Below are 57,671 nucleotides of genomic sequence, written 5' to 3' on the forward strand. Positions count from 1 at the left end.
GGTCGGACTGCTCGGGGTCGAGGGCGTAGTCCTTGACGCCGCGACCGCGGGCGTCCTCGCGGAACGGCTCGGCCTCGGCCACGTCCTCGAAGTAGCGGGCCCCGACGCCCTCGGCGAGGGGGTGGACGGCCACGAAGACCGACGTCGCGGCCCCCTGCTGCGTCGACTTGAACGCCGGGTTGGGGGTGCCGTCCTCGTCGATCCAGCCGCGGTCGAGCATCTCCTGCTTGGGCAGGTGGCGCTGCAGCGGCGTCATGATGCCGCCCGGGTGCACGGCGTTGGCGAGCACGCCGTCGTCGGCCCAGCGCTGCGTGACGCCGACCGCGAAGAGCGAGTTCGCGGTCTTCGACTGGCCGTAGGCCGACCACGGGTCGTACTCGCGACGCTCGAACATCACGTCGTCGAACACGACGGGCGAGAAGTGGTGGCCGGTCGAGCTGAGCGACACGAGTCGCGACGGGGTGCCCGAGGCCTGGGCGCCCTCGACCAGGGCTCCTCGGAGCGCGTTCGCGAGGGCGAAGTGACCGAGGTGGTTGTTGCTGAACTGGAGTTCCCACCCCTCGGGGGTGCGGGTCTCGGGCGTGGCCATGATGCCGGCGTTGTCGATGAGCACGTCGAGCGGGCCCTGCCACGCGTCGGCGAAGGCCTGCAGGGTGTCGCGCTTCTCGAGGTCGAGGATCGCGGCACGGACGGTGCCGCCGCCGTCGCCGGTACTCTCGCGGATGTCGGCGACGGCCTGGTCTCCCTGTTCGGGGCGGCGCACGGCGAGGGTCACGTCGGCGCCGGCGGCGACGAGGGAGCGGGCGGTCTCGATGCCGATGCCGGACGCGGCGCCGGTCACGACGATGCGCCTGCCGGTCAGGTCGAGGCCGTCGACGACCTCGTCCGCGGTGGTGGCGGCGCTGAAGGGGGTGGTGATGCGAGTCATGGGGTCGACGCTACGCCCGGGCCCCGGGCGGGCGGTCAGTCCCTGGACGGGCGGTCGGACCCCGGACCGTCAGGCGGTACGGCGGGCGCGACGGGTGCGGACGAGTGCCGCGGCGTAGAGGACGGCGGCGACCCAGTGACCGACGAGTCCGGCCCAGAGCACCACGAGGCCGATCGTGCGGGCGACGGCACCGGCGTCGGCGAGCGGGGCCGACGACGCGCCTCCCGATCCGCCGAACTGGTCCACGACCGCGGCCGCGACCAGCACGAGCAGCAGCCCGACGAAGATGAGAGCGGTGCGGATCTTGCCGACCCACGTCACCGGGAACGAGGCCCCGGCCAGCACGAACAGGGCGTAGGCGCTCAGCAGCAGATCGGGCACGAGCAGCAGCGGCAACACCGGCCACGGCACGAGACCGCCCGCGACGAACGCGATGACGACCACGATCACGGTGATGCGGTCCGCCACCGGGTCGAGCCACCGGCCGAGCTCGGAGGTGGTGTTCGTCCGGCGGGCGATGAACCCGTCGAGGAAGTCGGTCACGAAGACGACCGCGATGACGACCATCGCCGACCAGTAGTGCTCACCCACGATCAACACGAGGAACACCGGCAGCAGCAACAGCCGGGCCGCCGAGATGGCGTTGGGCACGGTGCGCCATTCGTCCTGTCGGAACAGCTTGTCGACGAGCGTCACGGGGCCCCCTCTGCACGATCGCGCGGACCGTCGGTGCCGGTCGCACCGATCACACCCGAGGAGGCGCGGGTCGCGCCCCCGAGATCGCCTCGAGTCTACGGGTGCCCCGCTCCCGACCCGAGGACGCCTCCGCCGTCCGGCGGTGCCGTCACGCGGTGCCGTCAGGCGGTGCCGCCAGACGGTGCCGTCAGGCGGTGCCGTCAGGCGGTGCCGTAGAGGGCGGCGGGCAGCTCCCGCGTGAAGATCTCGGCCGTCTTCGGGCCGACGCCCTTGAGGTCGGTGAGGCGGCGGGTCAGCTCGGCACGGTCGGCCGACGACCGCACGAGGTGGTTCACCGACCCCCAGTCGGAGTCGATGCGCCCCATGACCTCGTGCAGCTCGTCGCTCATCACGTGGTCGATGCGGGCGTAGCCGGCCTCGTCGAGCAGACGGCGCAGCCCCTCGTGGTCGTGCTCGGCGAAGCGTGCGGGGCTCGTCAGCCCGTGGTCGACGAGCACCTGGTAGGTCTCGGCGGCCACGCTCTGCTGCACGGGCCGGCCGAACAACACGCTCGCGAGCAGCCAGCGGTACAGCTGCTGCGGCGAGCCCTCGCTCACGTCGATCCCGAGGTCGGACGGGTGCTTCACGTCGGTCATGCCGTCCTGTCTACGCCGGGTGCGCGGCGCGGGTGACGCGACCCGCGCCTCCTCGGCTCGCCGTGCGCCGGCGGCCGCGCGGGTCGGCCGCACGGGCCGGCCGAACGACGACGGACCCCGCCCCGGGCGACCGACCACGGGAGGACGTGGTGGGTCGCCCGGGACGGGGTCCGCGGTGCGGGCGCCGGACTAGCGCGCGGCGCGCTCCAGCGTCGGGTAGTCCGTGTAGCCCTCGGCACCCTCGGCGTAGAACGTGGCGGGGTTCGGCTCGTTGACCTCGTGGTCACCCTGCCACCGCTCGACCAGGTCGGGGTTGGCGATGGCGAAACGGCCCACGGCCACGGCGTCGGCCTGGCCGTCGGCGACCTCGGCGATGGCCTCGTCGCGCGTGGTGATCTGACCGAAGCCGCTGTTGACGATGAAGGCACCACCGAAGCGCGTGCGGAGGTCCTGGACGAGCTCGCCGCGCAGGTCGGCCTGCAGCACGCTGAGGTAGGCGAGGCCGAGCGGCGTGAGGCCCTCGACGAGCGCACGGTAGACGGCCGTCACGTCGGCGACGTCGGTCTCGACGACGTCCTGGATGTTGTGCATGGGCGACAGGCGGATGCCGACGCGGCCGGCACCGATCGCCTCGGCCACGGCGGTCGCGGTCTCGATCGCGAGGCGGGCGCGGTTCTCGGGGGTTCCGCCGTACTCGTCGGTGCGGACGTTCGAGACGGGCGAGAGGAACTCGTGCAGCAGGTAGCCGTTGGCGCTGTGGATCTCGACGCCGTCGAGCCCGGCCTCGAGCACGGCGCGCTTCGACGCGGCGACGATGTCGGCCGTGACCTGGTGGACCTCGTCGGTCGTGAGGGCGTGCGGCACGGGGAAGTCGACCTTGCCGGTGGCGGTGTGCACCTGGCCGTCGATGGCGATCGCGCTGGGGGCGACGATGCGGTCGGTGCGCGTGATGTCGGTGTGCGAGACACGACCACCGTGCATGACCTGCATGACGATCTGGCCGCCCTCGGCGTGGACGGCGTCGGCGACGCGCTTCCAGCCGGCGACCTGCTCGTCGGTGACGATGCCGGGCTGACCGTCGTAGGCCTTGGACTCCTGCGAGGGCCAGGTGCCCTCGGTCGTGATCAGACCGAAGGAGGCGCGCTGACGGTAGTGCTCCACCACGACGTCGCCCGGAACGCCGTCGTCACCGGAGCGGAGACGGGTGAGGGGCGCCATGACGAGGCGGTTGCGCAGCTCGAGCTGGCCGAAGGTGGCGGGAGAAAAGAGGTCCAAGGGTGGTCCTTCCGAACGGTGACGCGCCCTCGGGCGGGGGCGCTCGTGAGGCAACGCCCCCGCTGCACGATGCATTCCCCGGCCTGCGAGGCCCGGGAGGGCGGCGAGGAGGGCGCCGAGGGCTGCCACGGCGAGGGCCGCGCCGTAGCCGCCGGTCCCGACGAGCGCGCCCAGGACGACGGCCCCCACGGCCTGGCCCAGCACCAGCAGCACGAAGAGCAGGGCCGTCCCGCTCGCGGCCCGCTCGGCGTCGATCTCGGCCGTCCAGGCGATCAGCGCACCCGTCGCCGCCGTGTAGGCCCAGCCGAAGGCCGCGCAGGCCACGAACGCCACCGGCACGACGCCCGGCAGGGTCGCCAGCCCGGCCGTGCCCGCCGCCATCACGGCCAGCGTGAGCGTCCAGACCGCCCCGGGGGCCAGGCGCGCCAGCGGTCGGGCGGTGGCGATGACGGCGGTGCCGCCCGCGCCGAGGCAGACCCAGGCCCCGACCGACAGCTCGGCCGCCACCCCGGCGTCGACCAGCAACGTGCGCCCGAAGTTCCAGACCCCGGCCGAGGCGGCACCGGCGAGCAGCGCCGCGACCAGCACCCACCGGTGGTCGACGAACCACGACGGCGGAGGCAGGAGGTCGCGCCCGACCGAGGTCGTGGCACCCGTCGCGTCGCTCGGTCGAGCCACGGAGCCGCGGTGGTCGAGCACGAGGACGGCCCCGGCCGCGACGATCGCTCCCCCGACGGCCGCCCACCACGCGAGTCGCCAGTCGGGCAGCACGGCGGACGCCAGGAGTCCCGCCGCCACGAGGCCCGGGCCCGTCCCGGCGTTGACGACCGTCTGGCCGCGCGCCTGCCGTCCGTGCTCGAGACCGCGCTGCAGGAGGCGCACCAGGGCCGGCGACGCGAGGCCGGCCCCGGCCGAGCTCAGCACGGCCGCGAGCGCGAACGGCACCACGTCGGGCGCGAGGGCCATGCCCGCGGCACCGATCGAGGCCGCCGCACCCGCCGTGACGACGAGGCCTCGTGGGTGCCGGGCGGACGCCGCGAACCCCGCCACCGCGCCGGCGACGTAGGCGAGCGATCCGCCCGACGAGATCAACCCGGCGACGCCGGCGTCGAACCCGAGGTCGGCCTGCGTCTCGGGCAGGTAGAGCCCGTAGGCGAGGCGGACCAGGCCGTAGGTCACGGCGATCAGGGCCGTGCCGGCCGCGACGAGCCCGGAGCCATTCGAAAACGTACGTTTCATTTTCACAGCCTAAGCTGTCCGCATGCCCCTGCGCCCGGCCAGCGAGAAGAAGATCCTCGACGCCGCCGACGACCTGTTCTTCACGAACGGCATCGCCGCGACGCCCGTCGACGCCGTCCTCGCCCGCGCCGGCGTCTCGGCCGCGACGATGTACCGCGGCTACCGCAGCAAGGAGGCGCTGGTCGCCGCAGCGCTGACCCGTCGCCACCACGACTGGCTCGCCACCTGGGACGCCGCCGTCGCCCGGTGCGACGAGGCCGGCCCGCGCCTCCTCGCGGTCTTCGACGCGTTGGACGACTTCCGGTCCCGCCCGACGGGGGCACGCTGGTGTGCGTTCCTGGCCTCGGCGGCCGAGTACGTCGATCCGCCCGCCGACGTCGCCGAGGCCGTGCGGCTCGACACCGAGACGCTGCGGACGCGACTCACCGACCTGGCACGCCCGCTCGTCGGCCCCGAGGCCGAGGGGCTCGCCGAACGCCTGCTGCTGGTGGTCACCGGCGACCTCGCCATGCGACTCCGCGAGCCCGACCGCGACACGACGACGGGCCGGGCCGTCGCGGCGTCGCTCATCTACGCCGCCGGCGCCACCGGCGCCCCGAGCCCCGGCCGCTGAGACCCTCCTGCGCGCACGAGGGTCTCGGCGGTCCTAGCGGGTCTCGGCGGAACCGTCCCGGTCGAAGCCGGTGCGGACCGCGGCGATGTCGTCGCCGCCGTGCCCCCGGTCGGCCGCCGTCGCGTAGACGCCGGACAGCGCCTCGAGCAGACCGGTGTCGAAGCCGGTGCCCTGGGCGGCCTCCTGCATGAGGTCGAGGTCCTTGCGGATGCCGTCGAGCGCGAACTGGGCCGGGTAGTCGCCGGCGATCATCGTCGCGCCCTTGAGGTGCGCGTACGGGGTGTCCGACTGGCCCCCGTCGATGGCGTCGAGGAAGAGCTGCGGGTCGAGGCCCAGGGCCTCCGTGAGTGCGAGCGACTGGGCCGTGGCGGCGGTGATCGTGGCGATCCACGCGTTGGCGGCGAGCTTCAGCGCCGTGCCCTGTCCGACCGTGTCGCCCGCGACGATCGTCTTGGAGCCCATGGCGTCGAGGACCGGACGCACGGCGTCGAGCAGGGCGTCGTCGCCGGCGGCCAGCATGACGAGCTTCCCCGTCGCGGCCGGCTTCTTCGTGCCGAGCATCATCGCCTCGACGAGCCGGAGCCCGTGCCCGTCGGCCGTCCGGACGACGCGGGCCGTGTCGGCCTCGCCGATGGTGCTGGCCTGCACCCACACGGTGTCGGCACCGCTCGCGTCGGCGGCCTCGTCGAGGACCTCGAGCACGGCGTCGCCGTCGAACAGCACGGTGACGACCACGTCGGCGCCCTCGACCGCCTGCCACGCCGTGTCGGCGACCGCGGCACCGTCGGCGGCGAGCGGCTCGGCCTTCGACCTCGTGCGGTTCCAGACCGTGACGTCGAACCCCTCGCGCAGCAGTGTCCCCGCCACGCCCTGACCCATGATGCCCGTCCCGAGCACTGCGACCTTCATGGCTCAGACGCTACGCCCGGGACGCGCGAGCAGCGCGGCTCAGTCGAGCGGATCGGGCCCGACGGGGTCGGGCCGCATCGCACGCCGCACCCGCGCGACGACCGACGGCGCGGGCGGATCGTTGTACGCGCCCGCCTCGACCTGGCCGCTGAGACGCTGGACGGCCGCCATCACCTCGTCGGTGGCGTGGCGACGAGCCCGACCCGACTTCGCCTCCCCGTGGTGCGAGAGGTCGATGGGCTCGCCGAACTCGACGGTGACCTTCCGGAGGCGCGGGAGGCGCGTGCCCACCGGCTGCAGTTCCTGCGTCCCCGTCAGGGCGACCGGCACGACCGGGGCCCCGCTCGTGAGCGCGAGCCAGGCGACGCCCGTCCGGCCGCGGTAGAGCCGCCCGTCGAGGGAGCGCGTCCCTTCGGGGTAGATCGCGAACGCGTCACCGTCCGTCAGCTTGCCGAGGCCCAGGTCGAGGGCGTGCTGCGCGGCGGACCCGGCCCCTCGCTCGACGCCGATCGCACCGATGCCGGTGAAGAAGGCCCGCGACGCCCGACCTTTGAGACCCGAGCCGGTGAAGTAGGCGTTCTTCGCGAGGAACGAGACCTGACGGGGTGCCATGAGGGTGATCACGACGCTGTCCATGAACGAGAGATGGTTGCTGGCCAGGATGACGGCGCCGCGCCGCGGGACGTTGCGGCGCCCGATCACCCGGGGGCGCCAGACCGCGCGCACCAGGGGTGACAGGACCGAACGGCTGAGGGTTGTGAGCACGCTCCACTGTGCCCGACGCCACATTCCCCGAGGCGCATGGCTCGCCTGTGCGCCTCACCCGGGGGCCCTCGGCACCCACCCGCACCACCCGATTCGGGGAACAACGGGTGTCCCCCTCAGGGAGGATTGCCGCCGCCGGAGCCGCGGCCTATCGTCGGAGACCGACCGAAACGGGACGCTCGTCCGGTTCACGACCCTCCGACGAGTCCTCGTCGGGGGATCGACCCGAGACCCGGGGCGAGCGCCGCGACGCACCGCCCGTCCCCGTGGGCCGTGGTCCGGCCGGGCGGACGGCCCCCCGCGCTCCGGCTCCGACAGCCGGGGACGACCCCGGACGGCCCGAGGCGCCCCGAGTCCCCCGAGCGCCCCGCCGCATCCCCCGACGACAGCCCCGACGACCCGAGAGGACCGCCTTGGACGACGAGACCATGACCACCCGCCCTTCGCGCCTGCCGGTCGTCTTCGGCGCCACCGCGCTGATCTCCACCTACTTCGCCGTCGCCAGCATCGTCGGCGCGGGCACCTCGGTCGGCGTCGGTCTCACCGCGACGGTCGTGGCGACCGGGCTCTACGTGCTGTCGGCGGTCGTCTGGCTCGCGCTCGTCGTCGTGGCGGTCTCGTCGGTCCGCCGGACGCGACGGGGCGCTGCGCTCGACCGGACGAGCATGCGCTTCATCGGGTTGGCACCCCCGGCGGGCGGGGCCGTGCTGCTCGCGGCGGCCTACGTCGCCCGCATGAACGGACAGCCCTTCTTGGGCGGGTTCTCGGCCATGGTGATCACGACGGTCGCGCTGGTCGTCCTGTCGCAGGCGTTCCCGCTGCTCGGCTTCGGCCCGTCGACCCCGGGTCAGCGCCAGTCGTCGGGCGGCGGCGGGGCGTCGTCGTAGGGGTCGTAGGGAGCGTCGGCCGGCACGTCGTAGAGATCGTCGGCCGGCACCTCGGGCACCTCGTCGACGGCGGGCGGCGCGGCACGGCGGGCACCACGAGCGGGGGCGGTCGAGGTCGCCCGGGACGAGCGGGGCGTCGTGCCGGCCGGCGCCGACGCCGTCGTGGACGACCCGACGGCCGCCGCCTCGGCCGGTGCGGTGCCGCCCACGACGGCGAGCACCTGCTGACCGTAGGTGTCGAGTTTCTTCTGGCCGACACCGCTGATGCCCGCGAGCTGATCGAGCGAGGTGGGCCGTTCGGATGCGATGCCCCGCAGGGTGACGTCGCCGAACACCACGTAGGCCGGGACGCCCTGCGCCCGGGCCACGCCGGCACGCCACTCGCGCAGCGTCTCGAACAGGGCGGCGTCGTCACCCGTCAGCTCGGCGGCACCCCGCGAGGAGCCGCGGCCCGACGAACCCGACCCGCTCCGCGCTCGGGCCGAGCGCGCCGGACGGTCGGGCTCGCGCCGCAACCGGACGGTGCGACCGCCCGAGAGCACCTCGCCCGCCGCGTCGGTGAGCAGCAGGGTGCCGTAGCCGTCGGGCGAGACCGCCAACACCCCCTGGGCCAGCAGCTGCCGGACGACGCCCCGCCACTCGACGTCGTTCAGCTCGGTGCCGATGCCGAAGGTGGACAGCTGCTCGTGGCGGTTCTGGAGGACCTTGGGGGTCGACTTGCCGACGAGGATGTCGACGATCTGGCCCGCGCCGAACTGCTGGTTGCGCTCTCGCTTCAGCCGGACGACCGTCGAGAGGAGCTTCTGGGCGGGCACCGTGCCGTCGAGCGACTCGGGCGGCGAGAGGCAGGTGTCGCAGTTGCCGCAGGCGGTGCTCGCCTGACCGAAGTAGCCGAGCAGCTGCACCCGTCGGCACTCGACCGTCTCGCACAGGGCGAGCATGGCGTCGAGGTGGGCGCCGAGCTTGCGGCGGTGCTCGGCGTCGCCCTCGGACTGGTCGATCATGCGCCGCTGCTGCACGACGTCTTGCAGGCCGTAGGCCAACCAGGCCGTCGAGGGCAGGCCGTCGCGGCCGGCCCGGCCGGTCTCCTGGTAGTAGCCCTCGACCGACTTGGGCAGGTCGAGGTGCGCGACGAAACGGACGTCGGGCTTGTCGATGCCCATGCCGAAGGCGATGGTGGCGACCATCACGATGCCCTCGTCGCGCAGGAAGCGCGCCTGGTTGCGTGCCCGGGTCTGCGCCTCGAGGCCCGCATGGTACGGCAGCGCCGGGATGCCCTGCTTGACCAGGAACTCGGCCGTGCTCTCGACCGACTTGCGGGACAGGCAGTACACGATGCCGGCGTCGCCGTCGTGCTCGGTGCGGATGAACCGCAGCAGCTGCTGCTGCGGGCCGTCTTTCGCCTCGATGCGGTACTGGATGTTGGGCCGGTCGAAGTCGGCGACGAAGTGCTTCGCGTCGTCGAGCTCGAGGCGGCGTGAGATCTCGCGGTGGGTGGTCTCGGTGGCCGTCGCCGTCAGCGCGATGCGCGGGACGTCGGGCCAGCGCTCGTGCAACACCGACAGCTCGAGGTAGTCGGGACGGAAGTCGTGCCCCCACTGCGCCACGCAGTGGGCCTCGTCGATGGCGAAGAGCGAGACGTGGCCCCGGTCGAGCAGCGACTTCGTGGACTCGAGCTTGAGCCGCTCGGGCGCGAGGTAGAGCATGTCGAGCTCGCCCGCGACGAACGCCTGCTCGACCGCACGACGACGGTCGGGGTCTTGCGTCGAGTTGAGGAACGCCGCCCGGACGCCGACGGCCTCGAGGGCGTCGACCTGGTCTTGCATCAGCGCGATGAGCGGCGAGACGACGATGCCCGTGCCGTCGCGGACGAGGGCGGGCACCTGGTAGCAGAGCGACTTGCCGCCACCCGTGGGCATGAGCACGAGGGCGTCGCCGCCCTGGACCACCTGGTCGATGATCTGCGCCTGCTGTCCACGGAACTCGTCGTAGCCGAACACCCGGTGCAGCACGTCGACGGCTGCGGTGGGAGCGTCGGGAGCCAGGGCGGGCGAGGCGGTGGTGGTCACGCGTCGAGTCTACGAGCGGCCGCCGACGCGGTCAGTCGACCCGCGCCTCCTGGGGACGGTCGTCGGTCGGACGGGCACCGGGGACGAGGGGTTCGCCCGGCGCGGGAGCGCCGGGCACGAGAGGAGCGCTGCGGACCGTCACGAGCCCGGCGCGTCGGGCCGCCCGCAGCACGAGCCACACGTAGAGCGGCGTCGAGACCAGCGTCACCGCCAGGGCGAGGGGGCTGCCGTCGCTCGACTCGACGCCCGCGAAGGGGGCCGACAACAGGAAGAGCACGGTGTTGTTGAGCACGTGCGCGACGATCGCCGCCTCGAGCCCGCCGGTGCGCCAGGTCAGGTAGGCCGCGGCCACGCCGAACACGGCGACGTCGAGCATGCCCCACGCGTTGTAGTCGTGGCCGAACGCGAACCCGACCGTGGGCAGGACGATCGCCGCGATCGGGTACCTCGACCACGAGCCGATCGTCTGCAGGGCGAGCCCGCGGAACGCGTACTCCTCGGCCGTCGCCTGGAGCGGCGTGACCACGAGGATGACCACGACCGCCCAGACGAGGGTGTCGGCCGGCGTGGTGACCGGGCCGGTGCCGATCGGTTCGCCCGACAGCGGGGGCACCACGACGTAGCTGAGCCCCACCGTCAGGGCCATGAACGCGAGGGCGGGCACGAGGCATCGCACGAGCCACCGCCAGCGCAGCCGCCCGGCGACGCTCGAGAGGCTGCCGACCGCGCCGGGGCCGACGATCAGCGTGCCCAGCATGATGGCCGGCAGCATGACCGCGATCGAGGCGAGCGTCGTGAAGAGCACGAGCGGGTCGGCGGCGGCCAGGGCGTCGCCCTCGATGCCGCGCTGCAGACGTTCGGCGGCGGCGGTGCCGCCCACGGCCGTGGTCACCCCGAGGACTGCCACGTAGACCACGACCGACGCGAGCAGGTACGTGACGGCCGCCACGACGGCCGCCAGCAGCGGTTTCCACCACCGGTACGAGGGCAGGGAACGGAAGAGGCGGTGGTACGCGAACGTCGTCACCCGACGAGCGTACGGGAGGCGCGGTGCCGGTCGGTCGTGCCGCCGTCGCCTCCGCGCCGCCGCGCGATGGTCGCACCACGAACGGAACGTCGCACCACGGGATTCCGTGGTGCGACGTCCGGTCGGTGGTGCGATGTCGGGGGCGTCAGCCCTCGGTGGGCGTCACCGTCGCGCGGAGGCGACGGCGGCGGGCGACGACCAGCGCCGAGCCGCCGGCCAGCATCAGGGCGAGCCCGGCGAGGGCCGCGAGACCCAGGCCGTCCTGGCCGGTGAAGGCCAGCGAGCCGTCGGCGTTGCGGACCGTGCCGGCGGGCGTGGTGCCCGGACCCGAGCCGGGGGTGGTGCCGGGCACGGTGCCGCCGGGGGTCGTGACCGGAGGCGTGGTGCCGGGGTCGGTCGGCGGGACGACCACGGGAGCGGCCGCCGCGGCGAAGACGACCGGGACGGACGCCGTCGTGCCGGTGCCGGCGACCGAGAGCACGACCTGACGCGTGACCGGTCCGGCAGCGGGAGCGGTGATGCCCTCGGGGACGACGAAGGTCACCGTGGCACGACCCTGTTCGTCCGAGTTGTCGAGGATGGTCTCGTCGATCGGGGCCGAGGCGAGCTCGACGCCGTCGAGCGTCGCGGTCACGGTGCCCGACGCGTCCGCGGCGGCCTGCTGCAGGACGAGCGACGACAGGGTCATCGACACGGTGTCACCGGCGGCGAACCCGCCGACGGGCGCAGCGGTCAGCCCCGAGACGCCGACCGAACGCGAGGCGAAGTCGGGGTCGGACGGGTCGCCGGCCTGGGCGTCGAAGTACTCGAGCTGGCTCTGCAGGTCGACCTTGCCGCTGTCGGCGTGGGCGCGACCGTTGGCGAAGGCGGTGAACCCGTCGCCACCCGAGGCGAGGAACGAGTTGACCGTCACCTTGTAGATCGTGGCGTCGTCGACGGCCACGCCGTCGAGCGAGACGGCCGCGATGCGCGAGCCCGCCGCCGCGGTGGGGTCGTACGTGTAGGTCAGACCCTCGGACGTGCCGAGCTTCAGGGTGCTGGTACGGCCGGCGGTCGGCCACTGCTGTTCGAGCACCTGGCGGATCTCGGCGCCGGTCATGTCGACCACGACGAGCGTGTTGGCGAAGGGCTGCACGGCCGCGGCGGCCTTGTACGTCACGTCGCCGTCCGGCGCCACGAAGGGCAGGTCGTCCCGCAGGCCGCCCGGGTTCATGAAGGCGAGCTGGGCACCGCTCGCCGTCGTCGACGACAGCTGGATGTCGGCGACGAAGTTGCCGAGCGTCGACTCACCGGCCCGGTTCGAGACGGGGAGGCCGTTGGCGTCCGGGTTGGCGTTGTAGGCCCGGTTGAAGGAGTCGCTGATCGAACCGATGACCTCGGCCCCCCGCTCGGCGGCGACGTCGACGGCCGAGGCGACGATGGCCTGGACGGTGGGGTCGGGCGTGAAGGCACCGTAGAGCGGCACCAGACGGTGCGAGGCGATGGTCACGCGGTCACGGAAGGCGGTGGCGGCGGGGTCGACCGTCATGGTCACCCGGGCGAGGTTCGTCCCGTAGCTGCCCGTCTGCACGACGGCACGCTGCGGGCCGCCGTCGGACGGCGAGACGAGGTAGTCGTAGCCCTGGTGGGTGTGTCCCGAGAAGATGGCCGACACGTCGCCCGAGACGCCGCGGGCGATCTCGCCGAACGCGTTGTCGCCGGTGACGGAGTCGAGGCTGCCGGTCTCGGCGCCCTCGTGCAGCAGCAGGACGATGGCGTCGGCCGCGTCGGCCGCGACGATGTCGTCCGCGACGGCGTTGACCGACTCGACGACGGGGGCGAAGGTGAGCCCCTCGATGCCGGCCGGGCTGACGAGCGTCGGCATGGTCTCGGTCAGCGCGCCGATGAACGCGACGCGGACGCCGCCGATCTCCTCGACGACGTAGGGGTCGTAGGCGGGCGTCCCGTCGCTCCGGAGGATGTTCGCGTTCACGTAGGGGAACTCGCTGTTCGCCCGGACGCGGCCGTTGAAGTCGTCCTGGCCCTTGTCGAACTCGTGGTTGCCCGGCGTGCTGACGTCGAGGCCCATGGCGTTCAGGGCGTCGAGGGTCGGCTCGTCGTCCTGGATGAACGAGGTGAACGTCGAGGCGCCGATGTTGTCGCCCGCCGAGACGAAGAGCGTGTTGGGGTTCTGCGCCTCGACCGACTTGACGGCGCCCGCGAGGACGGCCGCGCCGGCGATGGAGGCGCGAGCACCGGGGGCGTCGGCCTCGAGTCGACCGTGGAAGTCGTTGATGCCGACGAGGTCGATCGTGACCGGGACGGCCTGGGCCGGTGCCGCGGCGACCAGGCCGAGCAGCAGGGTGCCGGTGGCGACGGACGCGAGGGCCGCACCGCGGACTCGCCGCCGGCCTCCCGTCGGGACGGACTCGGATGACGGGGGGCTGATGCGCATGGGCGTCGGTGCTCCTGGAGAAGACGGTTCGGGCGGGACGGCACCCCCCGACAGGGGGCACACCACACGACCCTAAGTTCTCGCTGGGTGCCCGACAAGAGTCCGCCGAAGATCGTCACATGTTGTTCATCCGACGCCGCGAGGCCGAGCGACGGGCCCGCCGAGGGGCTCCACCGGAGCCTCCGGACACCGCGCCTCAGTCGGCGATCAGCCGCTTGCCCATGCCGAACGCGTCGTCGACCGAGTACCCCAGGTGTTCGTACAACGCCCGTACCCGCTCGTTGCCGGTGCGCACCTGGAAATTGGCCTTCGGGCATCCCAGCGCCTCGAGCGACCGCTCGACCTCGGCCATGAGCTGCCGGCCGAACCCCTCCCCCTGGCGATCGGGCTCGACCGCGACGTAGTACACCCAGCCGCGATGGCCGTCGTACCCGGCCATCGCGGTCGCGACCAGCGCCTCCTCGTCGTCGACGCCGACCAGGAACAGCTCGCGCTGCACGGTCAGCTTGCGTTCGATGTCGCGTCGCGGGTCGTTCCACGGGCGGGTCAGCCCGCAGCGCTCCCAGAGCGCCACGACGGTCTCGGTGTCGGCCTCGTCGAAGGGTCGGATCTGCATGCACCGACCCTGCCAGACCCGACGGGACGAGGAGGCGCGGTGCCGGTCGCCACCACCCCGCACCCCCTCAGGGCCCTCGCGTTAGGGTGGGTCGTCGTCCGAGCCGCGGGCGCAGGGAGGGGCCCACCCGTGACCGATGCTCGCCGACGTCTCGCCGTCCTGGGGTCGCCGATCGAGCACTCGCTGTCACCGGTGCTGCACCGCACGGCGTACGAGCACCTCGGCCTGCCCTTCGACTACGACCGGGTCGAGGTTGCCTCGGGCGGGCTCGCCGACTTCGTCGGGGGCCTCGACGCGAGCTGGCGCGGCCTGAGCCTGACGATGCCGCTCAAGCGCGAGGTGCTGCCCCTGCTCGACACCGTCTCTCCGCTCGCCCGACGTCTCGGGGTCGCCAACACCGTCGTCCTCGACGACCACGGTCGCCGCCACGGGCACAACACCGACGTGGACGGCATCGTCCGCAGCGTCGAGGGATTCCACGACGCCCGGCCCGCCGCGGCCACCATCCTCGGCGGGGGCGCCACCGCCCTGTCCGCGATGGCCGCCGCGTGGGATCTCGGCGCCCGGTCGTTCTCGATCCACCTGCGCAACCCCATGCGCGCCGGCGAGCTGACGTCCCTGGCCGCCGAGCTGGGCGCCGACGTCATGGTCGCCCCGCTCACCGAGCTGCCCTCGCTCGGCCCGTTGGACTTCGTCATCAGCACCTTGCCCGGAGGCGCGGCGGACGACCTCCACCTGCGTCCGGCCGGTGGCTCGTCCGTCCTCTTCGACGTCGCCTACGAGCCCTGGCCGACGCGCCTCGCGTCGCGCTGGTCGGCCGACGGGGGCATCGTCTTCAACGGCCTCGACATGCTCGTCGAGCAGGCGCTCGGCCAGGTCAGGCTCTTCTCCGGGCGGGCGCAGGACGAGCCGGTCCCCGACGAGGGCGTCCTGCGCGACGCGATGCGCGCCTCCGTGGGCTCGCCGATCCGCGACCGGTCGACGACCGACAGCGTGGCGCGCTGACCATGGCGACCCCTCTTCCGGTCTCGATCGGTCGGGTCGCGCTCGGCACCGGGCGTCCCGCGGTCTGCGTCCCGCTCGTGGCCCGGACCGTCGACGCGCTGGTCGACGCCGCCTCGGCGCTCGACACCGACACGGCCGAACTGGTCGAGCTGCGCATCGACTTCGTCGACGCCGCGTTCGCCGCGGCACCGGACCCCGACGGTCCCGTGCGTACGGGAACCGAGGCGACGGGAGCCGCCGACCTCGACCTCGTGGCCGACGTCGTCCGTCGGGTGCGTGGCGCGCTCGACGCCGAGCTGCCCCTGCTGTTCACCCTGCGGACCGAGCCCGAGGGAGGCGAGCACGACGTCGCCCCCGCGACCTACGACGCCGTGCTGCGCTCGGCGATGGCCACCGGACTGCTCGACGCCGTGGACGTCGAGATGTACACCGACCCCGACCTGCTCGGCGGGCTCGTCGACGCGGCGCACGACGCCGGGCTCGTCGTGGTGATGTCGTCGCACGACTTCAGCGGCACCCCCACGCAGGGCGAGATCGTGTCGCGCCTGCTCGAACAACAAGAGAACGGTGCCGACGTGGCGAAGTTCGCGGCCATGCCGTCGAACACGGACGACGTGCTGACCCTGATGCGGGCCACGGCCGAGTTCCGGGCGGGTGCCGGCATCGTTCCCGCGATCACCATGTCGATGGGGCCGCTCGGCGTCGTGTCCCGGCTCTCGGGCGAGACGTTCGGCTCGTGCGTCACGTTCGGATCGGCGGGGGCGACGAGCGCGCCCGGACAGGTCCCGGCGGCGGGGCTGCGGGCGGCGCTCGAGCTGGTGCACGAGGCGCAGCAGGGCTGACGGCGTCGCCTCGGCGTCGGACCGGCTTCGTCCGGGGCCTCGGGCGTCAGGGCTCCGGAGGCCCGACGCACGCAGAGTCCACCACCGGGAAACGAGCGACGGACGTCGCTCAACGGGACCACCACGGCGGTCGGGCCCACCGGAGTGCGAACAGGTTAGCGGTCGGTGGTCCGACCCCGTAACCCCCTTGCGCCCACGAGTGCCACGTGGTCCACGACGAGGACCGGCAATGGACCGGGGCTCTCGACGACGCCGTCGCCGCCGTGTCCGGGCGGGACTCCGGCGCCGTCCGGCCGGGTCAGGCCGGGCCCGGGTACTGCCGCTCGCCACCCGTGTCGAACCGCTCGCCCGAGGCGCGCGAGGGCAGCAGCGACATGACGAGCAGGGTCAGCCACCCGAGGACCGGCAGCAGGTAGAAGAGCACGTACCAGGCGGTGAAGCCCCCGTCGTGCAGGCGCCGCGACTGCAGCGCCAGGGTCGGCAGGAAGCTGACCACCGACCACAGCACGACGACGACGCCCTGTGGGTCGATGTAGGTCCAGTCGCCGTTGTCGCCCCCGGCCCAGGTCGACGTTCCGCCGCTGCCCGTGGCCCAGGCCTGGAGCGCCCCCTGGAACACGAGCGCGATGACGAACCACCACCAGTACTCGCTGCGGCTCGCCCTCCCGTGGAACGTGGCGTACTTGCGCCAGAACCGGACGACCGCGACCTTCGGCGAGGCGCGGTGGTACGGCTGGTCGAGCGGCACGGGGCCGGCGGGTCCGGTCATGGGATCTCCTGCGGTGGGGTGACGGGCAGGACCATCCTCGCAGCGCCTCCGCCGCGTCGTGGCCGATCGGGGCGGCCCGTCGGTACTGTGGGGCCCGCCGACCCTCGCGTCGGCGCCGTCGCCCATCCGGGGCGGCGCCAGACGAAGGAGACCCCATGAGCATCGGCGGCGGAATCGCCTTGATCGTGATCGGCGCGGTCCTCGCGTTCGCTCTCGACTTCCAGGTCGCGGGCATCGACATCAAACTGATCGGCTACATCCTCATCGCGGCCGGCGTGGTCGTGACCATCATCGGCATCGCCTTCGCGTCGCGCCGCCGCTCGACGGTCTCCACGACCCGCAGCGCGGTCGACCCGGCCACGGGCGAGCGCGTCGAGCGTCGCTCGACCGACAGCGACCCGCTGGTCTGACCCGAGGGTCCGACGCGACCCGAGAACGCAGGAGGCGCGGTGCCGGCTGGCACCGCGCCTCCCGTGTGTCGGGGCGGGGAACGCCTAGAGCTGCACGCCGTCCTGCACGGACGCCGCGCGGTGGCGGCGACGCAGCACGAGGGCCGCACCGGTGCCGGCCAGCATCAGCGCGAGCAGCAGGGCGGGCAGGGCGTCGGAGCCGGTGAACGCGAGGGGGCCGCTTCCGTTGCCGGCCGTCCCCGCGCCTCCTGCGCTCGAGCCGTCAGCGGGGACCGCCGCGGGCGGGGTCGTCGGAGCCGGGGTGACGGCGCCTTCGACGACGGCGACGGTCGTCGCCAGCGTCGTGCCGCTCTGCGTGCCGGTCAGCGTGATCGTGTAGCTGCCGGGCTCGGTGGGGGCGGTGACCGTGTAGGTCGCGACGCCGTCGATCACGTCGGCGATGCCGAGGTCGGTCACCGTGCCGTCGACGTCGAGCGTGCCCGTGACCTGGCGGTCGCCGGCGAGGCCGGCGGTGCTGACCGGGAACTCGGCGCCGGGGGCGACCTCGGTCGGAGCCGAGATCGTCGCGTCGGTGCTGAGGCCGTCGAGGTCGCGGTCGAGCTGCAGGGCGTTGACGATGGTGAAGAAGTTGTCGGTCTGGTCGATCAGGCCGACGACGTTCGCGGCACCGGGGCCGTAACCCGCGACGCGCAACTGCGTGCCGGTGTGCTGCTGCGACCCGCCCGCCGCGGCGGTGCCGTAGGCGATCTTCATCGTGGTGCCGTCGACCGTCGTCAGCGCGGTGCTGAGCGTGGCGGGCGGCGTCGAGTCGACGATCTGGCTGGTGTGCGCGTGGTCCGCCGTGACGATGACCATCGTGTTGCCGTCGGCCTTCGCGAAGGCGAGGGCGGACTGGACGGCCTCGTCGAGGTCGAGGACCTCACCGATCTGACCGCAGGCGTCGGCGCTGTGGTCGCGCTTGTCGATCGAGGCACCCTCGACCTGCAGGAAGAAGCCCTGGTCACCGGTGTCGAGCAGGTCGATCGACTTCTCGGTCAGCGACTGCAGCGAGAGGCCGGTGGACAGGCGGGCCGGGTTCGGCAGGCAGGTCTGCGGGGCCAGGTCGGCCCCGCCGACGGTCGCCGTGGTGGCGGCGTACCGGGTCGGGAAGTTGCCGTCGGTGAAGGTGCCGAGCACGGGCTGCGCCTGGTCGGCGGTCGTCAGGGCGTCGAGGCCGGCCGCGTCGCGCACGACCTGGTAGCCACGGTCCTGCGCCTGGGCGAACAGGGTGTCGCCCTGCCACTGACCGGCACGGGCGGACTGGCCGAACGAGGTCGCGCCTCCGCCGAGGGTCAGGTCGGCACGGGTGCCGATGATCTGCTCGCTGATCGAGCCGAGGCCGCCCTGGTCGAGCGCGTCGGCGCCGCACTGGGTGACGCTGTCGGGGCCGTAGCAGCTGCGGGCGGCGACGTGCGCGGCCTGCACGGCCGGGGTGGCGTCCTGCAGCTCGGCGGTCGAGACGTTGCCGGTCTTCTTGCCGTTGGCCTTGGCGATCTCGAGCAGGGTGTCCTGCGGGACGCCGTCGACGTCGACCGAGATGGCGTTGTCGTAGGTCTTGGTGCCGGTGGCCCAGGCGGAGCCGGTCGCGGCGGAGTCCGGCACGTAGTCGGGCTTGCCCTTGTTCGCGCCGTCCCGGTAGACCGAGTACGTCGTGTACTGGCCGGTCAGGGGCAGGGCGTCGATGCCGGGCAGCGTTCCGCCGGCGCCGAAGGCGTAGTTGCGCGCCGACGTGATCTCGCTGTCGCCCATGCCGTCGCCGATCAGCAGGATGACGTTCTTGGCGGGGCCGGCCTCCACCGAGTCGAGCAGCAGCTGCGTGCTGTCGTCGATGCTGCGGGCGGCACCACCGTTCTGGGCGACGTTCGCGGGGGTGGCCGCGAACGCGGCGACGGGGCTGAGGGCGAGGGCGGCGGCGGCCGTCGCGACGACCCCCGTCGTCAGGGCCGCACGCCGGCGGTTCGGGGTGTTCTTCGACACGGTTCTGCTCCTGTGATCGTGATCGTGATCCGGTCGCCACGCGACGGAGTCGCCGCGGGGCGGGGACCAGCAGACTCCTGCCGGGTGGCCGCCACGTGAACGAGGCCGTGCGCGCGGGTGAACACCCTCGGACGGGGGTCGCCCGCTCGGCTGGCACGCCCCGCCGCCCCGCCCAGCCGGCCCGCCGCGCTACCCCGCCCCGATGCCCTGCTCAGCCGACCCGTCCCGCTCAGCCGATCCGCGCTGCCCTGCCTGCTCAGCCGGCCGTCGAGCGGAGCACCGACGACCCGTCGGGGCGACGGCGCACCTCGACCCGGTCGGCGATGCGCTGCTTGAGCTCGTCGACGTGGCTGACGATGCCGATCACCCGCCCCGAGGCACTCAGGCGACCGAGCTCGCTCATGACGGCGTCGAGGGTCTCGGGGTCGAGCGAGCCGAACCCCTCGTCGACGAACAGGGTGCCGAGCTCGAGCCCGCCGGCCTCGGCCTGCACGACGTCGGCGAGGCCGAGGGCGAGGCTGAGCGAGGCGTAGAAGGTCTCACCGCCCGAGAAGCTGCCGGGGTCGCGGGTGGTGTCGGTGGTCGCGTCCCGGATGACGAGCGAGAGCCCCGTCTTGCGCGAGCGCGACCCGACCTCGCGCTCGTCGGACGAGGCGAGCTCGTACCGCCCGCTCGACATGACCGACAGCCGGACGTTCGCCGCCGCCACGACCTCGTCGAACCGGCGCAGCAGCACGTAGGTGCCGAGCGTCACGCCCTTGACGTTCTCGCCGGTCGAGGCGCTGGCGAGGTTCGCCATGCGCACCACCGCCCGGGCGTGCTCGACGGCGGCGTCGGCCGCGGCGGTCACGGCCTCGAGGGCGGCCAGGGCCTGGCGCGACCGCTCGGCCCGGTCGCCGGTGCGCGTCGCGCGGTCGGTGACCTCGTCGAGCTCGGCCTCGACCCGGTCGAGGGCCTCGACGGCCGACGGGACGTCCGCCACCTCGTCGCCGGCCAGCACCGCGACCTCGGGCTCGACCAGCCCGGCCGCGACGATCGCCCGTTCGCGTTCGTGGGCCGAGACCCGCGCCTCGAGCGCGGCGAGGTCGCCTGCCTCGAGGGCGGCGTCGGCGACCTGGTCGACGTCGTCGAACCCGCTGCGCCCGAGCGCGGCGGCGAGCTCGGCACGACGACCGGTCGCCGCGTCGGACGCCACCGTCGCGGCGTCGAGGAGGGTCAGGAGGCGCGTGTCGCGTTCGACCCCGTCACCGACCGCTGCGGTGAGCTCGGCGATGGTCGGGGCCCGACCGTCGAGCAGTCGCGCGATCTCGGCCTCGTCGTCGAGCAGGGCCCGCCGGTCGGCGGCCACGCGCTCCCGGCCGGTGGCGGCTCGCTCGCGGAGGTCGTCCCGCTCGGCCCGCAGCTCGTCGACCTCGCGGTCGTGGGCCACGAGCGCCGCCTCGGATGCCGCGAGGGCGGTACGGGCCCGGGTGGCCTCGGCCACGCGCAGGGCGAGCCGGGCCAGGTCGGACTCGACGTCGTCGCGGGTCAGGTCGCCCAGGGCGCGGCGGGCCTCCGCGGCCCGCCCCTCGGCGGTCGCGTGCCGTGCGGCGGACTCGCGCTGACGGGCCTCGGCCGCTCGGGACGTCCGCGACGCGGCCTCGACCTGGTCGTCGGTGGGGTGCTCGGTGCCGGGAGCCGCCGGGGCCGGATGCTCTCGCGAGCCGCACACGGGGCACGGGTCGCCGACGACCAGAGCCGCGGCCAGGTGACCCGCCATGCCCTCGATCTGCCGACGGCGGAGGCCCGCCTCGTCGTCGAGGGCCCGCAGTGCCGCCGCCGAGGCGTCGGCCAGTCGTGCGGACGCCGCGTCGACGGCCCGGCCGAGGGCGTCGAGGTCGTCGAGGTCACGCAGGCGGAGCCGCGCCTCGGCCGTCGCCTGCTCGGCGGCGACGAGGTCGGTCGAGGCGTCGGCCAGGGCGTCGCGCTCGACGACGAGCGACGCCCGCACGGCGGGGGCCGCGACGAGGTGCGCGTCGAGCTCCCGGCGCCGCTCGTCGGCATCCACCAGGGACTGCTCGGCCGCCTCGAGGGCGGTGCGGCGACCGGGCAGGGCCTTCTCGGTCCGGGCCGCCTCGGTCAGGAGGGCGAGTTCCGACAGTCGGGCGTCGCGACGGGCGGCGACGTCGGCTCGGAGCGGGGCCTCGCCGTTCGCCGCGGTCGTCTCGCCGTCCGCGACGACCCCGGCGGCCTCGGCCAGGCGTGACGCCGCATCACGCTCGGCCTCGGTCGCCCGCGTGACCGCGGCGAGGGCGTCGGTCACGGTCGCGGCCCGGGTCGCCGCGGCGACACGCGAGCGGACCGTGGCGATCTCGCCGTCGCCCTCGTCGAGGCGCGTCCGCCGGACGGTCAGGTCGGCTCGTCGGTCGAGTGCCGCCCCCAGCGCCCGCACGCGATCGAGGGACCGTCGTGCCGCGTCTCGGGCCTCGACCACCCGTGACCGCTGAGCCGACGCGGCGACGGCCTGGGCCTCGAGGTCACCGAGCAGGGCGACCCCGCCGTCGGCGGCCAGCCCCTCGTCGAGGGCCTCGGCCTCGAGGCCGCTCGCCTCGAGCAGTCTGGCTCGCGCCAGCTCGATGTCGCGGTCGGCGGCGGCCACGGCGGCGTTCGCGACCTTCCGCCGGTCGACGAGCTCGGCCGTGGTGCGCTCGTAGATCTCGGTGCCGAAGAGCGACTGCAGGACCTCTTTGCGCTTCTCGCCGGTCGAGCGGAGGAAGGCGGCGAACTCGCCCTGGGGCAGGACGACGGTCTGCACGAACTGCTGGCGCGTGAGCCCGAGGATGCGCGAGACCTCGGCGCCGGCCTCTTGCGTGCTGATCGAGACGATCTCGCCGTCGACGGCGTCGGGCGACGAGAGGCGCCACAGCTTGGCGGTCGCGTTCGCCGGCGTCGTGCCCGTGCCGCGTGCCTTCGGGCGGCGGTACGCGGGCGTGCGTCGGATGCGGTGCACGCCCGCGCCGTTCTCGAAGACGAGCTCGACGAAGGGCTCGACGTCGGGGGCGGCGTGGTGGCTGCGCAGGCGGTCGGGCGTCGAGGCCGAACCGGCGAGCCCGCCGTAGAGGGCGAAGACGATCGCGTCGATGATGGTCGACTTGCCCGAACCCGTCGGGCCCTCGAGCAGGAAGGTGCCCGAGGCGCCGAGCGCGGCGAAGTCGATGCTGTGCTCGCCCGCGTAGGGCCCGATGGCCCTCAGGGTCAGCCGGTGGAGGTTCATTCGCCGACCTCGCTCGCGAGTGCGGCCTCGTAGGCGCCGCGCACCACGGCGAGCTCGGTCTCGCTCGCCGCCCCGCCCGAGGCGAAGGCGACGAACTCGGCCGCCACCTCGATCGGGTCGGACTCGGCCGTCACGGCGGCCAGCGCCGAGGCCTCGACCGCTCCGACGGGCGTGTGGTGGATCGCGAGGGCGTGCGGGAAGTGCTCGGCCACCCGCGTGTAGAGCCGTTCGGGGTGCACCGGATCGGTGACGAAGACCCGGAGCCAGGCGTCGCGCAGGTCGTCGTGGCGCCCGTCGAGCAGGGCGTCGAGGGAGTCGGTCACCTCGGCCAGTCGTCGCGGGACGGGAGCCGGGACGAGCTCGACCGAGACCGAGCCGTCGGCGGCCAGCTCGAGGATCGTGGACGACTTGACCTGGTTCCGCTCGCCGAACGAGAAGGCCAGGGGCGAACCCGAGTAGCGCAGGCGACCGGACGGGCCGACGCGCTGGGCACCGTGCAGGTGGCCGAGGGCGACGTAGTCGACGCCCTCGAACGCGGCCGACGGCACGGAGTCGACGCCGCCCACCCGGATGTCGCGCTCGCTCTCGCTGCGCTCGGGCGTCGGGGCGCCGTCGGGCTCGCGGTCGGCTGCGGGCCCCGCCACGACGAACGCGTGCGCCACCACGACCGACCGGGTGCCGGGTCGCCCGGCGAGGTCGTCGCGCACCCGCTGCATCGCCGCACCCACGACGGCCGCGTGCGACCGGGGCAACGGCTCGTCGGCTCCCGCCGGTGCCAGGGACCTGCGGACGCTGTCGGGGTCGAGGTAGGGCAGCCCGTAGAAGGCGACCGGCCCCTCCGGGCCGTCGACGACGACGGGCTCGTCGAGCAGGTCGACCGACGCCCGCAGGTGCAGGCCCGGGCGCATCAGCTCGGCCGCGAACCCCAGACGCACCGCCGAGTCGTGGTTGCCCGGCGTGACGATCACGGTGGCGTGCTCGGTCAGGCCCGCGAGGGCCCGGCCGAGGAGGCGCACGCTGGGCACCGCGGGGACGGCCCGGTCGTACACGTCGCCCGCGACCACCACGACGTCGATCGACCGTTCGACCACGAGCCCCACCAGGTGGTCGACGAAGGCCTGCTGAGGCTCGTGCAGGTCGACCCCGTGCAGCGTGCGCCCCAGGTGCCAGTCGCTGGTGTGCAGGATGCGCACGGGGCCCCTCTCGTGGATGTCGCGGTCGGTGCGGCAACGGGTGCCGGAGTCGGTGCCCCCGACTGTATCGGGGGCCTCCGACAGAGCCGACCGCGCCTCCCCGGGTCCGGCACCGCGCCTCCTCGGGTCCCGCGCCGCGCCTCCCCACCGGTCGCCGCCTCGCCCACGGGAGTGAGATGGTCAGATGCCCGCACACCGTGGCGGGCCCGACGAGAGCGAGACCGTGAGCCACGACGCCCTGCAGCCCGACCAGGTCACCGCCCTCCGTCGCGAGGTCGAGGCCCGCCTCGACGCGATGGTGGCCGACCTGACGACCTACGCGAGCCTCGAGACGCCGTCCGACGACGTCGACCTGCTCGAGGCGGGGCTCCGCTGGATCGAGACCTGGCTCGGCGAGACCGTCGGCCCGCCGGCCGAGCGCCGCGTGCACGTCGTCGAGGGCTACGGCGACACGGTGACCCTCGACTACCCGTCGCCGTCGGGCTCGACCGAGTGGGTGTCGGCCCTGTGCCACTACGACACGGTCTGGTCCGAGGGGACGCTGGCCGGGTGGCCCGTCACGGTCGAGGGCGACCGCATGACCGGCCCGGGCGTCTTCGACATGAAGTCCGGGCTGATCCAGCTCGGCAACGCCCTCGCGATCGGCGACCGCCTGGGGCTGCCCCGGCCGAACGTGCGCCTGCTGCTCAACGGCGACGAGGAGGTCGGCAGCATCGCCTCGCGGGAGGCGATCGAGCGCGAGGTCGGACGAGGAGGCGCGGTGTTCGTCTTCGAGTCGGCCGCCGACGGTGCCGTCAAGACCGCCCGCAAGGGCGTCGGCATCTTCGAGGTCGAGGCCTTCGGGGTCGAGGTGCACGCCGGCCTGCACCCGCGCTCGGGTGCGAGCGCCGTCGACGAGATCGCCCGCGTCGTCCTGGCCCTGCACGCGGCCGCCGACGTCGAGGCGGGCACCTCGCTGAACGTGGGAGTGCTGCAGGGCGGCACCCGCACCAACGTCAAGGCCGGCTACGCCCGCGCGATGGTCGACGTGCGCGTCACCTCGTCGACCGAGGCCGAGCGCATCGAGCGGGTGTTCGCCGGGCTCGCGGCGCACGATCCGGCCGCGACGCTGAAGGTCACCGGCGGCTGGAACCGCCCGCCGATGGAGCGCTCGGTCGCGACCGGCGCGCTGTACGAACGCGCCGCCCGGGTCGCCACCTCGCTCGGCTTCGAGTTGCGCGAGGTGTCGGTCGGCGGCGCCAGCGACGGCAACTTCGCCGCCGCGCTGGGCCTGGCCGTGCTCGACGGGGTCGGCGGCGTCGGCGGCGGAGCGCACGCCCGACACGAGTGGATCAGCGTGCACGGCATGGTCGAGCGCACCGAGTTCGTCAGCGCCCTGTTCGCCGACCTCGCCTAGTCCGCCCCAACCAACCCCACCGCACCGCTTTGCCGTGCTTTGCACCGCTCTGCACCGCCGAGTGGACACGACGCCGCCGCGCGACACGGCGCCTTGTCCACTCGGCGGTTCGCTGCCGCGGCGCCGACGACGCTGTGCGAATAGCGCACCCTCACGACCACGACGCCGAGGTGCGGCCCGACCGCAGCGGCACCCCGCCACGGCGCACGATCGCCGCCAGCCGTCGCGGATCGAGCGCGTCGTCGATGTCACATCTCTCGATGCGTCGGACCCGCCCCGTGCCCAACAATCGAGCCTCGCGCTTCTTCTCACGGCGCACGACCTCGGCCGGGGACGAGCCCGCGAGCAAGCGAGGGTCCGAGTACTTGCCGAAACCGTCGAACTCGAGCACGAACCCGAACTCTTCGAAGAAGAAGTCGCATCGTCCGACGAATCCCCGGGCGTCGAAGAACTCCTCTTGCAGGATCGGCTGAGGCGCACCGAGCCGATGCAACGCGACCCGCACGAGCGACTCCCCGCCGTTCTCGGACAGGGGCGTGGCGAACGAGATCGCTCGCCCGAGTGCCAGCTCACCCCGCCGTCCGACCACGCCGTCGGCCATCGCCCCGAACCGGAGCCGGAACTCGTCACGCAGATCGTCGACTCGGGTGCGCATCTCGGCGGCCCTCGGAAGCCGACTCTCGACCAAGAGCCGACGACGCATCACGCCGTCGAGACAGAGGACGCCGTCGTCGAACCCGGATGACCTCGCGACGTCGAAGGCGGTGCGCAGCTCACTCGTGACCAGCAGGTCGCCCACCGACTCGATCTCGTCGTCCTCGAGACCGGCCCCGTGCTTGACGAGGACCGGCGTGCACTGGGTCGAGGCCCGACGTCGGTCGATCACGTGCACCCGGCGCGGGTCGCCCTGGACGCTCGGCAGCCCGTGCACGGCGACGGCCGAGCCGTGGGACACGACGCAGTCGGCGGGGAGCGCGGACACGGCGGCCCGCACCCGGACGACGTGGCGACGCCAGGGCCTCAGTCGGCCCCAGTCCTCCGTCGCCACGTAGACGCCCCGTTGGACGCGCACGAGACGTCCCGCGGCGGCGTCGCGTCGCAGGGCGCGCGCCTCACGGGACTGCGCACCCGGCGTGGCGGAGAAGATCAGATCGGGGAGGTCGTCGTCCATCCCTCGATGCTCGCCCGTCGATCGGACCCGGCCGCGCCTCCAGAACTTCGCTGTGGACGACCGCCCGCCCACCGCGTCATGTCGACGAGACGACCTATGCGCACCGAGAACCGCCGAGTGGACAGCGCGCCGCCGCATGACGCGGCGCGCTGTCCACTCGGCGGCGTCCAGCACCGGCGCCCGACCTCAGCCCTCCAGCGTGAAGTCGTAGACGCCGGCGTCGAAGCGGGCGTAGCCGGGGTAGTCGATCAGCTCGTAGAGCTCGGCACGGGTCTGCATCGTCGGCACCTGCGAGTCGAGCGACCCGTCGGCCACGAGCGCGTCGAGCGCCCGGGACGCCGCGCCCATCGCGGCACGCATGAGCGACACCGGGTGGATGACCATGCTCACGCCCACGTCGTGCAGTTGCTGGTGCGTGAAGAGGGCGCTCTTGCCGAACTCGGTCATGTTGGCGAGCACGGGCACGTCGAGCGCCGAGCAGATCGCCTCGAACTCGCCGAGGTCGGCCATCGCCTCGGCGAAGATCGCGTCGGCCCCCGCGTCGACCAGGGCCCGGGCCCGGTCGACCGCGGCCTCGAGCCCGTCGAGCGCCCGGACGTCCGTGCGCGCCATGATCACGAGCGACGGGTCGCGGCGCGCGTCGACCGCGGCCCGGATGCGCCCGGCCGCCGTCGCCGCGTCCACGACCTGCTTGCCGTCGAGGTGGCCGCAGCGCTTGGGGTTGACCTGGTCCTCGACGTGCAGCCCGGCCACGCCGGCGGCCTCGAGCGCCTGGACGGTGCGGGCGACGTTCATCGGCTCGCCGAACCCGGTGTCGGCGTCGACGAGCACGGGCAGGTCGGTCATCGACGCGATCTGCCCGGCCCGTGTGGCGACCTCGGTGAGCGTGGTGAGGCCGATGTCGGGCAGCCCGAGCTCGTTGGCCATCACGGCGCCCGACACGTAGACGCCGTCGAAGCCCTTCTGCTCGATCAGGCGCGCGGTGAGCGGCGTGAACGCGCCGGGGAAGACCAGGGTGCGCTCGTCGGCCAGCCCGGCCCGGAACGCCGCACGCTTGTCGGCCGGCGACACCGTCGAGTACAGCATCAGAAGAGCCCGCCCGGCTGGGCGGCGGCACCCGCGAGGGCGTCGGGAGCGACGATGCCGAGCTGCCGCACCTCGGCCGCCGTCAACGAGGGGAGGCGCGTGGCCAAGTCGACGAACCGCTCGACCTCGGCGTCGGGCAGCACGCCCTCGGCCAGCGTCCGGAACTTGCGCACGTAGTCCTCGCGTCCGAAGGGCCGCGCCCCCAGGGGGTGGGCGTCGGCGACGGCGATCTCGTCGACGAGGGTCGTGCCGTCGACGAACTCGACCTCGATGCGGCCGCCGAACGCCTTCTCGGTGGGGTCGGTCGAGTGGTAGCGGGCCGTCCAGGCGGGGTCCTCCGCCGTGGTGATGCGCTGCCACAGCTCGACGGTGTCGGGACGCTGCGCCCGGGCCGGGGCGTAGCTGCGCTCGTGGTGCCACTCGCCGTCCTGCAGGGCGACGGCCACGATGTAGGGGATGGAGTGGTCGAGCGTCTCGCGGCTGGCCGTGGGGTCGTACTTCTGCGGGTCGCCCGCTCCCGAGCCGATCACGACGTGCGTGTGGTGGCTGGTGTGCAGCACGATGCCGCGCACCTGTGCCGGGTCGCGGAGGGCGAGGTGCGCGCGGCCGAGCCGCCGGGCGAGGTCGATCCAGGCCTGGGCCTGGTACTCGGCCGAGTGCTCCTTCGTGTACGTGTCGAGGATGCCCCGCTTGGACGCACCCGGCGCCGGCAGGGGCACGTCGTACGACGCCCCGGGTCCGTCGAGCAGCCGGGCGATCACGCCGTCCTCACCCTCGTAGATCGGGGCGGGACTGCCCTGGCCCCGCATCGCGCGGTCGACGGCCTCCACCGCGGCCTTGCCGGCGTAGGCCGGGGCGTAGGCCTTCCACGACGAGATCGCCCCCTTGCGGGACTGCCGCGTGGCCGTCGTCGTGTGCAGCGCCTGGCCGATCGCCTGGTGCACCACCTCGGTCGAGAGCCCGAGCATCGTGCCGAGGCCGGCCGCGACCGACGGGCCGAGGTGGGCGACGTGGTCGATCTTGTGGGCGTGCAGGCTGATCGCCCGGACGAGGTCGACCTGCACCTCGTAGCCGGTCACGATGCCGCGCAGCAGGGCCGCACCGTCGAGTCCGCGGTGCTGTGCGACGGCGACCATCGCCGGGATGTTGTCGCCGGGGTGCGAGTACTCCGCCGCGAGGAACGTGTCGTGGAAGTCGAGTTCGCGCACGGCGACCCCGTTCGCCCAGGCGGCCCACTCGGGCGAGACGGGGTGCTCGGGCGCGACGCCCGTGACCTGCGAGCCCGCGCCTCCGGTGGTCGGCGGATGCGCGAGCGCCTGGTCGCGTGCGACGGCGACCGGCGCGCGCAGCAGCGACGCGGCCGAGACGGCGGCGTTGTCGATCAGGCGGTTGATCACCATCTCGGTCACGTCGTCGTCGACGGGTGCGTCGTCGGTCGCGAGCACGGCGAGGCGCCACGCGAGCTCGTCCTCGCGGGCCAACGGCTGGTCGCTGCGGTGCACGCGGACCGTGTGCACGACCAGGTCGGCGGTCGGGGCGCCCGACTCGCCCATGACCCCGGACGAGGAGGCGCGGGTCGCGTCGCTCCCGCCGCTCTCGTCGGTCGTCGCCCCGGCGTCGTGTGCGTGCTCAGACGCCTGCTCGTGCTGCGTGCCCATCGGCCACCCTCTCTGGTGGGGCGGGCGTCGTGCGGCCCGCCGTGCGCCGTCGTCGGTGACGGCCGTGTCGTTGCCGACCAGTCTCGCACCCGGTCCGGGCGACGCGTCTCGCCCCCGCCCCGGACGATGCGCCTGGCGTCCCCCGGCCCGCCGACGCGCCCCGTTCGAGGGTGAACCCGTCTGTCCGCCACCTGGCAGGCTGGGAGCATGACGACCGAGAGCCCGCTGGGGGGCGGCTCCGACGAGCGACGCCCCTCCGCCGACCAGCCGACCACCTCCTACCCCGCGACGGGGACGTCGACCCCGCCGACCCGACCGGGCCGCCCGATCGGGCTCGCGATCGCCGCCCTCGTCGTGGGCATCGTCGCGTTCCTGCTCGGCCTCGTGCCCGTGGTGGGCACGATCGTCGGACTCGCCGCCGTGGTGCTCGGCATCATCGCGCTGCTGCGGCACCAGTCGAAGGTCATGGCGTGGATCGGCCTCGGCCTGGGAGCCGTCGCCACCATCGTGTCCATCGTCGTCGCCGTCGGCCTCGGCGCGGCGATCGACAGCGTGCAGCAGGACGACCCGGCCGTGACCGCCACCTCCGAGCCCGCCCCCGTCCGCACCTCGTCGACGCCTGCGCCCACCCCGTCGGCCACGCCGTCGTCGGCGGCCGCCGACGTGCCGGCCGACCACTCGGACGCCCTGGCGGACGCCGAGACCATCGCGAACGGCCTCGGCAGCAGCAAGCTCGAGACCTACGCGAAGCTCGTGGCCGGCGGCGCCTCCGAGGCCGCGGCGCAGTACGCGGTCGACACGGTCGACGCCGACTGGCAGGCCAACGCCGTCCGCAAGGCCAAGGCCTACGCGGCGGACGGCATGACGGGCGACGTGCTGCGCAACCAGCTCGTCAGCGAGTACGGCGAACAGTTCACCGCCGAGGAGGCCGACTACGCCCTGGCGCACCTCGACGACTGACGCCTCGTGACGCGATCGTGATCCTGGCCGGCCCGACCTCATCCTCTGGGACGAGTGCTCGGGCCGGACCGGTCTGTAGCGTCGAGAGCGACCACCGGAGGACGACCGGAGGCCAGGAGGGCACGACCATGAGGAGCACGACCACGATGCGCACCGCCATCGGCACGGGGGCCACGGCCTGCCTGATCCTGGTGCTGACCGCAGGCTGCACGGGCGGCGCCGGCGACGCGACGCCGAGCCCGTCCGAGACGAACTCCGCGTCGCCGTCCTCGGCCACCGGCACGGCCACCGCCACGCCCGCCCCCACGCCCGCGCCCACCGAGACCGCCGGCCCGGTCGCCCTCCCGGTCGACTGCACCGACATCGTCGACCAGGCCACCTACGCCTCGACCTTCGGCGACATCCCGCTCAACCCGGTCGAGTTCGGCGGCTCGGGCACCAGCTCGGGCGTGGTCACGCCGACCACCCCGCCCGCCGGGGCCGGCGCTCGTGACGTCGTCGGGGCGGCGACCGAGCTGTCCTGCCTCTGGCGCGATCCGCGGGCCGACGTCTCGGGCATCTCGGTCGCGATGGGCCACCTCGAGCCCGCCGCCGGCGCCGCGGCCCTCGACGGTCTCGCCTCGCAGGGCTACACCTGCACCTCGGTCCACGAGGGGCGCAGCTGCCAGCTCGTGACGCCCGACCCGCTGTACCCGGTGGACCGCGCGCAGACCTACTGGCTGCGCGACGACGTCGTCATCACCGTCGACCAGACGAACGTGCCGACGGACGACCTGATCGGCTCGATCGCGACGCGCCTCTTCGGCTGAATCCGCGCCTCCTGCACCTGTCGCACCGTGGACCGGACGTCGCACCGCCGAATCCGGCGGTGCGACGTCCGGTCGGCGGTGCGGCGCACGCGCAGCGCACGCGCGGCGCACGCGCAACGCACGCGCGGCGGGCGCTACAACACGTGCTTCGGGACGCGGTGCAGCGTGACCGCGCCGACGGCGTCGAACGGGTGCAGCGGGTCGGGGGCGACCGAGCCGGTCGGGCCCCCGAGCCTCGAGTGCCCCACGGCGCTGAGCACGGCGTAGGCGTCTCCGCGCGACCAGCCGTGGTCGTCCACGAGGAACGAGAAGGCGTCCTCGTACCCGCGGCGGATGCTCTCCTGCACCGGGTCGCCGAGGCCGACGAAGATCCAGTCGTCGGCGGTCTCGATGCGCGGCGCCCGCAGGCCGAGACCGGGCACCAGGTCGATCGAGACGACCGCCGTGCCCTCGGCCTCGATGGCCACGAACGATGACTCGCCCTCGGCCATGATCGCGTGCACGTCGCCGATCGACAGGTACGCCCCCTCGACCATGACCGGGAGGTAGACCGTCGACCCGACCGTGTTCTCGGTGACGTCCATGTTGCCGCCCTGGGCGTACGCGGGCATGATCGTCGAGTTCTCGCCCTCGGCGGGCGCCGTGCCCATGCAGCCGATCATCGGCCGGGCCTCGAACACGTGCCGGTCGGTGACGTGCACCCCGTCGGAGTCGATCGGCACGCGGCGGGTGAACATCTCGTCGCCCATGACGTGCTGCAGGGCCCCGGACCCGGGCAGGCTGACCGACCAGCCGTGCTCGATGAGTCGGATCTCGTGCACCGTGACGGCGAGCGCGTCGCCGGGCTTCGCGCCCTCGACGTAGACCGGCCCGGTGACCGGGTTGATCGGCACGGACAGCTTCGCGAGGTCGTGGTGTCGGTGCAGCTCGGCGTAGACCGCGTCGCTCGTCTCGAACCCGATGCGTTCGCCGGTGCCCGGCTCGATGCGCAGGGCCGGTGGCACCGTGGCCGTGAAACCGGGGCGACCGTGCTCCTTGCCGAGGAAGTGGTCGATCCCTTCGCGGGCGGCGTCCTCGGCGGTCATGCGTCGCGCCGTTCCGAGTCGGCCGCGGGCACCGACGTGACCGCCGGCTCGTCCGCACCCTGCCCGAGGGACGGCGCCGCGCCTCCTCGGCTGCGGTAGTAGAGGAACACGCCCGCGCCGAGCACCAGCCAGACGAGCCCGCCGATCTTGGCCTCGGGTGCCGCGTTGACCAGCACGTAGCCGATGATCAGGAACCCGACCACGGGCACGACGAGGTGCAGCAACCAGTTGCGCGACTTCTTCTTCACGACGTAGTGCACCACGACGGACACGTGCAGCAGCATGAAGCCGAACAGCGCCCCGAAGTTGACCAGCGACGAGATGACGTCGATCTGGCCGACGAAGAACAACACGAGCACGGCCGAGAGCGCCGACACGACGAGGATCGCGGCCTGCGGCACCTGACGCGTGTTGATCTTCGACAGGAACGCCGGCAGCTGCCCGTCGCGGCTCATCGAGAACAGCAGGCGCGACGTCGCGGCCTGGGCGGCCATGGCGTTCGCGATGCCGACGGCCAAGACGTTGACGACGAAGAACGCCGTCGCCCACCCGCTGTTCGACGCCTCGCGCACGAGGTCGAAGAAGGCGTTCCCGGCCTCGCCCTCGGGGAACGAATCGCGGCCGCCGGCGAGCGCGCTGGCCAGCCAGGTCTGCAGGATGAAGCAGAACGCCACGATGAAGAGCGCGATGATCATGGCCTTGCCGGCTCCGCCGCGCTTGCCGGTGCTCTCCTCGGCGAGGGTCGAGATGCCGTCGAAGCCGAGGAAGCTCAGCACGGCGATCGACAGCGCCGAGGCGATCAGGGGGGCGGTGACCTTGCTGGAGTCCCAGATCGGGTCGGTCGTGAACTCGGCACCGGGGATCGTGCCGCCGTTGAGCGCGGTCACCGCGATGATGACGAAGATCACGATGAAGACGACCTCGATGGCGAGGAACACCCGGTTCATCAGCTTGATCGAGCTGATGCCGAGCAGGTTCACGGCGGTGTTGACGGCGACGAAGATCAGCGCCCACATCCAGCGTGCGGTGCCCGGGAAGATGCCGATCATCGACTCGGCGGCGAAGACGTAGAGCAGCGTCGGCACGAGCAGGTAGTCGAGCAGGATGGCCCAGCCGGCGAAGAACCCGGCCACGGGGTGGATGCCCCGCCCGACGTACGAGAAGACCGACCCGGCGAGCGGGATCGACTTCGCCATCTGCGCGTAGGCGAGCGCGGTGAAGATCATCGCGACGAGGCCCACCAGGTAGACCAGCGGCACCATGCCCGAGGAGGCGTTGTAGACGGTGCCGAAGATCGCCCAGGGCGCGATCGGCACCATGAAGATCAAGCCGTAGATGAGCAGGTCGACGGTCGAGACCGACCGCTTGAGTTCTTGCTTGTAGCCGTACTGCTCGAGCTGCTGCTGGTTGCTCAGCTCACCGCCGGAGGCGGCCTTCGTGGGCAGGGACATGGTGTGCTCTCTCGCTCGGGTGGGGATCGGGTCGGTGCGGATGCGGATGCGGGTGCGGGTGCGGGTCGGGTCGCGGGTGCGGGTGCGGGGGTGCGGGTGCGGTCGGGGTGCGGGTGCGGTCGGGGTGCGGGGCGGGAGGCGCGGGCCGCGTCGGTTCAGGAGGCGCGGCCNNNNGCGCAGCTCGTCGTGCGCCGCCAGGAACGGCGCGACGACGGCCCGGAACTCCTCGGGCTGTTCGAGGTGCGAGCAGTGGCTGGCACCGGCGAACACGTGCGACCGGACGTCGGCGATGCCGTCGACGAAGGGCTGCCAGGTGGCGGGCGTCGCCTCGTCGAACTCGCCCGCGACGACGAGGGTCGGCGTCGTGATCGCCGGCAGGCGGTCGACGACGGTCCAGTCGCGCAGCGTGCCGATGACGTGGAACTCGTTCGGCCCGTTCATCGTGTGGTAGACCGTCGGCTCGGCCTCCATCTGCTCCTCGCTGTCGACGAAGTCCTGCGGCATGGGCACCACGCGGCAGACGTGCCGCTCGTAGAACGCCTGGGTGGCGGCGAGGTACTCGGGGTCGGTGGTCGTGCCGTCCGCCTCGTGGCGTGCCAGCGCCTCCTGGGTGTCGGTCGGCAGCTGGTCGCGCAGCTCGGCGGCGCCCTCGACCCAGAGCTGCATGGACGCGGGCGAGTTGCAGATGGCCAGGCTCGCCAACCCGTCCGGTGTCGTCACGGCGATCTCGGCCCCGAGCATGCCGCCCCACGACTGGCCGAGCAGGTGGTACCGCTCGAGGCCGAGGTGCGCGACGAGGTTGGCGAACTCCGAGACGAAGAGGCTCGGTTGCCAGAAGTCGACGGGCGCGTCGGGCAGGTGGGTGCTGCGGCCGCAGCCGAGCTGGTCGTAGTGCACGACGGTGCGGCCGGTCTCGTCGGCGAGGGCCTCGAGGTTGCGCAGGTAGTCGTGGGCCATCCCCGGGCCGCCGTGCACCACGACGAGGGGCAGTGCACCCTCGCGCGGCTCGTCGGGCGTGGTGACCCGGTACCAGGTCTCGGCGTCGTGGAAGGCGGCGGTGCCGGTGGTGATCGTGGACATGCGGGTGAGCATGCACCCGGCTAAGGTCTCGCGACAAGACCTTTCGCGATGCCTTAATCTGCTCGTAACACGACGAGACCTCGACGGCTCCGCGCAGGACGGGTCGGCGAGCCGGGACGGGGACGCGATGGGCCAGGACGACAGCCGAGGAGGCGCGGGCGGCGCGCGCTCGGACGTCGCGGTCGACGGCGCCCTCGGTGGCGCCCTCGGGGCCCCTCTCGCCCCCACGACCCGGGTCGACGACCTCACCGACCGCCTCGTCACGGCCATCACGATCGGCGAGTACCTGCCCGGCTCGCGCCTCCCCGCCGAGCGCGACCTCGCCGCCTCGCTGCGCGTGGGCCGCATGACCGTGCGGGCCGCCCTGGCCCGACTCGTCGAGCAGGGGTTGATCGTGACGCAACGCGGGCGCGGCGGGGGCTCGTTCGTCCAGGCGCCGGCACCGGGTTCGGGCACCGACGTCGTGCGCCGCACGCTCGCCGCGCGCTGGTCCGACCTGCGCGACACGAGCGAGGCGATCAGCCGACTGCACGGCGTCGTCGCCGAGGCCGCGGCCGAGAACCGCACCCCGGACGACGTCGACCGGCTGCACGACCGGCTCGAGGGCTATCGCGGCGCCGCGTCCGGCCTCGCGTCGCAGAAAGCCGACGAGGCCCTGCACGTCGCGATCGCCGAGGCCGCCGGCAACGCCACGCTGCGCGGGGTGCTGTTCGACCTCGAGGCCCGGGTGAGCATCTCGGCGCCGGCGCACCTCTGGGGCGGGCCGGACGGCATGCGCGAGATGGAGCTGCGCGCCCTCGCCGACCACGAGGCGCTCGTCGCCGCGATCTGCGACGGGCGTGCGGCGGACGCCGCGGCCATCGCCCGCGAGCACGTCAAGATCGACCTCGAGCTGCTTGAGCGCGAGCTCGGCCGCGCCGCGCCCTGACCCCGCACCCGCGCCTCCCCGCCTCCGTCCCCGCGCCTCCTGAGCCCCCGCGCCTCCTGAGCCCCCGATGCCCCTGGGGTCTCGGCGCCACGGCGTGGCCGAGGCCGGCCGTGACAGGCTGGGCGCGTGAGCGACTCGACGACGAACGACACCACCCCCACGACCGCCGGAGGCGCGGCGCACGACGCCCCGCCCGTCACCACCCCTCCCGCCTGGTGGACGACCGCGACGGTCTACCAGATCTACCCGCGCAGCTTCGCCGACTCGAACGGCGACGGGGTCGGCGACCTCGGCGGCATCCGGCAGCGGCTCGGCCACCTGCACGACCTCGGGGTCGACGTGATCTGGCTGTCGCCGATCTACCGCTCGCCCCAGGCCGACAACGGGTACGACATCAGCGACTACGACGACGTCGACCCGCTGTTCGGCACGCTCGCCGAGTTCGACGCCCTGATGGACGAGGTGCACGCGCTCGGCATGAAGCTGGTCATGGACCTCGTCGTCAACCACACGAGCGACGAACACCCGTGGTTCGTCGAGGCCCGGTCGTCGCGCGACTCCCCCAAGCGCGACTGGTACCTCTGGCGCGACCCGCTGCCGTCGGGCGAGGGGACCGACGCCGCGGGCACGCCCGGGGCCGGCACCCACCCGACCGCCTGGCGCAGCGCCTTCAGCGGCCCGGCCTGGACCCTCGACGAGCCCACCGGCCAGTACTACCTGCACATGTTCGCGTCGAAGCAGCCCGACCTCAACTGGGAGGACCCCGACCTGCGCCGGGCCGTCTACGACATGATGAACCGCTGGCTCGACCGGGGCGTCGACGGGTTCCGCATGGACGTGATCAACCACATCGCGAAGGAGCCCTCGTCGCTGGCGCCCGGAGCCTCGCACTTCGTCATGGGCGGGCAGATCCACGACCACCTGCGCGAGATGCACCGCGAGGTCTTCGCCGACCGCACCGGCCGCGAGCTGATCACGGTGGGCGAGATGCCGGGGGTGACGGTCGACGACGCCCGGCTGTTCACGGCCGCCGACCGGCACGAGCTCGACATGGTGTTCCAGTTCGAGCACGTCGGCCTCGACCACGGACCGACCTCGAAGTTCGACAACCTCCCGTTCGACCTCGTGGCGCTCAAGCGCTCGCTGTCGCGGTGGCAGGAGGGCCTCGCCGACCAGGGCTGGAACAGCCTCTACCTCGGCAACCACGACCAGCCGCGGTCGGTCTCGCGCTTCGGCGACGACGGCCGCCACCGGTTCGAGTCGGCGACGCTGCTCGCCACCGTGCTGCACCTGCACCGGGGCACGCCGTACGTCTACCAGGGCGACGAGATCGGCATGACGAACGCCGGGTTCACCGCGGTCGAGCAGTACCGCGACATCGAGTCGATCAACTGGTTCGACGAGTCGGTCGCGGCGGGGGCCGACCCCGAGACCCTGCTCGAGGCGTTGCGCTTCCGCAGCCGTGACAACGCGCGCACCCCCGTGCAGTGGTCAGGAGGCGCGACGGCGGGCTTCAGCACCGGCACCCCGTGGATCGAGGTGGTCGCGAACCACGACGCCGTGAACGTCGACGCCGACCGCGCGGCGGGTGACCGCTCGGTGTTCGAGCACTACCGGCGGTTGATCGCGCTGCGGCACGAGTCGCCCGTGGTGGCGCTCGGGTCGTTCGAGCTGCTCGCTCCGGACGACGAGCGGCTCTACGCGTTCACCCGCACGCTCGGCGACGAGCAGCTGCTCGTGCTGGCGAACTGGTCGGGCGAGGCGTACGAGCTCGACCCGGCGCTCCACCCGGCGCTGCGGCGCCGGTCCGTGCCGCAGGTCGTGATCGGCAACGTGCCCGGCGGGGGCGGGCTGACGCTCGCGCCCTGGGAGGTGCGCGTCCTGCGGGGCTGACCCGCGCCTCCTCGGCTCCCCCGCGCCGCGCCGCGGGCTCGCATCGCACCGTCCGCTGACCGTCGCACCGCCGATGTTCGCGGTGCGACGTTCAGTCGACGGTGCGACTCGCGCCCCCGGGACGCGCTAGCGTCGGCGAGGTGAGCGATCCCGACGACGCGCCCGCGCCTCCCGACGACCCGGCACCCGCCGAACCGGCACCCACCGAGCTCCCGCACGGCTGGGTGCGCGTCGGCGAGCGCCGCTGGTGGTCGACGTGGGTCGGGGCGACGACCGCGTTCGCCTTCTTCGCGGCGATCCAGGCAGTCCAGTTCGTCTTCCGCATCGCCGAGATCAGCTTCCGGTGGGATCTCGCCCTGTTGGTGGCCGTCGGGGTGACGGTCGGGATCTTCGCGCTGATCACGGTGATCCGGAACGCCCGGGCCCCGCAGCCCTGGATCGACCTCGACTCCGGGCAGCTGCGCGCCGGCACCCGCCGCCCCGTCCCCCTGGTCAGGGTCGACCGTGCCGTCCTGACGACGGCCCCGGTCGGCAACGGCGGCCGCGTGCTCGTGCTCCGCCTGACCGCCAAGGAGGCGCGGGTCGACTTCATCCTGCGCGACCGGAAGGACGCGACCCTCGACCCGACCTCGACCGCCGTGTTGGCGGAGGCGCTGCGCCGCACCTCCGTCGCCATGCCGACCTCGATCCACGACCCGACCGGCCGGTTCGCGCGCTACAACTTCCCCGGCCACGTCGACCGCGACGACGCCGTCGCCCTCGTCGAGCACCCGCCCGCGGCCGGCGACCCGCTGCCCGCGGCCTGGTGACCGCGGCCTGGTGACCGCGGCCTGGTGACCGCGGCCTGGTGACCGCTTCGCCCTCGAGCGCCCTCGTCCGAGACCACGTCGCACCACCGTCGCGTCGTCGAACCACGCGAGAAGGTGGTTCCCCGACGCGACGGTGGTGCGACCTCGCCGGCGGGTCCCGGACTCAGCGCTTCCAGTACCCCGAGAACGTGATGCGGTTCTTCGGCAGCCCTGCCGCGTGCAGGTGCCGCCGTCCGCTGGTCGCCAGCGCGGACTCACCCACGACGTAGGCGTAGGCCCCCGGGTCGGCCGCCGACCGGGCCAGCAGCGCGGCGAGCGCCCCCTCCCCGGGCGCGACACCCCCGGCACCCCCGGCACCCCCGGCACCCCCGGCACCCCGACCGTCTACGTCGTCGTCGCCGCCGAGCGGCCGGCTGCCGGACCCCAGGGCGCCGAGCGCCCGGGCGTCGAGCTCGTCCCGCACCACCCACGTCACCTCGACGCCGTCGGGCGTGTCGAGCGGCCGCACGTCGGCCCGGGTCGGCACCTCCTGGATCACCGACCCCACGGAGGCGCGGTGCAGCGACCGCACGATGCCCTCCGTCCCCGGCAAGCCGGTCTCGTCGGCGACCAGGTGGATCTCGGTCGCGTCGTCGGGGGCGTTGAAGAGCACGCCCTGGTCGAGCAGGCCGAGGGCGTCACCGGGGCGGACGGCGCAGGCCCAGATCGCCGCGCCTCCCTCGAGTTCGCCGGATCCGCCGCGGTGCAGCACGAAGTCGATGTCGAGCTCGGCGCGCGAGGCCCCGCCCGCACCGGCCGCACCGGCCGCACCGGCACCCGCACCGGCCGCACCCGCACCCGCCGGACCCGCCGGCCGGAACTCGCGCACCGTGTAGTTCGCGCAGTGCGGCCGCTCGGCCTCGGGGATCGCCAGGTACTGCGCGTACCAGAGCGACGTGGTCGCCCGAGGCAGCCTCAACGAGTCGCTGCCGGGCACCGGCAAGAACAGCCGGAACCACTGGTCGAAGCCCATGCCGCCGAACTCGTGCAGGTCGTCGCCGACGACGGTGACGCGCTGGAAGCTCGGCGAGACGCGCTCGGAACGCAGCACCTCGAGCCGGTGCACTCGGGGGTCGGCGGGCTTGACGGGCGGACGGCGGGTCGACATAAGGTAAGGCTAACCTAACGAACCGCGGGTCGCATCCGACGTCGACGACCACGCCTCCGACGGGCACGCCGACGTCGAGCCACCCGCACGACCCGCATGACCAGCACCACCCGCACCATCCGCACGACCTGCACCACCCGCACGACGCGCGACACCGCGCCCTGCCCCACCGCTCCACGATCCGAAGGAGACCCGTGTCTGAACGCCACGCGTCCGCACTGCTGACCACCGCGACCGCCGACGAGTACGAGCGCCTCACCGGCGCCGCCGTCGCCCGGATCGCCGACCGCTTCCGCACGACGCGCCAACCCTTCTCGGGCGAGAGCCGTGCGCACCTGCAACACCTCGTCGACGCCGTCGACCTGGACGCCCCGGGCACCGGCGTCGACGACGCCCTGCGCGAGGTCGACGAGCTCTTCACGGCGAACGCCGTCTGGTTCCACGACCCCGCCTACCAGTCGCACCTCAACTGCCCGGTCGCCCTGCCCGCGGTCGCCGCCGAGGCCGTGCTCGCCGCCGTCAACCCCTCCGTCGACACGTACGACCAGTCCGCCGTCGGCACCCTGATCGAGCGTCGCCTCGTCGACTGGACCGCCGAGCGCATCGGCTTCGACCCCGCCACCCGCGACGGCGTCTTCACCTCGGGCGGCACGCAGTCGAACCTGCACGCCCTGCTGCTCGCCCGCGAGCACGCCACGGCCCGCGCCCGCGCCGACGCGAGGGACGAGGAGGCGCGGCTGCGGGGAACCGCCGCCCCCGGCCACCGACCCGTCCCGCGCGCCACGGCACTGCACGACCTGCTCGGCCGCATGGTCGTGGTCGCCTCCGCCGAGAGCCACTTCAGCGTGCAGAAGTCGGCCCGGCTGCTCGGCCTCGGCGAGGACGCCGTCGTGACCGTCCCCACCGACGACGCCGGTCGGATGCGACCCGAGGCCCTCGCGGTCACCCTGGACGCCCTCGTGCAGGCCGGACACCTGCCGGTCGCCGTCGTCGCGACCGCCGGCACGACCGACCGCGGCTGCCTCGATCCGCTCGCCGCCGTCGCCGAGGTCTGCGACCGCACGGGCGTGTGGCTGCACGTCGACGCGGCGTACGGCGGTGGCCTGCTCGTGTCGCCGACGCGTCGGCACCTGCTCGACGGCATCGAGCACGCCCGGTCGGTCACGGTCGACTTCCACAAGACGTTCTTCCAGCCGGTGTCGTCGAGCGCCCTCATAGTGCGCGACGGGCACGACCTCGACCCGGTCGCCTGGCACGCCGACTACCTCAACCCGCTCACCGACCCCGAACCGAACCAGGTCTCGAAATCGCTCCAGACCACCCGACGGTTCGACGCGCTCAAGCTCTGGGCGACGCTCCGCGCCCTCGGCGCCGACGGCGTCGGCGAGCTGGTCGACCGGGTGATCGACCTGGCGGCCGGAGCCCACGACCTGCTGCAGGGCGACGACGAGTTCGTGCTGCTCGCCGAGACCCAGCTCAGCACGGCGCTGTTCCGCTGGCAGCCGGCCGGCGTCGACGACGCCACCGCCGACCGGCTCGTCCCCCTCGTCCGACGCGTGCTCTTCGAGTCCGGCAGGGCGATCGTCGCGAAGACCGTGGTCGACGGGCGTCCCTGCCTCAAGCTGACGCTGCTCAACCCGGACTCGGGTCTCGACGACGTGAGGGGCGTGCTCGAGCTGGTCCGCGCCTCCTCGTGGGCCCTGCTCGAGAGCGACGCCCCCGCCATCGTCGCCGCCGGGACGGAGGTCGCCCGATGACCGCCGCCACCACGGCAGCCGTGGCCGCCACCACCCCGCGCGGCGCCCCGCGCCTCCACGACCTGGTCGGCATCGGCCTCGGCCCGTTCAACCTCGGACTGGCCGCCCTGACCGACCCGCTCGACGACGTCGACGCGGTGTTCCTCGACGAGAACGACGGCTTCGCCTGGCACCCCGGCATGATGATCGAGGGCGCCACGATCCAGGTGCCGTTCCTGGCCGACCTCGTGACGATGGCCGACCCGACCTCGCGCTTCGGGTTCCTGAACTGGCTGAAGGCGACCGGGCGGCTCTACCCGTTCTACATCCGCGAGGAGTTCTCCCCGCTCCGCGCGGAGTACGACGCCTACTGCCGCTGGGTCGCCGACCAGCTCGACACCCTGCGGTGGGGTCGACGCGTCACGAGCGTCGACGAGCAGCCCGACGGGACGTACGTCGTGACCTCGCGACGTGCTGCCGACCAGGCCGTCGAGACCTGGCACGCCCGACACGTCGTGCTGGGGGTGGGCACCGAGCCGCGCCTCCCCGAGCCGCTGCAGCGCCTCGCCGACCGGGGCGACGCCCACGGCCGGGGCGACACCCACGGCCGGGTCGTGCACAGCGCCGACTACCTGACGGCCCGCGACCGCCTGCGCGCCGCCGACTCGGTGACGATCGTCGGCAGCGGGCAGTCGGCCGCCGAGATCTACCGCGACCTGCTCGACACGACCCGCGTCGGCGACCGACCGGGGCACCGGCTCGACTGGGTCACCCGTTCGCCGCGGTTCTTCCCGATGGAGTACACGAAGCTCACGCTCGAGCTCACGAGCCCCGAGTACACCGACCACTTCCACTCGCTGCCGCGCGAGACCCGCGACCGCCTCGGCCGCGAACAGCGCAGCCTCTACAAGGGCATCAGCGGCGACCTCGTCGACGACGTGTACGACACGCTCTACCGGCTGAGCGTCGACGGGCCGGTCGACTCGACCCTGCTGACCGAGACCGAGCTGGTCGACGCCCGGTGGGTCGACGCCGACGAGCAGCTCGAGATCACGGTCCGGCACGCGCAGCTCGGCACGACGACCACCCGCCGCACGGACGCGCTCGTCGTCGCGACGGGCTACGCCGCACGACTGCCGTCGTTCCTCGACGCCCTCGGCGATCGCGTCGACCGGGACGACCTCGGCCGCCTCGCCGTGGCCCGGGACTACTCGATCGACGGGGGCCGGGGACGGCTGTTCGTCCAGAACGCCGAGGAGCACACCCACGGCCTCACCGCCCCCGACCTCGGCTTCGGCGCCTGGCGCAACTCGAGCATCATCGCCTCGATCACCGGCCGCGAGATCTACCCGATCGAGCGCCGCATCGCCTTCCAGACCTTCGGCCGGCCCGACGGGCCGACATCGACCGCGACACCGACACCGACACCGACCGAGGAGGCGCGGGTCACCCGATGAGCACCACCCACGACATCGAGGCGCTCGCGCCCGAAGCCTCCCCCGCGGCACGCGCAGCATCCTCCGCGGCGCCCGCGGCACCCGCAGCACCGTCCCGCACCGACGAGGGGGCGACGGGCGTGGCGTTCTCGCGCCGCGCCTCCTGCGGGCTCGTCACGATCGAGCCGTTCGCCGCGGACCCCTACGCCGTCTGCCTCCGCCGGTGGTTGGCGCACCCGGCATCGGCGGCCTGGCAGATGGCGGGCCTGAGCACCGACGAGGTGCGCGCCTACCTGGCCGCGATCGACGCCGACCCGCACCAGCAGGCCTGGCTCGGGCGGGTCGACGGCGAACCGACGTTCTTCGTCGAGACCTACGACCCGGCCGAGGTGCTGCTGACCGAGGTGCACGACGCCGAGCCCGGAGACGTGGGCATGCACCTGCTCGTCGCTCCCCCGCGCGGGCAGCGGGTGCACGGCCTGACCAGCGCCGTCATGGCGAGCGTCGTCGACTTCGTCTTCGAGATCGAGCGGGCGAGGCGCATCGTCGTCGAGCCCGACGTGACCAACGACCGCGTCGCGGCGAAGAACGACGAGGTGGGGTTCCGGGCACTCGGCGACGTCGAGCTGCCCGACAAGACGGCTCGGCTCTCGGTCCTGACGCGACACGACCGGGCGGCGGCGCACCTCGCCCCCGGCCCCGTGGACTGGGCTCATCGGCACCTGGTGACCAAGGCGCTGAGCGAGTTCGCCCACGAGCGGCTGATCGCCCCGGTGGCCGACGGCGACGCCGCGACCGCCCCCGCAGTCGACGACGACGACGCCGACGCCGACGCCGCTGCGACGGACGGCGCCTGGCGGGTCGCCCTCGACCACGACGGCCACCGGATCGACTACCGGTTCACGGCCCGTCGGCTGGCCCTCGAGCACTGGGCGGTCGACGAGACGTCGGTCACCCGCACGATCGACGGCCGCCCCGAGCCCCTCGACGCCCTCGCGTTGGTCGTCGAGCTGGACGACCTGCTCGGCATCCCCGAGTCGCTGCTCGCCACCTACCTCGAGGAGGTCTCGTCGACCCTGGCGAGCGCCGCCTACAAACGGCACCGGGGCGGCCCGACCGCCGAGCGGTTGACCACCGCGGACTTCCAGACGGTCGAGGCGGCGATGACCGAGGGGCACCCGGGCTTCGTCGCGAACGCCGGGCGCATCGGCCTCGGACTCGACGAGTTCCACGCCTTCTCCCCCGAGGCCGCGGCTCCCGTCCGGCTGGTCTGGTTGGCGGCGCGTCGGTCGGTGACGCACCTCGCACTCGGCGCCGGACTCGACGAGAGGACGCTGTGGCAGGCCGAGCTGGGCCCCGAGAGCGTCGCCCGGTTCGACGCGACCCTCGCCGCGAAGGGCCTCGACCCGGCCGGGTTCCACTACCTGCCGGTGCACCCGTGGCAGTGGCAGCACCGCGTCTCGATCTCGTTCGCCCCCGACGTCGCCCGGCGTGACCTCGTGCTGCTCGGCGAGGGCGACGACACGTACCAGGCGCAGCAGTCGATCCGCACCTTCGCGAACCGCAGCCGGCCCGACCGGCACTACGTCAAGACGGCGCTGGCGATCCAGAACATGGGCTTCGTCCGCGGCCTCTCGCCGGCCTACATGAGGCCGACGCCCGCGATCAACGACTGGGTGCACGACCTCGTGCACACCGACGCGACCCTGCAGGAGGCGCGGTTCCGGGTCCTGAGGGAGCGCGCCTCCGTCGGCTACACCGGTGACGCCTACCACCGGACGACGACGTCGTCGCCGCACCGGAAGATGATCGCCGCGCTCTGGCGCGAGAGCCCGGTGCCGCTGGTCGGCCCGGGTGAGCGGCTCGCCACGATGGCGGCACTGCTGCACCGCGACGGTGCCGGCGACGCACTCGCCTCGGCCCTCGTGAAGGCCTCGGGGCTGTCGGCCGAGGACTGGCTGCGGTCGTACCTGCACGCCTACCTCCGACCGGTGGTGCACTGCCTGCGGGCGCACGACCTGGCGTTCATGCCGCACGGCGAGAACGTCATCCTCGTGCTCGAGGGGTGCGTGCCGAGGGCCGCGTTCATGAAGGACATCGGCGAGGAGATCGTCGTCGTCGCCGCGCGCGAGGTCCCCGAGGCGGTGCGGCGGACCGTGCACCCGGTCGACGACCGCGAGAAGGCGTTGACGGTGTTCACGGACGTGTTCGACGGGGTGTTCCGACACCTGGCCGCCATCCTCGACGGCGACGGCGTGCTGCCTGCGGCCCGGTTCTGGGCGCTCGTGGCCGAGTGCGTCGAACGGCACGCCGACGAGCACCCCGACCTGCCGGGGTCGGTCGACCTGCGGGCGGCGCGCTTCGACCACTCCTGCCTCAACCGGCTGCAGCTGCGCGACACGCGCCAGATGGTCGACCTCGCGGCGCAGTCGTCGTCGCTGATCTTCGCCGGGACGCTGGCGAACCCGATCGCGAGGTAGGGGGCGGCGCCCCGGGGCGGGGGCGGTCGGGCCGCCTCCGCCCCTGGGAGGTGGCGGTCGATTCACGGTCGACCACCACCCGATCCGCGCAGGGCCACGGGCCGTGCGGGCCGCCGCCGATCACAGGGGGAGAACCATCGGCGGCGGGTCGAGCTGCTCGAGCGACGATACCGCCGTCGAGTTGCTTGGGTTTGAAGATACTCGCCCGACAAGGGGAAGGCAACGACCGAGCGCTGGGCATTCGCTGCACGGGGCGGGTGATTCGAAGCTCGAACAACTCACTCGGCGAGGTATCGTGGCCTCCGTGGCGTCCGTCGCCGCGCCTCCTCGTCTTCGCTCCGTCCTCGCGTCGCCGTCCCGCCAGCAGAGAGCCCACCATGTCCGACGTCTCCCCCCAGCCGCCCGCCGGCTCCCCACCGCCCCTCGACGACGAGGGCCAGCTCGACGTGACCCTCGTGCTCTCGGCGTACGCGTCGCTGCAGCGACAGGGCGAGCGCGTGCAGAAGGTCGTCGCCGACCACTTCGGCATGGGCACCACCGACCTCCGCTGCCTGACCTTCATCGCCACCGACCACGACACGACCCCGAAGCGCGCCGCCGAGTTCCTCGAGCTGTCGACCGGGGCGACGACCAGCCTGGTCGACCGGCTCGAGAGCGGCGGGTACATCTCGCGCCAGCCGCACCCCTCCGACCGGCGGAGCGTGCTGCTCGAACTGGCCCCGGCCGGGCGCGAGGCGATCGACCAGATCCACGACTTCTACCGCCGGGCGTTCCGCGACGCGGTCGACCCGAACCACCTCGACTTCCTCGCGGCGGCGATGCGCGCGATCGGCGACTCGTTGACGCGCGCGGCGGCCGGCGACGACGCCGTCGGCTGAGCGACCACGCCGCCACCGCCGGGTCGAACCACCGATGTGGCGTCGAACCACGCACTCCGGTGGTTCGACGCCACGTCGGTGGTTCGGTGCCGTCGGGATGGTCCGCGCGACCTGCACGGGCGCGCGCGGCCGGTCGTAGGGTGGGTCGATGACCCCCTCGGACGTCCTCGTCGAAGCCTTCTCGCGCCTCCCCGCCATCGCCGTGCGCGCGGTCGCCGACCTCTCGGTCGACGACCTCGCCTGGCGCCCCGACGACGAGGCGAACACGATCGCCTGGCTCGTCTGGCACACCGCGCGGGGGCAGGACGTCCAGATCGCCGACCTCGCCGCCTCGGAACAGGTCTGGACGGCCGACGGCTGGGCCGAGTCGTTCGCGCTGCCGTTCTCGGCCGCCGAGATGGGCTATGGCATGTCGCCAGCCGACGTGGCCGCGGTGCGGGTCGACGCCGAGCTGCTGATCGGCTACCTCGAGGCCGTGACGCTGCGGACGCGCGGCTACCTCGACGACCTCGACGGCGCCTCGTACGACGACGTGGTCGACGAGGCCTGGGACCCTCCGGTCACGGCCGGCGCCCGTCTCGTCAGCATCCTCAACGACTGCGTGCAGCACCTCGGCCAGGCCTCCTACGTGCGCGGCCTGCTCGACCGCCGCTAGCCGCCCGGCCGCCCCCGCACCGAGACCCCGGAATTCGCCGAGACCCTTCGCCGCGCGGTGGCCTCTCGGCGACGTCCTGGAGTCTGACGAGCGCAGGAGGCGCGGTCTCAGTCGTCGAGGGACGGCGGGAAGTCGGTCGGCACCGTGAATCCGAGCCGTGCGGCCACTTCGTCGAGCTCGGCCCGGCGCGCCTCGTACTCGGCGGCGAGCACCGGACCGACGACGGCGTCCGCGTGTGGCCGACTTCCGTCAGACGCGGTGCGACGCCACAACTCCACCGACGTGGCCGCCGACCGGGCCGCCGTCCAGGCTCGCGCGAGGTCCACGACGTCCGCCACGGGGGCGTGCCCGGACTCCGCCCACCGCCGCACCTCGACGGGCACGTACTCGAGAACCTCGGGAGTCTCTGCTCGTGAGCGATGCCCGGCACGCACCCGTCCGCGCGTCCCGAGCCCGCCGATCCAGCGGGCGAGGGCACGGAGACCCGCCGACGTCGCCGCGCCCGCTGATGCTCCGGCGGCCACGGGCACGACGAACGACGGTGGTTCCCGCCAGCCCGCCACGTCCCAGGCGAGCCACCAGGCGACGGCCACCCCGAGCGTCACGCCTGCCCAAGAGGCCACGCGCCTGCCCGTCGAACGGTTCGAGACGAAGGCCCGGCGACGCACGACCTCCAAGGCGACGTCGAGAGGGACGGACGGATCGGTGACGAGGTAATGGGTCTCGTCGCCTGCGTGGGCGACGCTCACGAAGGCCGTCATGCCGCGTCGTCCCTCATGAGCACGGGGTCGGGGTCGAACCCCAGCGGTCCCGCGACGACCCGGAGCGCCTCGGCGGCGTCGCCGATCGCCGAGTTGAGGGCGACGAGCGGCGGGGCGTCCACGCGGCCTTCGATCGTTGAGTCGAGCCGAAGTGCCGGGTCACCGGCGAATTCCAGCTCGCCGTCGCCATCGGCATCGACATACCCGTCGAGAAGGTCGTCGACCGTCCACATGGCCTCGACGAACTCGGTATACAACGACACCGCCTCGTTCAGTCGCCACACGTCCGAGGCGAGCGTCTCGTCGGTGACCCACCCGAGTACGTCGTCGTCCACCTCGACCACGCCGGGTGCCGTGACCGGCATCGGCAGGTCGGGAGTCGTCACCGTCCACACACCCCAGGTGGCGAACCCCGCGGCGACGAGCACGGCGACCCCGCCGACGACGCCGACGGTCCCCTCCGCCAACGGCTCGGTCAGCATCGCCGCCTCGAGGAAGACGGCGATCCCGGCGCTCCCCGCCACGACCACCAGCACGAACGCGAGCAGCGGCGCGTACCGGACCACCCTCCGTACCGGCCCCACGTTCGTCCCCGCGTTCCGCCGCCGCAGCTCGGCCACCGCCGCATCGGCCGCCGCCGCGTCGAGCGACGGGTCGACGACGTGCCAGCGCCTCCGGTTCCCCAGGCGCACGCGCAGCAGGCCGGGGCGGTCGCGGGTCGGGGGCACATCGAGAGACTAGGGGGCGTGCGGCCTGCCCGCCGCGCCCCCGTCCACGGGACGTCCGCCGCGGGCCGGCGGTGTGCCTCCTCGGCTCGTCCGCCTCGCACGGCGTCCGCACGACGAAGAACCCCGTTCCGAACGATCGACCCACGCGATGGGGGGTCCGTCGTCCGGAACGGGGTCCGAGAGCAGGAGGCGCGGTGTGAGCCTCCGGGGAGGGCTCGCTACGCCTGCACTCCCGCGAGCTCGTCGATCAGACGGTCGCCGGAGCGGGCCTCGATCATCTCGGCGTCGATCTCGGCGCGGTCGAGCAGCTCTTCCATGCGACGGCGGCGCTGACGCGTGATGAGCGTGACGACGGTGCCCTCCTTGCCCGCGCGGCCGGTGCGGCCCGAGCGGTGCATGTAGGTCTTGTACTCGTCGGGCATGTCGGCCTGGACGACGAGCTCGATGTCGTCGACGTGGATGCCGCGGGCGGCGACGTCGGTCGCGACGAGCACGTTGACCTTGCCGCTCGTGAGCAGCTGGAGGTTGCGCGTGCGGCGGGCCTGGTTCAGGTCGCCGTGCAGGCTCGTCGAGCGGATGCCGGCGTCCTCGAGCTGGTCGGCGAGCTGCTCGGCGAAGGCGCGGGTGCGGGCGAAGACCAGGGTCTTGCCGCCGCCCGAGGCGAGCTGCTCGATGACCGCGGTCTTGTCGCGCTGCTCGATCAGGAGCACGCGGTGGTCGATCGTGGCGCTGGCCTGGTCCTCGCCGGCGACCTCGTGGACGGCCGGGTCGACCAGGAACTCGTCGACGAGCTTCGCCACGCCCTTGTCGAGCGTCGCGCTGAAGAGCAGCTTCTGGGCGCGGGCGCCGTCGGGGCGGACCGTCGCGGTCTCGCGGATGATGCGCTGCACCGGCTCGAGGAACCCGAGGTCGCACATGTGGTCGGCCTCGTCGAGCACGGTCACGACGACCTCGCTCAGGTCGAGACGACCCTGGTCGATGAGGTCCTCGATGCGGCCGGGGGTGCCGATCACGATGTCGACGCCGCGGTTGAGGGCACCGACCTGGCGCTGCTGGGGCACGCCGCCGTAGACCTGCGTGGTGAACAGGCCGACCGAGCGGGCGATGGGCTGCACGGTGCGGTCGATCTGCATGGCGAGCTCACGGGTCGGGGCGAGGATCAGCGCGCGGGGCTTGCGGCCCATCTTGCGGTTCTTCGCGCCGTTGTTCTCCATCAGCTTCTCGACCAGCGGCGCGCCGAAGGCGATCGTCTTGCCCGAGCCCGTGCGGCCACGGCCGAGCACGTCACGACCGGCGAGCACGTCGGGGATCGTCGCGGCCTGGATCGCGAAGGGAGCCGCGGCACCCATCGAGGCCAGCTGACGCTCGATGTTGTCGCCGAGGCCCAGGTCGCCGAAGCTCACGCCCTCGACGTCGGCCGCGGTGACGACCTCGGCCTTGAGCTTCTCGAGCTTGACGTCGTCCTCGGGCGAGTAGTGGGTCGCCGCGTCGCGCTTGGGGTAGAAGTCGCTCGAGCGGTCGCCGACGCGGGCCGGGCGGTCGCTGCGGTCGCTGCGGTCGAAGCTGCGGGGCGCGCGGTCGTCGCGAGCCGGGCGGTCGCTCCGGTCGAAGCTGCGGGGCGCGCGGGCGTCGCGGTCGACACCACCGGAGGCGCGGTCACCGCGCTCGGGACGGTCACCGTACGAGCGCTGGGGGCGGTCGTCACGCGAGCGGTCGTCGCGCGCCGGGCGGTCGCTGCGGTCGAACGAACGAGGGGCGCGGTCGTCGCGCGCCGGGCGGTCGTTCCGGTCGTACGAACGAGGGGCACGGTCGTCGCGAGCCGGGCGATCGTTCCGGTCGAACGAACGAGGGGCACGGTCGTCGCGGGCCGGGCGGTCGCTGCGGTCGTAGCTGCGGGCGCCGCGGTCGTCGCGGGGGGCGCGGTCGTCGCGTGCCGGGCGGTCCGAGCGGTCCCACGAGCGGGGTCCACGGTCGGAGCCCCGGGCGGCGTCGCGGCCACCGTCGCGGCCGTAGCCTCGGGCGGCCTCGCGGCCACCGTCACGGCCGAAGCGGGGAGCGGCGTCGCGGCCACGCTCGCCGTTGCGGCTGTCGAAGTCGCGGTTGCCGAAGCGGTTGCCGCCGGCCGGCTTCTCGCGGGGCTCCCAGTTGGGGCGGCGGTCGTCGGAGCGGGCCGCGCCGGGGGCACGGTTGCCGCCGCCGTCACGGGTGCCGAACTCGCGGCGTCCGCGGTCGGCGCGCTCGCTGGCGTCCCAGCGCTTCTTGGGGGCAGGGGCCCCGGCCTCGTCGGCGCGGTGGCCGCGGTGCTTGGGGCTCTTCGAGCCGGCCTTGGGGGCACCACCGGTGCGGTCGGTGCGCGGGCGGGAGTTGTCGTAAGGAGACATGGAGGAGTTCTTTCCGGGCTTGTCAGAGATGACGCGAAGAAATACCCGGGCAGCCATTGACCAGGACCGTTCACAATCGTGAATTCATCCCGTCGTGACTCGGCGGGAATCCGGCCCACAAGACTTACAAACCCTCGTGCTGTTCAAAGCTGTGCATGATCGGCACCACCAGGTGCCGATGTGCTCGCGCCACAGGCGCGGTGTCTTGAGCCGACCCACCTACGATACCCGAGCCTCCCCCGAACCGGAAGCCCCGCCTCCTCCGGTCGGTCGGCGGCCGGAGCCCGCCGGCCGAGGTCACACCCGGGCAGCAGCCGTCTCGGCGCCCTCGGCCGCCTCGGCGCCCTCGCCCGACTCCGCCGCCCGTCGATCGGCCCGGCGTTCGCCGATGCGCTCGAACAGGTAGTAGATGACGGGCAGCACCACGAGCGTCAGCAGGGTGGACGACACGAGCCCGCCGATCACGACGATGGCGAGCGGCTGCGAGATGAAGCCGCCGTGCCCGGTCACGCCGAGCGCCATCGGGGTGAGCGCGAAGATCGTGGCCGCCGCCGTCATGAGGATCGGCCGCAACCGCCGCGACGCTCCCTCGAGCAACGCCTCGCGCACGCGCAGACCCTTCTCGCGGTACTGGTTCACGAGGTCGATCAGAACGATGGCGTTGGTCACCACGATGCCTACGAGCATGAGCACGCCGATCAGCGACGCCACCCCGAGCGGCACCCCCGAGGCGAGCTGCAACAGGATCGCCCCGGTCGCCGCGAACGGGATCGACACGAGCAGCAGCAACGGCTGGATCAGGCTGCGGAACGTCGCCACCATCACGATGTAGACGATCAGGATCGCGATCAGCACGGCGAGACCGAGCTGCGAGAAGGCGTTGGCCTGGTCGGCCGTCGCCCCGCCGATGGTCGCGTCGGTCCCGTCGGGCAGGTCGACGGCGGCCACGGCGTCGGACACCTCGGTGCCGGCGGCCGAGAGGTCGTCGCTCGACGGCGTGATCGTCACGGTCGCCGAACGTACCGCGTCGGTCGTCGTGACGGAGGTCGGCCCGGTCGTCTGCTCGACCGTGGCGATGGAGTCGAGGCGCACGGGCCCGGTCGGGCTCGGCAGCTCGAGGGCCTTCAGCTCGTCGATGGTCGCCGGCGGCGTCGGGTCGACCGTGTAGACGTCGACCGAGCTGTCGTCGATCTCGAGCGACCCCACCCGGAAGGGCTGGATGGCCTGCGACACGATGCCCCCCACGGCGACCTCGCTGTAACCGAGGGCCGCGGCCGCGACGCGGTCGACCTGCACGCCGATGACCGGCTGGGCCGCCTGCAGGTTGGAGCTGGCCTCGGCGGTGCCGGGAAGCCCCTGCACCTTCTTCAGCACGGCGTCCGTCGCGGTCTGCAGGCTGTCGGGGTCGGGTGCCGTGACGTCGACGGTGATGTCGTTGCTCGTGCCGAAGCCGCTCGACGCCGAGACCTCGATCTCGCCCGCGTCCGTGACGTCGTCCAGCCGGGACCGGACGTCGGCCTGCAGGGCGTCCTGGTCGGCGCTCTCGTCGGTGGTGATCGAGTAGGTGACGGTGCTGTCGCCCGATCCTCCGAGGAAGCTCGCGATCGACGTCCCGCTCGAGCCGATGGTCAGCTGCACCGTCTCGATGCCGTCGACGCCCTCGAGCACCTGCTCGACCCGGTCGGCGGCGTCGGACTGCGTCTGCAGGCTCGACGCGGGCGGCAGGGTCTGCGTGACGCTGAAGGTGTTCTGCCCGCTCGCCCCGAGGAAGTTCGTCTTCATGAAGGGGATGACGGCGCCCGTGCCCACGAGGATGAGCAACGCCACGAGGATCGTCACGACCGGACGCTGCAGGGTGCCCCGCAGCACCGGGACGTACGCGCGACGCAGGCGGTCGAGCGGTCGGGTGTCGGACGGGTCGGAGGCGCGGGTCGTCAACGACTCGACCGTCGCCCCCTCGACGGCGGCGGCCTCGCCCCCCGGCGCGTGCTTGTGGGCCTTCGGTGCCCGGAGGAACCAGTACGCCAGCACGGGCACGATCGTCAGCGCGACGAAGAGCGACGCGACGAGCGCGATGGTGACCGTCAGGGCGAACGGCCGGAACAGCTCGCCGGTGATGTTGCCGACGAAGGCCAGCGGCAGGAAGACCACGACGGTCGTGACCGTGGACGCGGTGATGGCACCCGCCACCTCGCGGACGCCGACCTTGATCGCCTCGAGCCGGTCGACGCCCGCGGTGAGGTGCCGCTTGATGTTCTCGATGACGACGATCGAGTCGTCGACCACGCGGCCGATGGCGATCGTCAGCGCACCCAGGGTCAGGATGTTCAGGGTGTAGTCCGCCGCCTGCAGCCCGATGAACGTGATGAGCACGCTCGTCGGGATGCTGATGGCGGTGACGATGGTCGACCGGATCGACAGCAGGAAGACCAGGATGACGATCACGGCGAACACGAGGCCGAGCAGCCCCTCTTCGGCGAGCGCGTCGATCGACTGCTGGATGAACGGCGCCTGGTCGAACACCACCGACAGCTTCACGCCGTCACCCAGGTCGGAGGCGAGGCCCGGGATGGCGTCGCGCACGGTCTGCGACACGTCGACGGTGTTGGCGTCGAGGGTCTTGGTGATGGCGACCGTGAGGGCGTCCTGCCCGTCGACGCGGCTGATCGAGGTGACGGGTGCGCCGGTCAGCTGCACGTCGGCGACGTCACCGATCGTCGTGGCCGAGGTGCCGCCGAGGAGCGGCAGGGCGCGGATCTCGTCGACGCTCGTGAGTCTCTGACCCGCCTGGATGGACAGCGTCTTGCCGTCCTGCGTGAGGGTGCCGCCGGGGATCAGCGTGCCGTTGGCGTCGAGGGCGTCCTGGAAGGCGGCCGTGGTCAGCCCCGCGGCGGCGAGCGCCGTCTGGTCGGGCGAGATGGTGACGCGTTGGCCGGCGTCGCCGTAGATCGAGGCCTCGCGGACGCCGTCGAGCTTCTGCAGGTCGGGCACCGTGACGGTGGTCAGCCGGTCGACGAGGGCCTGCGAGTCGGCCGAGTCGTAGCCGGTGACGGCGATCTGGATGACGGGCAGGTCGTCGAGGCTGCCCGTGACCACCTGGGTGTCGACGGAGTCGGGCAGCGAGAGCCGGTTGATCGCCGACTGGATCTTCTGCTCGGCCGAGTCGAGGTCGGTGCCGTAGGTGAACTCCGCCGAGACCGTGCTCTGCGAGGTGCTCGAGGTCGCCGAGGTGCCCTCGAGCCCGGGGATGATCTGGACGGCCTGTTCGATCGGGGTCGAGACGTCCTCGTTGACGACCTCGGGCGTGGCCCCCGGGTACGAGCTGACGATCGCGATCTGCGGGAACTGCACGTTGGGCGCGAGCTCTTGCTTGAGCGAGGTGAGGGCGATGCCGCCGAAGACGGCGACGACGATGGTGACGAGGGCGATCAGCGCGCGGTTGCGCAGGCTGAAGACGGACAGCAGGTGCACGGTGCTCCGGTGGTGAGAGGGAGAGCGGAGGAGGCACGGTGAACGACGTGCACCGCACCTCCATTGTCACCAGCCTCTCTGGGAACTGGCGGCGGTTTCTTTCACGCTGTGCAGATCGCTGCCCGGTCGCCGTGACGGGGACGAGCCGACCGCAGGACCCGGCTCAGACGACCTCGGCCAGCAGGGGCGAGGTCGGCGCCTGCACCCCGTCGACCCCGTCCCACGCGGCGCGCAGGGCGGCGAGCGCCCGGTCGGTGTCGCTGTCGGCGTACGAGAACGGCACGCGGAGGAACCGCTCGAACGCCCCGTCGATGCCGAACACCGGGCCGGCCGCGAGCAGCAGGCCCTCCCGGCGGGCCGCGAGGGTGAGCTGCGAACTGACCGGCGCCCCGAGCCCCACCCAGGTGGTGAGACCGCCCGCCGGCGACGGCACCTGCCACGACGGGAACGCCTCCCTCAGGCCGTGGACGACGCGGTCGCGACCTCGTCTCAGGTGGCCGGCCCGCGCCTCCAGCACGCGGTCGAAGTCGCCGAGCAGCTCGGCGACCACGAGCTGCTCGAGCACGGGGGTGCCCAGGTCGCCCGCCGAGCGGGCGCGCACGAGCCGCTCGACGAGCGGGCGCTCGGCACGGATCCAGCCGATGCGCAGCCCACCCCAGAGCGACTTGCCGACCGAGCCGATCGTGACCGCGCGTCCGTACGCGGCCATCGGCGAGGGGGCGTCGCGACGGTCGTCGATCGCCATCTCGGCCATGGTCTCGTCGGCGATCACGACGGTGCCCTCGGCGGCCGCCGCCTCGAGCACGCGCGCCCGCTGGTCGGCGGGCATCGTCGCGCCCGTGGGGTTGTGGAAGTCGGGCATCAGGTAGGCCACCGGCGGGCTGGTGCGCCGCAGGGTCTGCATGAGCGCCGCTTCGTCCCAGCCGTCGTCGACGGTGACGCTGACCGGCACGAGGCGGGCGCCGGCGCCGCGGAGGGCCTCGAAGGCGTGCGGGTAGCCGGGCGCCTCGACGACGGCCCGGTCGCCGCGCGAGACCAGCACGCGGGCGAGCAGCGCGATCGCGTGCTGCGCCCCGAGGGTCACGACGATCTGGTCGGCACTCGTCTCGAGCCCCCGCCGTCGGTACCGTTCGGCGATCGCCTCGCGCAGCACCGGTCGCCCGACCGGGTCGTAGCCCGGGTCGTCCAGGTACGCGCCGAGCCGCCCCGCCGCCCGTTGCGCCGCCTCGGCGATGCCGTCGACCGCGGGCAGCGCCGCCTTCGTCAGGTCGAGCAGCCCCTCGGTCGTCGTCGGACGCGGCACTGACGCGCGGGCCGGCAGCCGGACGACGCTGCCGCTGCCCCGCACGCTGTCGACGTGCCCCGTGTCGCGGAGGGCGGCGTAGGCCGCGGCCACGGTCGTGCGGCTGACCCCGAGGTGCGCGCAGAGGTCGCGTTCGGACGGCAGGCGGGTGCCGACCGGCAGCCGGCCGTCGAGCACGAGCAGGCGGATGCGGTCGGCGAGCGCCAGGTAGCCGGGAACCGAGGAGGCGCGCCACGAGTCGAGCAGGACGCCGAGCGCCCGCGACGAGACCGTGGTGGCACCGTGGTCGAGGTTGGTCACGCGGCCACCCTAGGCGGATTGGACCCTTGCCACCAGGCCAGTCGAGCGATTGGATCGACCCCATGCTCCTCTCGCGTCGCCTGCTGCAGTTGTTCGTCGGCCTCACCGCCTACGGCTTCGCCATCGCCCTCATGGTCCGCGCGGGCATCGGCGTCGCCCCGTGGGACGTGCTGTCACAGGGGCTCGTCCGCCACACCGGGCTGACGTTCGGCACCGTCACGTTCGTCACGAGCCTCGTCGTGCTCCTGCTCTGGATCCCCCTGCGCCAGCGACCCCGCTTCGGCACGATCGCCAACACCCTGATGATCGGTCCGGTCGCCGACCTCGGCCTGCGCGTCCTGCCACAGCAGACCGAGTGGTGGGCACAAGGCCTGACCTTCGCGGGCGGCCTGCTGTTGCTCGCCGTCGCGAGCGGCCTCTACATCGGAGCCGACTTCGGGCCGGGCCCTCGCGACGGGCTCATGCTCGGCCTCCACGCCCGGTTGGGCTGGCGGGTGGGCGTCGCGCGCACCGTCATCGAACTCACGGTCCTCGCCGCGGGGTGGCTGCTCGGCGGGCAGGTCGGCATCGGCACGGCGGCCGAGGCCCTGCTCATCGGCCCGCTCGTGGCGATCACGTTGCCGCTCTTCGCCCGGCGCCGGGTGGCGACCTCCGTGGTCGCCCCGGCCCGCGCCTCCTCGCCTGCCTGAGCCGCGGCCGGTACGAACCAGTTCGGACCGACCCGCGCTGACCGGGAATAAATCGTCCACGAGCGAAGTTGACAGGCCCTCGCACGGGAGTAGAGTCGCCGCTCGTGACCAACGACACCCGGTCGCCGAAGCGTTGGCTGATCGGTGAACCCCTCCCCTCGGAGAAGCTCGAGGGGCAGCTGCTCCCGAAGCACCTCGCACTGCCGATCTTCGCCAGCGACCCGCTCAGCTCGGTGGCCTACGCGCCGCAAGAACTGCTGATGATCCTGCTGATCGGCGGCCTCGGGTTCCTGACCCTCGCGCCGTGGGTGGCCGTCGCGGTCGTCGTCCTGCTGCTGGTCGTGGTGGCGTCGTACCGTCAGCTGATCAAGGCGTACCCGTCGGGCGGCGGCGACTACGAGGTCGCCCACAAGAACCTCGGCGAGAAGGCCGGGCTCGTGGTCGCCTCGGCGCTGCTCGTCGACTACGTCATGACGGTGGCCGTCTCGGTCGCCTCGGGCGTGGACAACATCATCTCGGCCGTGCCCGAACTGGCGCCGGTGCGCGTCGAGCTCGCGATCTTCTTCGTCGTCCTGCTGGCGGCCGTCAACCTCCGGGGCGTGCGCGAGTCGAGCAAGGCCTTCGCGATCCCCACCTACCTCTTCGTGTCGAGCGTCTTCGTCATGATCGTCATCGCCCTGGTGCGCACCGCCCTCGGCGACCCGCCCGTCGCCGAGAGCGCCGAGTACACGGTGCAGGCCGACCAGCTGACGCAGGCCGCCTTCATCCTGCTGTTGCTCCGGGCCTTCTCGAGCGGCTGCTCGGCCCTGACCGGCGTCGAGGCGATCGCCAACGGCGTGCCCGCGTTCCGGCGGCCCAAGGTGCAGAACGCCCAGAAGACCCTCGTGCTGATGGGCAGCATCGCCATCGTCCTGTTCGCCGGCCTCGTCGCCGTCGCCTTGATCGCCAAGGTGCACTACGCCGAGGACGCCTGCGACCTCCAGGGGTTCGTCGACTGCGCCACCACGCCGCAGCGCAGCCTCGTCGCGCAGATCGCGAGCGCGGTCTTCGGCGGGTCGCTGTTCGGCATCCCCTTCTACGTGATCCAGGCCTGCACCGCGGCGGTGCTGTTGCTGGCGGCGAACACGGCCTTCAACGGGTTCCCCTTGCTCGGGTCGATCCTGGCCCGCGACCAGTACGCCCCCAAGGCGCTCAACACGCGCGGCGACCGACTGATCTACTCGAACGGCGTGATCGTGCTGGCGCTGGTGGCCTGCGCCATCCTGCTCGTCTACCAGGCCAGCGTCACCGGGCTGATCCAGCTGTACATCATCGGCGTCTTCGTCTCGTTCACGCTCGGCCAGACCGGCATGGTCGTCCACTGGACCCGCATGCTGCGCGAGGGATGCGCCGACCGTGGAGCGGTGTACCGCGCCCGCGGCATCAACGCCTTCGGCGCCCTGCTCACGGCGTCGGTGTTGATCGTCGTGACGGTGACCAAGTTCACGCACGGCGCCTGGCTGGTGTTCGTCATCATGCCGATCCTCTTCGTGCTGATGCTCGGCGTGAACCGCTACTACCGGGACGTGCTCGTCGAGATCGAGCCCGACGCCACGACGCAGTTCGGCTCGCACGGCGACCACGCGATCGTGCTGGTCGGCACCATGCAGAAGCCCGTGCTGAAGGCCCTCGACTACGCCATCGCCGCACGCCACGAGTCGCTCGAGGCGATCCACGTGGGCATCGACGACGAAGCAACGGCGCTCCTGCAGCGTCAGTGGGCCGAGCAGGACATCGAGGTGCCCCTGCGCATCGTCGCC

Annotated in this window: 43 protein-coding genes and 2 pseudogenes (1 of these 45 cut by a window edge); 18 read left to right on the forward strand and 27 right to left on the reverse strand. The window is 73.2% G+C overall.

Going from position 1 to position 57,671, the window contains the following annotated elements:
* From ASL10_RS15695 to ASL10_RS16625, 5 genes and pseudogenes are all read right to left on the reverse strand, one after another.
* Positions 1-928 (reverse strand): SDR family NAD(P)-dependent oxidoreductase (locus tag ASL10_RS15695; protein ID WP_082460633.1); only part of this gene is annotated, 928 nt, incomplete at its 3' end.
* A 69-nt stretch (positions 929-997) separates the two neighbouring features.
* Positions 998-1,624, reverse strand: a complete 627-nt coding sequence (locus ASL10_RS16105) for a CDP-alcohol phosphatidyltransferase family protein (RefSeq protein WP_056049371.1) — start codon at positions 1,622-1,624, stop codon at positions 998-1,000.
* A gap of 200 nt (positions 1,625-1,824) precedes the next feature.
* On the reverse strand, positions 1,825-2,259 hold the full coding sequence (locus ASL10_RS16110) for a hypothetical protein (RefSeq protein WP_056049374.1): 435 nt from the start codon (positions 2,257-2,259) through the stop codon (positions 1,825-1,827).
* Between the two features lie 189 nt (positions 2,260-2,448).
* Entirely contained in the window at positions 2,449-3,534 is a 1,086-nt protein-coding gene (locus ASL10_RS16620; RefSeq protein WP_056049542.1) for an alkene reductase, read from the reverse strand.
* 225 nt (positions 3,535-3,759) lie between these two features.
* Positions 3,760-4,773 (reverse strand): annotated as a pseudogene (locus ASL10_RS16625) (MFS transporter); the annotation flags it as partial.
* A gap of 22 nt (positions 4,774-4,795) precedes the next feature.
* Here ASL10_RS16625 and ASL10_RS14160 point away from each other — a divergent pair.
* Positions 4,796-5,386 carry a TetR/AcrR family transcriptional regulator gene (locus tag ASL10_RS14160; RefSeq protein ID WP_056049377.1) on the forward strand — a complete coding sequence of 197 codons (591 nt, stop codon included), beginning with the start codon at positions 4,796-4,798 and terminating at the stop codon, positions 5,384-5,386.
* A gap of 33 nt (positions 5,387-5,419) precedes the next feature.
* Here the strand turns inward: ASL10_RS14160 and ASL10_RS14165 are convergent, their stop codons facing one another.
* A complete protein-coding gene (locus ASL10_RS14165; RefSeq protein ID WP_200922617.1) occupies positions 5,420-6,295 on the reverse strand; it encodes an NAD(P)-dependent oxidoreductase in 876 nt (291 codons plus the stop codon).
* Between the two features lie 39 nt (positions 6,296-6,334).
* Entirely contained in the window at positions 6,335-7,084 is a 750-nt protein-coding gene (locus ASL10_RS14170) for a 1-acyl-sn-glycerol-3-phosphate acyltransferase (protein WP_056049380.1), read from the reverse strand.
* A 404-nt stretch (positions 7,085-7,488) separates the two neighbouring features.
* Between ASL10_RS14170 and ASL10_RS14175 the strand changes: the two genes are divergently transcribed.
* Positions 7,489-7,947 carry a hypothetical protein gene (locus tag ASL10_RS14175; protein ID WP_157485546.1) on the forward strand — a complete coding sequence of 153 codons (459 nt, stop codon included), beginning with the start codon at positions 7,489-7,491 and terminating at the stop codon, positions 7,945-7,947.
* On the opposite strand, the gene recQ is transcribed toward ASL10_RS14175, so the two are convergent.
* The 4 genes from recQ to ASL10_RS14195 all read right to left on the reverse strand — a co-directional run bounded on the left by recQ (position 7,908) and on the right by ASL10_RS14195 (position 14,093).
* On the reverse strand, positions 7,908-10,016 hold the full coding sequence (recQ, locus tag ASL10_RS14180) for a DNA helicase RecQ (protein ID WP_082460624.1): 2,109 nt from the start codon (positions 10,014-10,016) through the stop codon (positions 7,908-7,910). The two genes, ASL10_RS14175 and recQ, sit on opposite strands and share 40 nt — an antisense overlap.
* Before the next feature lie 31 nt (positions 10,017-10,047).
* Entirely contained in the window at positions 10,048-11,043 is a 996-nt protein-coding gene (locus tag ASL10_RS14185) for a type II CAAX endopeptidase family protein (RefSeq protein WP_056049386.1), read from the reverse strand.
* Between the two features lie 145 nt (positions 11,044-11,188).
* The gene (locus ASL10_RS14190; protein WP_056049390.1) at positions 11,189-13,477 is read right to left on the reverse strand and encodes a bifunctional UDP-sugar hydrolase/5'-nucleotidase; all 2,289 of its coding nucleotides are present in this window, start codon (positions 13,475-13,477) and stop codon (positions 11,189-11,191) included.
* Between the two features lie 196 nt (positions 13,478-13,673).
* The gene (locus ASL10_RS14195) at positions 13,674-14,093 is read right to left on the reverse strand and encodes a GNAT family acetyltransferase (protein WP_056049393.1); all 420 of its coding nucleotides are present in this window, start codon (positions 14,091-14,093) and stop codon (positions 13,674-13,676) included.
* 129 nt (positions 14,094-14,222) lie between these two features.
* Between ASL10_RS14195 and ASL10_RS14200 the strand changes: the two genes are divergently transcribed.
* Together ASL10_RS14200 and aroD are read left to right on the forward strand one after the other, a co-directional pair.
* Entirely contained in the window at positions 14,223-15,098 is an 876-nt protein-coding gene (locus tag ASL10_RS14200; RefSeq protein WP_056049397.1) for a shikimate dehydrogenase, read from the forward strand.
* 2 nt (positions 15,099-15,100) lie between these two features.
* Positions 15,101-15,940, forward strand: coding sequence for a type I 3-dehydroquinate dehydratase (aroD, locus tag ASL10_RS14205; protein WP_056049401.1), 840 nt, complete (start codon positions 15,101-15,103; stop codon positions 15,938-15,940).
* Between the two features lie 298 nt (positions 15,941-16,238).
* Here aroD and ASL10_RS14210 read toward each other — a convergent pair whose 3' ends face one another.
* Complete coding sequence (locus tag ASL10_RS14210; RefSeq protein WP_056049404.1) at positions 16,239-16,709, reverse strand: DUF805 domain-containing protein; 471 nt, start codon at positions 16,707-16,709, stop codon at positions 16,239-16,241.
* Between the two features lie 155 nt (positions 16,710-16,864).
* On the opposite strand from ASL10_RS14210, the gene ASL10_RS14215 reads away from it, so the two are divergent.
* Positions 16,865-17,119 (forward strand): DUF6458 family protein, encoded by a 255-nt coding sequence (locus tag ASL10_RS14215; RefSeq protein ID WP_043593189.1) that lies wholly within the window; start codon positions 16,865-16,867, stop codon positions 17,117-17,119.
* A gap of 84 nt (positions 17,120-17,203) precedes the next feature.
* Here the strand turns inward: ASL10_RS14215 and phoA are convergent, their stop codons facing one another.
* The 3 genes from phoA to ASL10_RS14230 all read right to left on the reverse strand — a co-directional run bounded on the left by phoA (position 17,204) and on the right by ASL10_RS14230 (position 23,581).
* Complete coding sequence (gene phoA / locus ASL10_RS14220) at positions 17,204-19,135, reverse strand: alkaline phosphatase (protein ID WP_235452864.1); 1,932 nt, start codon at positions 19,133-19,135, stop codon at positions 17,204-17,206.
* 256 nt (positions 19,136-19,391) lie between these two features.
* Positions 19,392-22,388 carry an AAA family ATPase gene (locus ASL10_RS14225; RefSeq protein ID WP_056049409.1) on the reverse strand — a complete coding sequence of 999 codons (2,997 nt, stop codon included), beginning with the start codon at positions 22,386-22,388 and terminating at the stop codon, positions 19,392-19,394.
* Positions 22,385-23,581 (reverse strand): exonuclease SbcCD subunit D, encoded by a 1,197-nt coding sequence (locus tag ASL10_RS14230; protein WP_056049413.1) that lies wholly within the window; start codon positions 23,579-23,581, stop codon positions 22,385-22,387. The genes ASL10_RS14225 and ASL10_RS14230 overlap by 4 nt, the downstream gene beginning before the upstream one ends.
* A gap of 184 nt (positions 23,582-23,765) precedes the next feature.
* Between ASL10_RS14230 and ASL10_RS14235 the strand changes: the two genes are divergently transcribed.
* Positions 23,766-24,977 carry a M20/M25/M40 family metallo-hydrolase gene (locus tag ASL10_RS14235; RefSeq protein WP_082460627.1) on the forward strand — a complete coding sequence of 404 codons (1,212 nt, stop codon included), beginning with the start codon at positions 23,766-23,768 and terminating at the stop codon, positions 24,975-24,977.
* Positions 24,978-25,128: 151 nt separating this feature from the next.
* On the opposite strand, the gene ASL10_RS14240 is transcribed toward ASL10_RS14235, so the two are convergent.
* From ASL10_RS14240 to ASL10_RS14250, 3 genes are all read right to left on the reverse strand, one after another.
* Positions 25,129-26,148, reverse strand: a complete 1,020-nt coding sequence (locus ASL10_RS14240; RefSeq protein WP_056049415.1) for a hypothetical protein — start codon at positions 26,146-26,148, stop codon at positions 25,129-25,131.
* A gap of 186 nt (positions 26,149-26,334) precedes the next feature.
* Entirely contained in the window at positions 26,335-27,234 is a 900-nt protein-coding gene (gene prpB, locus ASL10_RS14245) for a methylisocitrate lyase (protein ID WP_056049418.1), read from the reverse strand.
* Positions 27,234-28,787, reverse strand: a complete 1,554-nt coding sequence (locus ASL10_RS14250; RefSeq protein WP_056049557.1) for an MmgE/PrpD family protein — start codon at positions 28,785-28,787, stop codon at positions 27,234-27,236. The genes prpB and ASL10_RS14250 overlap by 1 nt, the downstream gene beginning before the upstream one ends.
* Before the next feature lie 312 nt (positions 28,788-29,099).
* Here ASL10_RS14250 and ASL10_RS14255 point away from each other — a divergent pair, with 312 nt between their 5' ends.
* Entirely contained in the window at positions 29,100-29,852 is a 753-nt protein-coding gene (locus ASL10_RS14255; protein ID WP_056049421.1) for an Ltp family lipoprotein, read from the forward strand.
* Between the two features lie 128 nt (positions 29,853-29,980).
* Positions 29,981-30,661: a hypothetical protein gene (locus ASL10_RS16115; protein WP_056049425.1), complete on the forward strand. Its 681-nt coding sequence runs from the start codon at positions 29,981-29,983 to the stop codon at positions 30,659-30,661.
* 134 nt (positions 30,662-30,795) lie between these two features.
* On the opposite strand, the gene ASL10_RS14265 is transcribed toward ASL10_RS16115, so the two are convergent.
* From ASL10_RS14265 to ASL10_RS14275, 3 genes and pseudogenes are all read right to left on the reverse strand, one after another.
* Positions 30,796-31,746 carry an acetamidase/formamidase family protein gene (locus ASL10_RS14265; RefSeq protein ID WP_056049428.1) on the reverse strand — a complete coding sequence of 317 codons (951 nt, stop codon included), beginning with the start codon at positions 31,744-31,746 and terminating at the stop codon, positions 30,796-30,798.
* The gene (locus tag ASL10_RS14270) at positions 31,743-33,197 is read right to left on the reverse strand and encodes an APC family permease (RefSeq protein WP_056049559.1); all 1,455 of its coding nucleotides are present in this window, start codon (positions 33,195-33,197) and stop codon (positions 31,743-31,745) included. The genes ASL10_RS14265 and ASL10_RS14270 overlap by 4 nt, the downstream gene beginning before the upstream one ends.
* A 174-nt stretch (positions 33,198-33,371) precedes the next feature.
* A pseudogene (locus ASL10_RS14275) lies at positions 33,372-34,289 on the reverse strand (proline iminopeptidase-family hydrolase); the annotation flags it as partial.
* A gap of 115 nt (positions 34,290-34,404) precedes the next feature.
* Here ASL10_RS14275 and ASL10_RS14280 point away from each other — a divergent pair.
* The 3 genes from ASL10_RS14280 (at position 34,405) to ASL10_RS14290 (ending at position 37,907) form a co-directional block, all read left to right on the forward strand.
* A complete protein-coding gene (locus ASL10_RS14280) occupies positions 34,405-35,205 on the forward strand; it encodes a FadR/GntR family transcriptional regulator (RefSeq protein ID WP_056049431.1) in 801 nt (266 codons plus the stop codon).
* A 126-nt stretch (positions 35,206-35,331) separates the two neighbouring features.
* Entirely contained in the window at positions 35,332-37,098 is a 1,767-nt protein-coding gene (locus ASL10_RS14285; RefSeq protein ID WP_082460628.1) for an alpha-glucosidase, read from the forward strand.
* A 140-nt stretch (positions 37,099-37,238) separates the two neighbouring features.
* On the forward strand, positions 37,239-37,907 hold the full coding sequence (locus tag ASL10_RS14290) for a hypothetical protein (RefSeq protein ID WP_056049435.1): 669 nt from the start codon (positions 37,239-37,241) through the stop codon (positions 37,905-37,907).
* A gap of 163 nt (positions 37,908-38,070) precedes the next feature.
* Here the strand turns inward: ASL10_RS14290 and ASL10_RS14295 are convergent, their stop codons facing one another.
* Complete coding sequence (locus tag ASL10_RS14295) at positions 38,071-39,054, reverse strand: siderophore-interacting protein (RefSeq protein ID WP_157485548.1); 984 nt, start codon at positions 39,052-39,054, stop codon at positions 38,071-38,073.
* A gap of 194 nt (positions 39,055-39,248) precedes the next feature.
* Here ASL10_RS14295 and ASL10_RS14300 point away from each other — a divergent pair, with 194 nt between their 5' ends.
* The 5 genes from ASL10_RS14300 (at position 39,249) to ASL10_RS14320 (ending at position 46,239) form a co-directional block, all read left to right on the forward strand.
* The gene (locus tag ASL10_RS14300) at positions 39,249-40,811 is read left to right on the forward strand and encodes a pyridoxal-dependent decarboxylase (protein ID WP_056049439.1); all 1,563 of its coding nucleotides are present in this window, start codon (positions 39,249-39,251) and stop codon (positions 40,809-40,811) included.
* Entirely contained in the window at positions 40,808-42,247 is a 1,440-nt protein-coding gene (locus tag ASL10_RS14305; protein ID WP_056049442.1) for a lysine N(6)-hydroxylase/L-ornithine N(5)-oxygenase family protein, read from the forward strand. The genes ASL10_RS14300 and ASL10_RS14305 overlap by 4 nt, the downstream gene beginning before the upstream one ends.
* Positions 42,244-44,706 carry a GNAT family N-acetyltransferase gene (locus tag ASL10_RS14310; RefSeq protein ID WP_082460629.1) on the forward strand — a complete coding sequence of 821 codons (2,463 nt, stop codon included), beginning with the start codon at positions 42,244-42,246 and terminating at the stop codon, positions 44,704-44,706. Before ASL10_RS14305 ends, ASL10_RS14310 begins: the two co-directional genes overlap by 4 nt.
* 377 nt (positions 44,707-45,083) lie before the next feature.
* Positions 45,084-45,584, forward strand: a complete 501-nt coding sequence (locus tag ASL10_RS14315) for a MarR family winged helix-turn-helix transcriptional regulator (RefSeq protein ID WP_056049447.1) — start codon at positions 45,084-45,086, stop codon at positions 45,582-45,584.
* Between the two features lie 148 nt (positions 45,585-45,732).
* Entirely contained in the window at positions 45,733-46,239 is a 507-nt protein-coding gene (locus ASL10_RS14320; protein ID WP_056049452.1) for a DinB family protein, read from the forward strand.
* A 107-nt stretch (positions 46,240-46,346) separates the two neighbouring features.
* Here the strand turns inward: ASL10_RS14320 and ASL10_RS14325 are convergent, their stop codons facing one another.
* The 5 genes from ASL10_RS14325 to ASL10_RS14345 form a co-directional block, all read right to left on the reverse strand.
* On the reverse strand, positions 46,347-47,000 hold the full coding sequence (locus ASL10_RS14325) for a hypothetical protein (protein ID WP_056049454.1): 654 nt from the start codon (positions 46,998-47,000) through the stop codon (positions 46,347-46,349).
* Positions 46,997-47,728 carry a hypothetical protein gene (locus ASL10_RS14330; protein WP_157485550.1) on the reverse strand — a complete coding sequence of 244 codons (732 nt, stop codon included), beginning with the start codon at positions 47,726-47,728 and terminating at the stop codon, positions 46,997-46,999. The genes ASL10_RS14325 and ASL10_RS14330 overlap by 4 nt, the downstream gene beginning before the upstream one ends.
* A gap of 218 nt (positions 47,729-47,946) precedes the next feature.
* A complete protein-coding gene (locus ASL10_RS14335) occupies positions 47,947-50,109 on the reverse strand; it encodes a DEAD/DEAH box helicase (RefSeq protein ID WP_056049460.1) in 2,163 nt (720 codons plus the stop codon).
* A 297-nt stretch (positions 50,110-50,406) separates the two neighbouring features.
* Positions 50,407-53,580 carry an efflux RND transporter permease subunit gene (locus tag ASL10_RS14340; RefSeq protein ID WP_056049463.1) on the reverse strand — a complete coding sequence of 1,058 codons (3,174 nt, stop codon included), beginning with the start codon at positions 53,578-53,580 and terminating at the stop codon, positions 50,407-50,409.
* Between the two features lie 163 nt (positions 53,581-53,743).
* The gene (locus ASL10_RS14345; protein ID WP_056049466.1) at positions 53,744-55,183 is read right to left on the reverse strand and encodes a PLP-dependent aminotransferase family protein; all 1,440 of its coding nucleotides are present in this window, start codon (positions 55,181-55,183) and stop codon (positions 53,744-53,746) included.
* A gap of 62 nt (positions 55,184-55,245) precedes the next feature.
* On the opposite strand from ASL10_RS14345, the gene ASL10_RS14350 reads away from it, so the two are divergent.
* Positions 55,246-55,872 carry a YitT family protein gene (locus ASL10_RS14350; protein WP_056049470.1) on the forward strand — a complete coding sequence of 209 codons (627 nt, stop codon included), beginning with the start codon at positions 55,246-55,248 and terminating at the stop codon, positions 55,870-55,872.
* A gap of 104 nt (positions 55,873-55,976) precedes the next feature.
* Positions 55,977-57,671: the 5' portion of an APC family permease gene (locus ASL10_RS14355; RefSeq protein ID WP_082460630.1), read on the forward strand. It continues 582 nt past the right edge of the window; only the first 1,695 of its 2,277 coding nucleotides appear in the window; the start codon lies at positions 55,977-55,979; the stop codon falls past the right edge of the window.

The sequence above is a fragment of the Frigoribacterium sp. Leaf8 genome (genome assembly GCF_001421165.1).
Classification (GTDB): domain Bacteria; phylum Actinomycetota; class Actinomycetes; order Actinomycetales; family Microbacteriaceae; genus Frigoribacterium.

Bases quoted from the DNA above. Each gene is read 5' to 3' on its own strand.
- ASL10_RS16110 (WP_056049374.1), bottom strand. From the start codon at position 2,259: ATGACCGACGTGAAGCACCCGTCCGACCTCGGGATCGACGTGAGCGAG.
- ASL10_RS14160 (WP_056049377.1), top strand. From the start codon at position 4,796: ATGCCCCTGCGCCCGGCCAGCGAGAAGAAGATCCTCGACGCCGCCGAC.
- ASL10_RS14165 (WP_200922617.1), bottom strand. From the start codon at position 6,295: ATGAAGGTCGCAGTGCTCGGGACGGGCATCATGGGTCAGGGCGTGGCG.
- ASL10_RS14170 (WP_056049380.1), bottom strand. From the start codon at position 7,084: ATGTGGCGTCGGGCACAGTGGAGCGTGCTCACAACCCTCAGCCGTTCG.
- ASL10_RS14175 (WP_157485546.1), top strand. From the start codon at position 7,489: ATGACCACCCGCCCTTCGCGCCTGCCGGTCGTCTTCGGCGCCACCGCG.
- ASL10_RS14190 (WP_056049390.1), bottom strand. From the start codon at position 13,477: ATGCGCATCAGCCCCCCGTCATCCGAGTCCGTCCCGACGGGAGGCCGG.
- ASL10_RS14195 (WP_056049393.1), bottom strand. From the start codon at position 14,093: ATGCAGATCCGACCCTTCGACGAGGCCGACACCGAGACCGTCGTGGCG.
- aroD (WP_056049401.1), top strand. From the start codon at position 15,101: ATGGCGACCCCTCTTCCGGTCTCGATCGGTCGGGTCGCGCTCGGCACC.
- ASL10_RS14210 (WP_056049404.1), bottom strand. From the start codon at position 16,709: ATGACCGGACCCGCCGGCCCCGTGCCGCTCGACCAGCCGTACCACCGC.
- ASL10_RS14215 (WP_043593189.1), top strand. From the start codon at position 16,865: ATGAGCATCGGCGGCGGAATCGCCTTGATCGTGATCGGCGCGGTCCTC.
- ASL10_RS14225 (WP_056049409.1), bottom strand. From the start codon at position 22,388: ATGAACCTCCACCGGCTGACCCTGAGGGCCATCGGGCCCTACGCGGGC.
- ASL10_RS14235 (WP_082460627.1), top strand. From the start codon at position 23,766: ATGCCCGCACACCGTGGCGGGCCCGACGAGAGCGAGACCGTGAGCCAC.
- ASL10_RS14240 (WP_056049415.1), bottom strand. From the start codon at position 26,148: ATGGACGACGACCTCCCCGATCTGATCTTCTCCGCCACGCCGGGTGCG.
- prpB (WP_056049418.1), bottom strand. From the start codon at position 27,234: ATGCTGTACTCGACGGTGTCGCCGGCCGACAAGCGTGCGGCGTTCCGG.
- ASL10_RS14250 (WP_056049557.1), bottom strand. From the start codon at position 28,787: ATGGGCGAGTCGGGCGCCCCGACCGCCGACCTGGTCGTGCACACGGTC.
- ASL10_RS14255 (WP_056049421.1), top strand. From the start codon at position 29,100: ATGACGACCGAGAGCCCGCTGGGGGGCGGCTCCGACGAGCGACGCCCC.
- ASL10_RS16115 (WP_056049425.1), top strand. From the start codon at position 29,981: ATGAGGAGCACGACCACGATGCGCACCGCCATCGGCACGGGGGCCACG.
- ASL10_RS14265 (WP_056049428.1), bottom strand. From the start codon at position 31,746: ATGACCGCCGAGGACGCCGCCCGCGAAGGGATCGACCACTTCCTCGGC.
- ASL10_RS14270 (WP_056049559.1), bottom strand. From the start codon at position 33,197: ATGTCCCTGCCCACGAAGGCCGCCTCCGGCGGTGAGCTGAGCAACCAG.
- ASL10_RS14280 (WP_056049431.1), top strand. From the start codon at position 34,405: ATGGGCCAGGACGACAGCCGAGGAGGCGCGGGCGGCGCGCGCTCGGAC.
- ASL10_RS14295 (WP_157485548.1), bottom strand. From the start codon at position 39,054: ATGTCGACCCGCCGTCCGCCCGTCAAGCCCGCCGACCCCCGAGTGCAC.
- ASL10_RS14305 (WP_056049442.1), top strand. From the start codon at position 40,808: ATGACCGCCGCCACCACGGCAGCCGTGGCCGCCACCACCCCGCGCGGC.
- ASL10_RS14310 (WP_082460629.1), top strand. From the start codon at position 42,244: ATGAGCACCACCCACGACATCGAGGCGCTCGCGCCCGAAGCCTCCCCC.
- ASL10_RS14315 (WP_056049447.1), top strand. From the start codon at position 45,084: ATGTCCGACGTCTCCCCCCAGCCGCCCGCCGGCTCCCCACCGCCCCTC.
- ASL10_RS14320 (WP_056049452.1), top strand. From the start codon at position 45,733: ATGACCCCCTCGGACGTCCTCGTCGAAGCCTTCTCGCGCCTCCCCGCC.
- ASL10_RS14325 (WP_056049454.1), bottom strand. From the start codon at position 47,000: ATGACGGCCTTCGTGAGCGTCGCCCACGCAGGCGACGAGACCCATTAC.
- ASL10_RS14335 (WP_056049460.1), bottom strand. From the start codon at position 50,109: ATGTCTCCTTACGACAACTCCCGCCCGCGCACCGACCGCACCGGTGGT.
- ASL10_RS14350 (WP_056049470.1), top strand. From the start codon at position 55,246: ATGCTCCTCTCGCGTCGCCTGCTGCAGTTGTTCGTCGGCCTCACCGCC.